The organism is Desulfosporosinus sp. I2 (genome assembly GCF_000960765.1).
In the GTDB taxonomy this organism is placed as follows: Bacteria; Bacillota; Desulfitobacteriia; order Desulfitobacteriales; family Desulfitobacteriaceae; genus Desulfosporosinus.
Window position 1 is genome coordinate 1 of the sequence record NZ_JYNH01000022.1, and the last position, 42,159, is coordinate 42,159.

At 43.3% G+C, this 42,159-nt stretch carries 41 protein-coding genes and 1 pseudogene; 1 reads left to right on the top strand and 41 read right to left on the bottom strand.

The window, feature by feature from the left end:
- Positions 1 to 595 precede the first annotated feature (595 nt).
- From lysS to pth, 36 genes and pseudogenes are all read right to left on the bottom strand, one after another.
- Positions 596 to 2,086 (bottom strand): lysine--tRNA ligase, encoded by a 1,491-nt coding sequence (gene lysS, locus UF75_RS07725; protein ID WP_045574029.1) that lies wholly within the window; start codon positions 2,084 to 2,086, stop codon positions 596 to 598.
- A gap of 237 nt (positions 2,087 to 2,323) precedes the next feature.
- On the bottom strand, positions 2,324 to 2,794 hold the full coding sequence (gene greA, locus UF75_RS07730) for a transcription elongation factor GreA (protein ID WP_045574030.1): 471 nt from the start codon (positions 2,792 to 2,794) through the stop codon (positions 2,324 to 2,326).
- A 226-nt stretch (positions 2,795 to 3,020) separates the two neighbouring features.
- Positions 3,021 to 3,974: a tRNA dihydrouridine synthase DusB gene (gene dusB / locus UF75_RS07735; protein WP_045574031.1), complete on the bottom strand. Its 954-nt coding sequence runs from the start codon at positions 3,972 to 3,974 to the stop codon at positions 3,021 to 3,023.
- Between the two features lie 12 nt (positions 3,975 to 3,986).
- A complete protein-coding gene (locus UF75_RS07740; protein ID WP_045574032.1) occupies positions 3,987 to 4,760 on the bottom strand; it encodes a type III pantothenate kinase in 774 nt (257 codons plus the stop codon).
- Positions 4,761 to 4,784: 24 nt separating this feature from the next.
- On the bottom strand, positions 4,785 to 5,330 hold the full coding sequence (locus UF75_RS07745; RefSeq protein WP_045574033.1) for a biotin transporter BioY: 546 nt from the start codon (positions 5,328 to 5,330) through the stop codon (positions 4,785 to 4,787).
- 151 nt (positions 5,331 to 5,481) lie between these two features.
- Complete coding sequence (locus tag UF75_RS07750; RefSeq protein ID WP_197079348.1) at positions 5,482 to 6,462, bottom strand: biotin--[acetyl-CoA-carboxylase] ligase; 981 nt, start codon at positions 6,460 to 6,462, stop codon at positions 5,482 to 5,484.
- Positions 6,463 to 7,335 (bottom strand): carboxylating nicotinate-nucleotide diphosphorylase, encoded by an 873-nt coding sequence (gene nadC / locus UF75_RS07755; protein ID WP_045574034.1) that lies wholly within the window; start codon positions 7,333 to 7,335, stop codon positions 6,463 to 6,465.
- Positions 7,301 to 8,941, bottom strand: coding sequence for an L-aspartate oxidase (gene nadB, locus UF75_RS07760; RefSeq protein ID WP_045574035.1), 1,641 nt, complete (start codon positions 8,939 to 8,941; stop codon positions 7,301 to 7,303). The genes nadC and nadB overlap by 35 nt, the downstream gene beginning before the upstream one ends.
- A 26-nt stretch (positions 8,942 to 8,967) precedes the next feature.
- Positions 8,968 to 9,891, bottom strand: a complete 924-nt coding sequence (gene nadA / locus UF75_RS07765; RefSeq protein ID WP_045574036.1) for a quinolinate synthase NadA — start codon at positions 9,889 to 9,891, stop codon at positions 8,968 to 8,970.
- Positions 9,892 to 9,956: 65 nt separating this feature from the next.
- A complete protein-coding gene (gene panD / locus UF75_RS07770) occupies positions 9,957 to 10,340 on the bottom strand; it encodes an aspartate 1-decarboxylase (protein WP_045574037.1) in 384 nt (127 codons plus the stop codon).
- Positions 10,333 to 11,190 carry a pantoate--beta-alanine ligase gene (panC, locus tag UF75_RS07775; protein WP_045574065.1) on the bottom strand — a complete coding sequence of 286 codons (858 nt, stop codon included), beginning with the start codon at positions 11,188 to 11,190 and terminating at the stop codon, positions 10,333 to 10,335. The genes panD and panC overlap by 8 nt, the downstream gene beginning before the upstream one ends.
- 74 nt (positions 11,191 to 11,264) lie before the next feature.
- Positions 11,265 to 12,134, bottom strand: a pseudogene (locus UF75_RS07780) (Rossmann-like and DUF2520 domain-containing protein); the annotation flags it as partial.
- A 310-nt stretch (positions 12,135 to 12,444) separates the two neighbouring features.
- Positions 12,445 to 12,918 (bottom strand): 2-amino-4-hydroxy-6-hydroxymethyldihydropteridine diphosphokinase, encoded by a 474-nt coding sequence (folK, locus tag UF75_RS07785; RefSeq protein ID WP_045574039.1) that lies wholly within the window; start codon positions 12,916 to 12,918, stop codon positions 12,445 to 12,447.
- Positions 12,915 to 13,292 carry a dihydroneopterin aldolase gene (gene folB / locus UF75_RS07790; RefSeq protein ID WP_045574040.1) on the bottom strand — a complete coding sequence of 126 codons (378 nt, stop codon included), beginning with the start codon at positions 13,290 to 13,292 and terminating at the stop codon, positions 12,915 to 12,917. The genes folK and folB overlap by 4 nt, the downstream gene beginning before the upstream one ends.
- Positions 13,279 to 14,493, bottom strand: a complete 1,215-nt coding sequence (gene folP, locus UF75_RS07795) for a dihydropteroate synthase (protein WP_045574041.1) — start codon at positions 14,491 to 14,493, stop codon at positions 13,279 to 13,281. Before folP ends, folB begins: the two co-directional genes overlap by 14 nt.
- 14 nt (positions 14,494 to 14,507) lie before the next feature.
- Positions 14,508 to 15,050: an HD domain-containing protein gene (locus UF75_RS07800; RefSeq protein ID WP_242860162.1), complete on the bottom strand. Its 543-nt coding sequence runs from the start codon at positions 15,048 to 15,050 to the stop codon at positions 14,508 to 14,510.
- Positions 15,029 to 15,742 (bottom strand): DUF881 domain-containing protein, encoded by a 714-nt coding sequence (locus UF75_RS07805; RefSeq protein WP_045574042.1) that lies wholly within the window; start codon positions 15,740 to 15,742, stop codon positions 15,029 to 15,031. The genes UF75_RS07800 and UF75_RS07805 overlap by 22 nt, the downstream gene beginning before the upstream one ends.
- Positions 15,742 to 16,455, bottom strand: a complete 714-nt coding sequence (locus UF75_RS07810) for a DUF881 domain-containing protein (protein WP_045574043.1) — start codon at positions 16,453 to 16,455, stop codon at positions 15,742 to 15,744. The genes UF75_RS07805 and UF75_RS07810 overlap by 1 nt, the downstream gene beginning before the upstream one ends.
- A gap of 122 nt (positions 16,456 to 16,577) precedes the next feature.
- Positions 16,578 to 17,027, bottom strand: coding sequence for a nucleoside-diphosphate kinase (ndk, locus tag UF75_RS07815; RefSeq protein WP_045574044.1), 450 nt, complete (start codon positions 17,025 to 17,027; stop codon positions 16,578 to 16,580).
- A gap of 51 nt (positions 17,028 to 17,078) precedes the next feature.
- Entirely contained in the window at positions 17,079 to 19,019 is a 1,941-nt protein-coding gene (ftsH, locus tag UF75_RS07820; protein WP_045574045.1) for an ATP-dependent zinc metalloprotease FtsH, read from the bottom strand.
- Between the two features lie 94 nt (positions 19,020 to 19,113).
- Positions 19,114 to 20,523 carry a tRNA lysidine(34) synthetase TilS gene (gene tilS, locus UF75_RS07825; protein WP_045574046.1) on the bottom strand — a complete coding sequence of 470 codons (1,410 nt, stop codon included), beginning with the start codon at positions 20,521 to 20,523 and terminating at the stop codon, positions 19,114 to 19,116.
- Between the two features lie 303 nt (positions 20,524 to 20,826).
- On the bottom strand, positions 20,827 to 22,587 hold the full coding sequence (locus tag UF75_RS07830; RefSeq protein ID WP_045574047.1) for a formate--tetrahydrofolate ligase: 1,761 nt from the start codon (positions 22,585 to 22,587) through the stop codon (positions 20,827 to 20,829).
- A 248-nt stretch (positions 22,588 to 22,835) separates the two neighbouring features.
- Positions 22,836 to 24,920: a SpoIIE family protein phosphatase gene (locus UF75_RS07835; RefSeq protein ID WP_045574048.1), complete on the bottom strand. Its 2,085-nt coding sequence runs from the start codon at positions 24,918 to 24,920 to the stop codon at positions 22,836 to 22,838.
- Between the two features lie 389 nt (positions 24,921 to 25,309).
- Positions 25,310 to 25,699, bottom strand: coding sequence for a S1 RNA-binding domain-containing protein (locus tag UF75_RS07840; RefSeq protein ID WP_045574049.1), 390 nt, complete (start codon positions 25,697 to 25,699; stop codon positions 25,310 to 25,312).
- Between the two features lie 100 nt (positions 25,700 to 25,799).
- Positions 25,800 to 26,111: a septum formation initiator family protein gene (locus UF75_RS07845; RefSeq protein ID WP_045574050.1), complete on the bottom strand. Its 312-nt coding sequence runs from the start codon at positions 26,109 to 26,111 to the stop codon at positions 25,800 to 25,802.
- Positions 26,086 to 26,328 carry a sigma-70 region 4 domain-containing protein gene (locus tag UF75_RS07850; protein ID WP_045574051.1) on the bottom strand — a complete coding sequence of 81 codons (243 nt, stop codon included), beginning with the start codon at positions 26,326 to 26,328 and terminating at the stop codon, positions 26,086 to 26,088. Before UF75_RS07850 ends, UF75_RS07845 begins: the two co-directional genes overlap by 26 nt.
- Positions 26,329 to 26,476: 148 nt before the next feature.
- Entirely contained in the window at positions 26,477 to 26,983 is a 507-nt protein-coding gene (yabQ, locus tag UF75_RS26935) for a spore cortex biosynthesis protein YabQ (RefSeq protein WP_082075063.1), read from the bottom strand.
- Between the two features lie 40 nt (positions 26,984 to 27,023).
- A complete protein-coding gene (yabP, locus tag UF75_RS07855; protein ID WP_045574052.1) occupies positions 27,024 to 27,302 on the bottom strand; it encodes a sporulation protein YabP in 279 nt (92 codons plus the stop codon).
- A 273-nt stretch (positions 27,303 to 27,575) separates the two neighbouring features.
- A complete protein-coding gene (locus UF75_RS07860; RefSeq protein ID WP_045574053.1) occupies positions 27,576 to 27,839 on the bottom strand; it encodes an RNA-binding S4 domain-containing protein in 264 nt (87 codons plus the stop codon).
- Positions 27,840 to 28,336: 497 nt separating this feature from the next.
- The gene (locus UF75_RS07865; protein WP_045574054.1) at positions 28,337 to 28,612 is read right to left on the bottom strand and encodes an HU family DNA-binding protein; all 276 of its coding nucleotides are present in this window, start codon (positions 28,610 to 28,612) and stop codon (positions 28,337 to 28,339) included.
- A 90-nt stretch (positions 28,613 to 28,702) separates the two neighbouring features.
- Positions 28,703 to 30,151 (bottom strand): nucleoside triphosphate pyrophosphohydrolase, encoded by a 1,449-nt coding sequence (gene mazG / locus UF75_RS07870; protein WP_045574055.1) that lies wholly within the window; start codon positions 30,149 to 30,151, stop codon positions 28,703 to 28,705.
- A gap of 212 nt (positions 30,152 to 30,363) precedes the next feature.
- Positions 30,364 to 30,927 carry a stage V sporulation protein T gene (gene spoVT / locus UF75_RS07875; RefSeq protein ID WP_045574056.1) on the bottom strand — a complete coding sequence of 188 codons (564 nt, stop codon included), beginning with the start codon at positions 30,925 to 30,927 and terminating at the stop codon, positions 30,364 to 30,366.
- A 160-nt stretch (positions 30,928 to 31,087) separates the two neighbouring features.
- Positions 31,088 to 32,029: a peptidylprolyl isomerase gene (locus tag UF75_RS07880; RefSeq protein ID WP_045574057.1), complete on the bottom strand. Its 942-nt coding sequence runs from the start codon at positions 32,027 to 32,029 to the stop codon at positions 31,088 to 31,090.
- A 38-nt stretch (positions 32,030 to 32,067) separates the two neighbouring features.
- A complete protein-coding gene (gene mfd / locus UF75_RS07885; protein ID WP_045574058.1) occupies positions 32,068 to 35,613 on the bottom strand; it encodes a transcription-repair coupling factor in 3,546 nt (1,181 codons plus the stop codon).
- A gap of 3 nt (positions 35,614 to 35,616) precedes the next feature.
- Entirely contained in the window at positions 35,617 to 35,793 is a 177-nt protein-coding gene (locus UF75_RS29000) for a hypothetical protein (protein ID WP_197079349.1), read from the bottom strand.
- Positions 35,794 to 35,851: 58 nt separating this feature from the next.
- Positions 35,852 to 36,409, bottom strand: a complete 558-nt coding sequence (pth, locus tag UF75_RS07890) for an aminoacyl-tRNA hydrolase (RefSeq protein ID WP_045574059.1) — start codon at positions 36,407 to 36,409, stop codon at positions 35,852 to 35,854.
- A 404-nt stretch (positions 36,410 to 36,813) separates the two neighbouring features.
- On the opposite strand from pth, the gene UF75_RS07895 reads away from it, so the two are divergent.
- On the top strand, positions 36,814 to 37,539 hold the full coding sequence (locus UF75_RS07895; RefSeq protein ID WP_045574060.1) for a PRC-barrel domain-containing protein: 726 nt from the start codon (positions 36,814 to 36,816) through the stop codon (positions 37,537 to 37,539).
- Positions 37,540 to 37,555: 16 nt separating this feature from the next.
- On the opposite strand, the gene UF75_RS07900 is transcribed toward UF75_RS07895, so the two are convergent.
- The 5 genes from UF75_RS07900 to UF75_RS07920 form a co-directional block, all read right to left on the bottom strand.
- Positions 37,556 to 38,497, bottom strand: a complete 942-nt coding sequence (locus UF75_RS07900) for a ribose-phosphate pyrophosphokinase (protein ID WP_045574061.1) — start codon at positions 38,495 to 38,497, stop codon at positions 37,556 to 37,558.
- Positions 38,498 to 38,521: 24 nt separating this feature from the next.
- Positions 38,522 to 39,874, bottom strand: coding sequence for a bifunctional UDP-N-acetylglucosamine diphosphorylase/glucosamine-1-phosphate N-acetyltransferase GlmU (gene glmU, locus UF75_RS07905; RefSeq protein WP_045574062.1), 1,353 nt, complete (start codon positions 39,872 to 39,874; stop codon positions 38,522 to 38,524).
- Between the two features lie 284 nt (positions 39,875 to 40,158).
- A complete protein-coding gene (gene spoVG / locus UF75_RS07910) occupies positions 40,159 to 40,413 on the bottom strand; it encodes a septation regulator SpoVG (protein ID WP_007777981.1) in 255 nt (84 codons plus the stop codon).
- Between the two features lie 157 nt (positions 40,414 to 40,570).
- Positions 40,571 to 41,389 carry a pur operon repressor gene (gene purR / locus UF75_RS07915; protein ID WP_045574063.1) on the bottom strand — a complete coding sequence of 273 codons (819 nt, stop codon included), beginning with the start codon at positions 41,387 to 41,389 and terminating at the stop codon, positions 40,571 to 40,573.
- Positions 41,390 to 41,391: 2 nt separating this feature from the next.
- Positions 41,392 to 42,087, bottom strand: a complete 696-nt coding sequence (locus UF75_RS07920; RefSeq protein ID WP_045574067.1) for a GntR family transcriptional regulator — start codon at positions 42,085 to 42,087, stop codon at positions 41,392 to 41,394.
- Between the last annotated feature and the right edge of the window lie 72 nt (positions 42,088 to 42,159).

A 42,159-nucleotide genomic window follows, 5' to 3' on the forward strand; every position in this document is an offset into this window, starting at 1 on the left:
CGAGCCAGGATCAAACTCTCCAAAAAAATGTTATTCAAACTTCTTAACTTGAAGAAGATGATTCGCTCATGATTTATTTTGAAACTCTTGCGAGTTTCTCTCATTGGCTGTCCTTGTTGTTTAGTTTTCAAAGACCATCAAAGACCATTTAAACCATCACATAAAGTTTAGGTCAGAGCATTATCATAGCATTTCAAACTTAAGTTGTCAATACTATTTCTAACTCGCATCCTTACACTTTATTCGCTATAGCTTACGTTAATATTTATGATTGCCAAGCGAACAAATAATAATTTACCACAAAACCATAGGAGAATTCAAATACCTCTAGGCCCAATTATACTCATATTATACCCGAAACCGACGTTCATTCTCCTATATGCTTTGATTATCACCAATCTAAGACTTTTCTTTCAGTTAAAATGGAAGTGAACTAAAGTTTATTGCCTAACGATAGTTGAATATTAGTATATAAGAAAGAAAGAGAGAGAGAGAGAAAGACAAACTAACCGACTAATTAAATAATCGGTTAGTCATATTGCTCAGCTAAAAAAACACTATTCCTCGAGGGTCAGGTACGACCTAGTATCGCCGATTACTCGTCAACCTCTTCGGATTGAGCGATGTCGTCTCTTGGTCGCATGGTTGGGAAAAGAATGACATCCCTAATAGATGCCGAATCCGTTAAAAACATAACTAAACGATCGATACCTACACCCAATCCGCCTGTAGGTGGAAGACCATACTCAAGGGCCTGTACAAAATCCTCATCTAGAATATGCGCTTCATCGTCCCCTTTAGCCCGTTCAGCAGCTTGCGCTTCAAAACGCTGTCGCTGATCAATGGGGTCATTCAACTCAGAAAAAGCGTTAGCGAGCTCACGCCCAAACATAAATGCTTCAAATCGATCTGTATATTCCGGTTGCTCAGCGTTACGCTTGGCTAACGGAGAAATTTCTACGGGATGCCCAATGATAAAGGTTGGTTGGATTAGATTCGGTTCCACAAATTCTTCAAAAAATTCATTAATAATTTTCCCACGAGACGCCTCCGGCTCTAAATGCAAGCCCTTCTCTCGAGCGACTTGGCGAGCTTGTTCATCAGTCTTTAACACTCTAAAGTCAACTCCCGAGTACTCTAGAATGCCATCCAACATGGGAAGTCGTCGCCACGGAGTTTTGAAATGAAGGGTTTGCCCCTGATAACTAATTTCTTGAGTTCCATGCACTTTTTCAACAATAAAAGAAATCATTTCTTCGGTTAATTCCATAATATCTTCATAATTTGCGTACGCTTGATAAAGCTCCATCATCGTAAACTCCGGATTATGCTTAATTGAAATTCCTTCGTTTCGAAAGGTACGCCCTATTTCAAATACTTTCTCAAAACCACCCACAATCAGACGTTTTAAAGGCAATTCAAGAGCAATCCTTAAGTATAGATCAATGTCAAGAGCGTTATGATGTGTCGTAAACGGGCGTGCTGCCGCTCCACCGGGAATTGCATGAAGGGTTGGTGTCTCAACTTCTAGGAACTCTCGTTCTTCAAGAAACTCTCTCATGTATCGTATGATTTTACTCCGCGTCACAAATACTTGGCGAACATCCGGATTCATAATTAAATCTAAATATCGCCTGCGATAACGGGTCTCTACATTCGTTAAACCATGGAACTTCTCTGGAAGTGGACGCATCGCCTTGGAAAGCAATAAGACTTTACTTGCATGTATGGAGATTTCTCCACGCTTTGTACGAAAAACCTTACCCTCTACCCCAATGATGTCACCCACGTCAAATTTTGCGACAAGCTCAAACATTGCCGCCCCTAATTCATCAGCACGAATGTATGCTTGGATACGTTCACTAAAGTCTTGAACGTGGACAAAGATGACCTTTCCCTGGTCTCGCTTACTCATAATCCGACCTGCAATACTGACTTCCTGACCTTCCAACTCCACAAAATGATCTAAAATATCGAGTGCTTTATGCGTGCGCTCATAGCGATCCGCATAGGGTTCGATTTCAGCCTGGCGAAGTAATTCAAGCTTTTCTAAACGAATTCGCCAGAGATCGTTGGTGTTATCCATTCTTTGTTCCTCCATCATTTATGCTTATACACTCAATTTTACCAAACTTAGTCATGACTAAACAAGTAAAATCAACATCTCGATAATAAGCTTCCATTTTATGGTCATCGCTAGGATTAATAAACAAAGTGCAGCATCTGAACCTGGTAAAGCCCCAGTTACAGAAACACTGCACTTAAATTAAAACGTATCAAAATACATGCGTATAACAAGTAATTTCCAAAGCCCTGAAGGACTTTATTTAATATCCAAAATTTGATAGTGTAAAATACCCGCAGGAACATTAACTTCAACCACAGATCCTTTAGTCTGACCCAGCAGCGCCTTACCAACAGGTGATTCGTTAGAAATTTTATTGGTACCAGGATCTGCCTCAGCCGAACCCACAATAAAATATTCCTCTTCCTCACCAAAATCGACGTCTTTAAGGCGTACCTTTGCACCAATTGCTACGACATCCGATCCTTCTAATTCATCAATAATTCGTGCATTTCTAAGCATCTTTTCAAGAGTTATAATCCGACCTTCAATAAAAGCCTGATCATTCTTCGCATCATCGTACTCTGAGTTTTCACTAATGTCTCCAAAATCAATGGCCTGCTTAATACGTCCAGCAACTTCCCGGCGCTTTACAGTTTTAGATAGTTCTAACTCTTCCTCAAGTTTCTTAAGGCCTTCTAATGTTAGAATGACTTCTTTTTCAGCCATAGTTTCCTCGCTCCCTTTTCTCGTCCTACGCATTGAGCATCTTATCTTACTTGTTACGCTTTTACAATGCGTACTCCCTTTAGTCTAGGAACTCCTTGAAAAGATTCCTCAATTACATTACTCGTTATTATAAGGACCTTGCAAAATAATGTCAAGGATACAACTCTTATCCTTAACGAGCATTGTTCCCATAATATTTCTTATTTCAACAAATACTATTCTCTTATTACACTATTCGATTCAAGATTGAACGCATTTCTTCAGGAGTTTTCGTTTGCATAATTTCATCGCGAAGCTGAGCGGCTTTATTAAACCCTTTAATATACCACACAGCGTGTTTTCTCATTTCGTTAAGGCCAATTCGCTCTCCTTTATAGCACAGTACTCGATCTAAATGCTGTAAGGCTACTCGAATACGTTCCTCCATGTGCGGTTCAGGCAATAGTTCCCCATAATTTAAAAAATGTTGCGTTCTAAGGATCAGCCACGGGTTGCCTAGAGCACCCCGTCCAATCATGACCCCGTCGCAACCTGTTTGTTCGATCAATCGACTGGCATCCTCGGGTTTAAAAACATCCCCATTCCCAATAACCGGAATGTTAACTTCATTCTTAACCCGCCCGATCCAGTCCCAATCTGCATAGCCCGAATAAAATTGATCCCTAGTTCGGGCGTGAACCGTTAGCATTTGAACTCCGACAGACTCTAACCCCTTCGCCAAGTCTAGGGCTACGATTTTATCATCGTCCCACCCCAACCTCATTTTCACAGTCACCGGTACCTTTACTGCCTGTACAACGGCTGACGCAATGGCTTGCGCTCGAGGAAGATCCTTGAGCAACGCCGCTCCTTCGCTGTTTTTGACAATTTTCGGTGCAGGGCAACCCATATTGATATCAATGACATTGGCACTACATTCTACCGCTAATACAGCTGCCCTAGCCATTGTCTCTGGATCTGAACCAAAAAGCTGCACAATCCTTGGTTCAGCCTCTCCCCGTAAATCAAGCATACTTAAGGTCCTTGAGTTTTGATACGTTAACGCTTTATCGCTGATCATTTCGGTCCAAACATATTTACCACCGACAGAGCAGACCGTTTCACGAAACGCCTTATCCGTTACACCCGCTAAGGGGGCTAAAAATACTGGAACTCCCAGGTCATAAACTCCAAGTCTCATGTCTTTTTCCTCTTACTTATTATTCCTATTACGCTCATAGATTAATAACAACCCTTCAAGGGTTAAAAACGGATCAACCGTTTCAATCGTTTCTGATTCTTGAGAAATCATTTCAGCTAATCCTCCGGTTGCGATTACTTTAGTGTCAGATCCTAATTCCTCTTTCATTCGTTTCACAATCCCATCTACTTGACCGGTAAAACCGTAGTAAATTCCAGATTGCATTCCAGCGACTGTATTTTTGGCAATCACTGCTGTTGGTTTAACCATCTCAATACGAGGTAGCTTTGAAGCCCTCTCAAACAAGGCTTCTGTAGAAATCCCGATTCCTGGAGCAATTGCACCGCCTAAATACTCTCCACGTTTGGATACCACGCAAAACGTTGTCGCTGTTCCAAAATCCACAATGATCAATGGTCCGCCATACTTAGCATAAGCCGACACAGCATTTACTATGCGGTCAGCTCCGACTTCTCTAGGGTTATCATAAACAATCGGCATCCCCGTTTTAACGCCGGGCCCAATAACTAAAGGTTCAACACCAAAATACTTTCGAACCAAGGCTTCTAACGTGGGCATGACTGGCGGTACGACTGAGGAAATAACGACGGCACTAATTTCCTGAAAGGTTAAACCACTAAAGTCGAATAAATTCTTTATAACTACCGCATACTCATCCATAGTACGGGATTTATCGGTAGAGACTCTCCAATGATGAGTCATTGCCCTCTCATCATAGACCCCCAACACGATATTCGTATTACCCACATCAAATAAAAGAATCATTAAATAACGCTCCTTCAAGATCCTTTAATCAGCTTGACTACGCCGACGAACAACTTCTTGCCCAACCCATACGGCAATTCCTGCTTTAATTAGATCCCCTAAAATGAATGGAACAAAACCGATCATCATTACGCCGGCCAAACTTGTCTGTCTATGCAAGACCCAATGTAGGATAAAATAGAGATAGCTTAAACCAAATAGGTATAAAGTAACCAGTCCAGCTAACACACCCATAATTGCCCACCAAATACTTCCTTTACGGTATACCCGTCCCACAACATAAGCAGCCGCCACGTTGCCAAGCAGAAATCCAAACGTTGGCTTTAAGATGTAACCAAATCCTCCAAATGGAGCAGCAGAAAAAACAGGCAACCCGAAAAGTCCCAAAATTACATACACCAACATAGCCATTGCAGCGTACTCAGCACCAAGAATAAGACCAGACATAAGAACTAAAACAGGTAAAACACTGAACGGAACTAGCGCTGGTGAAACCCAGTGTACCATCATTCCCGTTAAACACATAAGGGCAGCCATCACAGACGTCATCGCTAACTTTCTAGTATTCACTACAAGTCCTCCTCTATTGTAAACTCCTCTATGAATTTTAGTTTACAATAGATTTCAAGCGCTTGCAATCTAATTAGTTAAATTATACAAATAACCATCTCTTAATGTTCAAAAAAAGCCTATCCAAAAAGTTGCAAAACAGATTGCTAACTTAGAAATAAGAGTTCAACTTAGAACGAAGTTGAATTTCCCCCGCTGAAAAACTTTCTTCTCCATCCCCTGTTTCCAAGATCAGGGCACCATCGATTGAGATACCCCTAAAGACTCCTTGAAGCACTTGCTCTCCACGCAGGATTATTATTTCCTCGCCTATACCAACTGCCCTTTCCGACCATTTGGACCTTAGCTCTTCAAATCCATTATTTTCGAGTAACTGTAATTCGATTTCCAAATGCTTTAGAATTCCGGCGGTCAAATTATTGAGGTCTATTTCGTAACCGAGAATTTCCTGAAGAGTAATTGCACTTAATGAATTACTTAATTGTTCTCTTGGAAAATTTGCATTTACGCCCAATCCCACAATTAGGGTTTGAACAGCATTCCATTCCCCGACAACCTCGCCAAGGATCCCTACCAATTTTTTACCTTGGTAAATTAGATCATTAGGCCACTTAATCCCAATACGTATCTGAAACAATCCTCTCAAGGCATCAGCAATTGCAACGCTAGCAGCGAGAGTAATTTTCGAGGCATCTGCTAACGATAAATTGGGTCGTAGAACCACAGACATCCACAGCCCACCTCTCGGAGATTCCCACTGTCGCTGCAAACGCCCACGTCCGGAACTTTGACAGTTTGCCAGAACAACGTGCCCGTGAACTGCTCCAAGGCGGGCCAATTCTTTAGCTCGATCGTTAGTTGATGACAATACATCATCGAGCTCAATTACAGATCCTAAAGTGGTGGTGGTCAAAGCTTGTTTTAATACCCAAGTATTTAGGGTTAAAGGAGTTTTCAATAAACGGTAGCCATTCTTCGTTTGAGCTTCTATCTCAAACCCTTCTTCTTGGAGAATCTTAATCTGTTTCCATATAGCTGACCGCGTAACCTTTAAATGTTGGCTAATCCTTTCACCCGATACAAAATCTTCTGGGTGTTCAGCGAGGAGGTTAAGAATGTCGTGTCGTATCATTTAGATTCCTCTTTCCCAACTTGCCTTGGTTGAAGCTTTGATATCTCCCAGATCAAGACTAAAGTCCATAGCCTTAACAGAATGGGTCAGAGCACCGATCGAAATCAGATCAACCCCTGTCTCCGCTACGTTGCGAAGGAGTTCTTCCTGCATCCCACCTGATGCCTCAACAATTGCCCTCTTATCGATATATTGGACTGCTTCTCGCATTTCTTCTATACCCATATTATCTAACATAATTACATCAACACCACAAGTTACTGCCTCTTTCACCTGATCCATACTCTCACACTCAACCTCAATCTTAATCATATGCCCGACTTGAGCCCGAGTCCGTTCCACAGCCGCCGTTAATCCACCCACTGCAGCAAGGTGATTATCCTTTAACATCACCGCATCATAAAGCCCAAATCGATGGTTCTGCCCACCGCCGACCCTTACCGCATATTTTTGTAAAGCGCGCCATCCTGGCAGAGTTTTTCGTGTATCCACGATGCGAACTGAAAGGCCCGCGACCTGATCAACCGCTTGTTTGGTTGCTGTGGCAATTCCTGAGAGGTGTTGTAAAAAGTTCAACGCCGTCCGCTCCCCCTGCAAAATGCTGCTTAAAGCGCCGAATAGCTCCAGTACTACCTCTCCAACCTTTACTCTATCACCCTCTTTAACCAACCTATGCACTTGAATCCTTGGATCGACACTCTGAAAGACCTGCTCAACTAATGACAGGCCAGCGACTACCCCTTCTTGTTTGGCGTAAAGTTTGGCCAACCCTGTCAAGTCTTCCGATAAAATTCTACTACTAAGGTCCCCCGACCCAATGTCCTCCCTTAAAGCCCGATCAATCAGCTCCTGAAACTGGGACGTAACGTACATGATAATCCTCCTTGCGTTGAAGAGAGTGCCTTTGCCAGAGTTCGTCTAAATGTAACGGATAGTCCGAACGGAAATGACCACCACGACTCTCCATACGATCGAGAGCGGCTTTGGCGACGGCCAATCCCACGGACAACATGTTGCCTGTTTCAAGATCTTCAACACAGCATGTTGAGACGCTATCTCCCTCCCAAGCCATTAATAACTCTTTGGCCTTTCTAAGGTTAGCCTCATCTCTCAGAATGCCCACAGAATCCCACATTAAGTCTTTGATTCTGTTCCGCAAACCTTGATCTTCTAATTGTTTTACAGTTCCATGGTTTACAAATCCCGTTCCACAGGGATTTCCTAGAGGGCTAAGAACCTCCTCCCATGATGGACTTTTTACCTTAATCGTTTCTCTAATCTTCTCTACAATGCGTGCCCCAAAAACCAATCCATCCAACAATGAGTTACTTGCTAACCGATTTGCGCCATGAACCCCATTGCAAGCGCATTCCCCAGCCGCGTAAAGTTGGGCTAGACTTGTTTCTCCATAGGAGTTTGTCGCAATCCCCCCCATCATGTAATGGGCCGCCGGGGCAACCGGCAAGGGCATGGTTAAAACATCCATCCCGTATTTCAGGCAAGTTTGATGAATCGTCGGGAATCTTTCGAGTATCCGTTCCTGTCCGATAGGCCTAAAATCCAAGTAAACCGAACCTTGGTTCATTTCCTTCCAGATTGCCCGAGCGACAATATCCCGGGGAGCAAGTTCTTTCCCTGGTATATTGTCCATAAAGCGTATCCCTGCGGCGTTGATTAAATGTGCGCCTTCTCCACGAACCGCTTCTGAAATAAGAAAACGGGGTGCATTAGGAATTAACAAAGCTGTAGGGTGAAATTGCACAAACTCCATGTCCATTAAGTCTGCACCAGCACGCAAAGCGACTGCCATTCCATCTCCTGTTGCGACACTGGGATTCGTCGTAAAACGATAAACCTGACCTAACCCACCGGTCGCCAAAACCACGGCTTTCGCTAAGTGTCCTTCGAGTTCTCCTGTTTCCTCGTTCAGAACGAGGGCCCCTACAATATCCCCTATATCATTCTCCAATAAATCAACCACAAAACGTCCTTCTAAGGTAGTAATGTTAGGGTTATCCTTCACTTTTGCCACTAAAGCCCGCTCGATTTCCCACCCTGTGGCGTCCCCCAGGGCATGCAGTATTCTCCGCTGGCTATGTGCCCCTTCGCGCGTGAGTGCTAGCTCTCCATCATGACGGTCAAACTTAGCGCCCATGTCCATAAGTTCTTCAACGCAACTAGGCCCCTCTTCTACCAGAATCCTTACTGTTAAAGGGTCGCAAAGTCCGGCTCCTGCCCGCAATGTGTCCTCAAAGTGCAAGGTCGGAGAATCCGATTCATCAATTGCAACCGCTATCCCACCCTGCGCATGTTCAGTATTGCTTTCCTCAATCGTTTTCTTCGTAAGAACAGTAACTTTGAAGTATTCACTTGCTTTGATCGCCGTATACAGTCCGGCAATGCCACTTCCCAAAACCAGTACGTCCGAATCAAAGACCTTGACCTCCGATTTGGACCATGGGTATAAATAACGTCTCATATGCCCATCCCCTGCTCTTCTGCTGCTTATAAGGCCAGCATTCTGTCTAGTGCCTCTTTGGCTTTAACTCGTATTTCCTCATTCACCGTAACTCGGGGAGTGAGGGTTTTGAGTGCATCTCTAACTTTTTCTAAAGTGGTTGATTTCATATTTGGGCAAACCAAGCGTTCTGAAGCAAGATAAAAATCTTTAGTTGGGCAAACTTGATGAAGTCGATGGAGTATTCCAGACTCCGTCCCCACTATGAATTCTTGATTCTCTGTGTTCTGAGCGTACAGAATCAAGCCTGCCGTGGAACCCACATAATCGGCTTCTTGACAAATTTCCTCTCGACATTCTGGATGTACGATTACTTTGGCGAGAGGATGCTCTTTTTTAGCTTTAAGGATGTCGTCCTTCGTCAATCGGTCATGTGTTTTACAGTAGCCCGGCCATAACTGAAGTGATCGCCCCAGCTTTTGAGCGGTATAGCGGCCTAGATTTTCGTCCGGAACAAACACAATTTCGCTCCCCTTCAACGACTCTACCACTTTTACGGCGTTGGAGGAGGTGCAGCAAATATCACTCTCTGCTTTAACCTCAGCCGAGGAGTTAACGTAACAGACCACCTGAACTCCGGGAACCCTCTTTTTATAGGCTCGTAAACCTTCCGCATCCACCATATCAGCCATTGGACAGCCCGCATTGGCCTCGGGTAATAAAACCACCTTATTCGGTGATAGAATGGCTGCACTTTCCGCCATAAAATGGACGCCGCAGAAGACAATCACTTCCGCATCCGTCATAGCTGCTTTTTGACTTAACTGCAAAGAATCTCCGACAAAATCGGCAATATCCTGGATCTCCGGCCTTTGATAATAGTGAGCCAAAATAACGGCTTTCCGTTCTTTCTTTAATTGTTCAATCTCAGCGACTAACGTAAATAACTCTTCGTCAATTGTATGAATCATCGGTTCCCCACCCTCTCTTAAGTAACAGAGTCTATTCCAGTACTAGGTCCCTTCCTCTCAGCTTGTTAACACTTTTGCCCATGAACTTCTTCTGAAGCAATCTTAGTCTCGCGGTTTTCTTGATCAACAAAAACGACTTTAGGATTATACTGATGTGCCGCTTCATCGGTGAGCACCGCATAAGAGATAATAATGACCTGATCTCCTACCTGTACTTGTCGGGCAGCCGCACCATTAAGACAAATCACGCCTGAATTTCTTTCTCCGGGAATTACGTACGTTTCAAATCTTGCACCATTGTTATTGTTTACGACTTGCACTTTCTCATTCTTGAGAAGATCAGCCGCTTCCATTAGGGCTATATCAATCGTGATACTCCCTACATATTGCAGATTGGCTTCTGTGATAGTGGCTCTATGAATTTTAGATTTCATCATCGTTCTAAACAATCGTATCAACCTCCACCACTTTATTATCGATTAATCTTGTCGTCCCAAATCTAACCGCTAACGCTAAAAGCACTGGTCGCTTGATATCCGTGACTTCGGACAAATCTTCTGCATCTCTAACTTCCACATAATCAATGACGCCATGACTCTCTCGATGAATCCTTGCTCGTATCTGTGCCTCAATCTCCCGTGCCGATCGTTGTCCGGAGCGCAGGTTTTCTCCTGCTTCCTGGAGACTTCGAGACAATACCAAGGCTTCTTGCCGTTCTTCAGCCTTTAAAAATACGTTGCGGGAACTCATCGCTAGCCCATCTTCTTCACGAACAATCGGGACGGCACAAATTTTAATTCTAAGATTCAAATCACTAACCATTCGCTTAATGATCAGATATTGTTGATAATCCTTCTGCCCGAAAAAGGCCATGTCGGGCTCTACAATATGAAACAGCTTACTCACAACCGTTGCCACTCCACGAAAATGTCCGGGACGAGCTGCCCCACAGAGCACCTGATCTAATTCACCCACCTCAACAAACGTAACCGTGGGACGTGGATACATTTCTTCAACCGTAGGATGAAATAAAATATCTACTCCTGCGTCTTCAAGCAAACGAGCATCTCGTTCTAAATCCCTAGGATAACGAGACAAGTCTTCCGTGGGTCCAAATTGTAAAGGGTTAACAAATATACTCACAACGACAAAGGCACCAGTTTGTTTAGCATGCTCGATCAAGGTTAGATGCCCTCTATGCAGATAGCCCATGGTAGGAACAAGGCCAATTCTGCGCCCCAGTTTTTTCTCTGCTACTATCCAATCATGCAATTCAGGAATATGCGAAGTTTTCTTCACGGCGACTCCACCTTTCTTAATCGAATTTCGAGGTTCAAGTATCACTCATTTAGCCCCAAATGAGTTTGACAATGCTATACCTTTCCGAGTAATGATTTCAGCATTTCAAACTCCTTCAGCGGATAAGTTAACCCCTGTAAAGCCTTCTTGCTTTCTCCTAACTCTAAAGCTTTAGAGCCTAAACTTTGATAAATCTCCACTAGCCCTGAGGGCAAATGATCTAAATGGCCTTGTACTACTTGAACGTCCCCCCGAGCAATCGGCCCGGTCAAAGCTTGAGGCAAGCCAACTTGTTCTAAATTAAAAAGCGTCCCTCTCATGAGTGGCAGCAAAGAGGCCAAAGCCTCCTCTCCTTCGATTCCTGCTTCTGCAAAAAGTTCCACAGCAAGTGAGGCAAGTACTACCAAGTAATTAGAAGCTACCACCGCACCCGCATGATACAGCGTCTTCTGATCTGGCAGGATTCGATGTGGGATCCCCCCTAAATCCTTGACAATCTCCTCCCCCAGCTTTTCATTGTCCCCTTCGATCCCGAAGTGAGTTCCAGAAAGGATTGCCAATGCTTTCTCAACACTAGCAAAGGCCTGCAGGGGATGGAGGGATAGGCAACTGACAGGCAAACTCTCCTCCACACGTAAAACCTTGGACGGGAGTGAGCCAGAACAGTGAATCCATACTTGTCCCGATTTTATAATTGACATTCCACTAAGCTTTTCTGCAATCGATCGGATCACACCGTCTTGCGTAGTGATGAACAGACTTTCTGCTGCAGGAACAATCTCCTCCAAGGAAAGGTGATCTGCCTTGATATAGCTTTGAAAACGCTGAAACGAGTGTCTGCTGCGGGTATGAACTCCTATACATTCATGCCCCACCTCTTCAAGTCGCACCGCCAAGGCTGTTCCTACAATTCCTGCTCCGATAACTCCAAATTTCATTTTGACTCTCCTTTTAGAATATTCGTTATAGAAAACGTGGCGATCACAACCATTAGCGTCAGCAGTAGCCTAAATTGCACTTATACTTTCTGCTAGCAAAAGAAGTACCTTCACGAACGTGAAGGTACTTCTTGAGTTACCCTCCGTCTCGGTCAAATTGATCCAAGCGGTTAAAAAGCTATTTTCTTTTCAAACTTTAAGCTTGATTCTATGAGTTTTCTAATCCTTACCCCTGACAGTACAACTCTTATCGATATCGTCTGTTGGGCTAAGTTTACCTACTTATTTTAATATGCTTGAATCCCGTGGAATGAAACTAGTTCTCAGCTAACAAAGGGTATACTTTTCCTTCTCCAGATACCTCGGAAATGGGTCTCCCCGAAGGTAAGACGAGATTTGGTGCAATTTCCCGCAGTGGAGCAAGAACAAATTCTCTCATTTCTAAAAAAGGATGTGGCAATCTTAACACTTCGGTTTCACTGACTATATTATCATAAATAAGCAGGTCAATGTCAATTGTCCTTGAACCCCAATGTACTTTTCGCTCTCGCCCCAATTGAAGTTCGATTTTCTGGCAAAGATGAAGGAGTTCGAGCGGTTCAAGGGTTGTTTCAATTTCCAGAACCTGATTCCAATAGAGCGGTTGATCCATAACGCCCCAAGGCTCTGTTTCATATATGCGGGAAATTTTCCCTATCTTGATCGTTGAACGTGCCAAGGAAGAAATCGCCTTTCTAAGATAATAGGCACGATCTCCAAGATTACTCCCTAACCCTAAAAATACTTTCATGCTTGCCCACCGGCCTCGCGCCAAATCTCCACCGATACATCTCTTAAAATTCCAGGAATCGGAGCTTGTGGCTTATGTACCTCAACCCTTACAGCAAGGCACGAAAACTGTCCCAATACTCGCCCGGCGATTTCCTCTGCTAAACGTTCAATTAAAAAAAATCTGCTCTCAGTAACACAAGCTTTGATAACTTGATATACCTCTCCATAATGGATCGTATCCTCAACTTGGTCTGAATAACCGGCCTTACGCATGTCAAAAAAAAGGTCCATGTCAATCAAGAACTTCTGTCCTAACACTTGCTCCTCAGGCAAGGCCCCGTGGTATGCATAAAACTCTAAACCTCGCAAGCGGATTGCGTCATGCCCCACCATAATGTGCTCCTCGCTGCCCTCGTACAATTGACTCCGCCATTTGCACCGCTCTGCTATTGGCTTGGACATCGTGGACACGGATGATATCGACCCCTGAAACGACCCCCAAAACGCTGGTCGCCAAAGTCCCTTCTAATCTCTCGTCAACCGCCAGGTTTAAAGTCTTGCCAATCATAGATTTGCGAGAAGTTCCTAGTAAAATTGGGTGTCCAAGCGTTTTAAACTCAGCCAATCTCGCCATAACCTCAAGATTCTGCTCAGTCGTTTTCCCGAAGCCGATTCCTGGATCAACAATAATTTGATCTCCCGATAATCCTTGTTCTTCTGCTAGTTCAATGCTTTGTCTTAAAAAGTTCATCATGTCTCCCATTAAATGATGGTATGTTGTGCCAGCTTGATTATGCATCACAATCACAGGAGCCTTATACTCTCCAACAACTCTAGCCATGTCAGGATCTTTCTGCAATCCCCAAATATCATTAATGATATGTGCGCCAGCTTCGAGTGCTCTTGCCGCTACCTTAGCTTTATAAGTATCAATTGAAACCGGAACTGTGACACGCTCTAAAAGAGCTTTAAGGAGTGGTTCTAAGCGACGCCACTCTTCTTCCTGACTTACTTCCTCATGCCCAGGACGTGTCGATTCCGCTCCTATATCTAAAATATCCACGCCTTCATTAACCATACGTTCCGCGTGATCAATTGCCTTTTCAAGATTTAAATATCTACCTCCATCAGAGAACGAATCCGGCGTCACATTTAAAATTCCCATGATCAAAGTACGTTCTCCGAGCTTCAGTTCCAGGCCCCGACAATTTAAACTACGGTTCTGCGCAGTTTCGAGAGTTTTAAGTAATAATGTTAGATCATGCCCAATCTTTTTTAACCCAAAAGGCTGAACCAATATCTTTGGGACCAGTTTCTCCAATTGCCGGGTTGTACCAAGCAACATGACATCAGTGGCAACCACATTATTGGTAATCACCTCCCGATGAACCGCTGCATCCCCTCCCACCGAAAGCATTTCCTGTTTAAGAATATGTGCTACCCGTAGAGGAACCTGCTCTAATTTTATGGCTCGGCCTATTGCTTTGCCTGCCATATGAGCAATTCCTCCAGGGTCGGAACCAATTTGAGTCAAGGCTATTTTTGCCTCTAAGACATTATTGAGGGTAACCCACCTCATGCCATAGGTTTGCATTTAATAATCCTCCCTTAATACACGATCCGTTTCATCTCTGGATTAAACTTATGACATTGTAGCTGCATAGTACAATAACGACAAGCTCTGGAACAATTATCCGCGATCGCTAGCGCTTCTCCCAATGGTGTCAGATTACTGTCGCAATGTCGGCGATGTTCACGAATTCCAGTTATGATTATTTGAATACTCTCTGAGTTAAAGTTACACATTTCAAGCAAAGGAAGAGCTAGCCGTGCGCTTACCTCTGCATGATCTTCACCCGTTTGATATTCAACCCAACGTCCAATATCATGCAGCAACGCAGCTGCGTATATCCCCTCTTTGGATAGGATTAGTTCCCCTCTTTCCAAAATATACGAGTATGCGATTCGAGCAACGTTTAACCCATGGTCGAAGCCATGCTTACAATAACGGCGTTCCTTCTCTAACTCTTCAATCTTGGCCATGTAACTAACGTAATCTGCATTTTCAATAATTTGGTTGACGCGTGCCATTGAATGCAAAACTTCGTCACTCCCTAACATTCCTCCACCTACTGAGACAGAGCATCCCATTGTTTTGCCTTTTGAAATGTATACGACCCCTTGTAGGAAGGGATGCGAATTGTTTTCCTTGCAATACTTACAGTCATACCACCATACTCTTTAAGATTTTTGGCATCTAGTTGGGAAACATAATCTAGAAGTGTTCCTTGATCTCCGATAGCACTTATTTCATAGGGAATTCCCTCTGTACGGTTTATGGGAACTTTGTTTACTAAAATGGTTGAACTTCCACTCAACACAACATCCGTCGAGCCAACAATCCGCTGACCATTTATGCTAATTGCCTCAGCACCAGCCAACTTCAAGGTGTTAATCATCTTAGAAATCTCATCTGGTCTGAGAGGAAACAGAACCTTCTTGTTACGGTCATCAATACTTATCTGTATGCCAGGTCCCTCAACTGCTTGAGTTCCGTCTAGCATTTGCAATTGTTTCAAATGGACCAGAAGTTGAGGATCTGTCCCTACTTGTTGCCGAGCTAAGTCTAATTTTTCTGATAAGTCGTGATGCTCTTTCTGAAGTTGTGCATTTTGAGCTAGGGAATTCGACAAGACTGCTTTCATCTGAATCATCCGTTCCGCACTAATCCGCTCTGCATCCGAAACATTCTTTTGAGTTTGAACTTGAAGGGATATTAAAAAACCCAGGGCGATCGCCACCATGGTGACAGGCAAGGCTAAGTTCCGTTTCCAGCGATGCATTAAGTTCCCTCCTTAACAGGTTCCGCATATTTATAATCTCTAAGTTTTCCCGCCGGAATCGTAACGCTGTCAAATGTCTCCAGTTTACGGGTAATTCCATATTGATCTTGAAACTCTCCCAATCTAGCCCAAACATAGTAAAATTTTAGAGCAGCCGATAAGTTGTTTGGATCACCAATCGCTCCGATCACATAAGGAGGCATTTGACGAGTCCCATTAATCTGGATAAAAGACCCACCGCAAAACACTTCAGTATTTGTCATCACACGTTGACCATTGACCGCAATAGCTTCCGCTCCCCCATTCCAAAGAGCATTTATGATCTCTCGAATATACTCTTCATGAATGTAATATTTATTCGGGTCCTCTTCTCCTGTAGCGGCACGTGTTGAATCATTGAGCGTAATCCTAACTCCTGGACCGGTAAGTGCTATTAAACCAGCATTCATTTTAGTTTCTTGAACTTGCTGATTTATCAAGGCAGATGCACTTTGACCCTGAGCATATTTCAATAGTTCCTGCTGTATCTTTTCATTTTCAATAGAAAGTTGCTGATTTTCTTGTTCTGTTTTAATGAGACTGGGCACAGCAGTTTCCTGAAGTACCACTTGACTGCCAGCAGCTCCCTGTGCCTTAATCAAAATTATAAAAAGAAATCCGAGCAAAATGGAAGCTAAACCCAAGAGAGATCGTTCCTTTTTATCTAAATGCACTCATTACACCTCCATGCTTTTATGAAATCTTAGTAGCACCGGCGTTTGCCTCATGGTCACTCATATGACCTTCCTGATAGTCTAATAAAGGGACACCCATGTGGGCATCCCTTTATTGTTATTTATTCACTCAGCCATTCGTCGCCCACTTTTTGATAATCCACAAGGTCTTCGGGTTTAAAATAAAGAGCAATCTCACGTTCTGCACTAGTAACTGAGTCTGAGCCGTGAATAATATTCCGACTAATATCCATTCCATACATTCCCCGAATCGAACCCGGATTTGCGTTGGCTGGATTAGTTGCTCCCATGAGTTCACGGGCCAGTGCAACTCCGTTTTTTCCCTGCCATACCATCGCGACGACCGGAGAAGACATAATATAATTGACTGTCGGTTCAAAAAAACCTTTACCTCGATGTTCTGCATAATGTGCTTCGGCAAGGGCACGATCCACTTGAATTAACTTCATCCCAACAAGTTTTAAACCTTTTTTTTCAAAACGGGCAATCACTTCGCCCACTAATCCTCGTTGAACTGCATCTGGTTTTAACATAATAAATGTACGTTCCATTCTACATGCTCCTCTCAACAGTGAACTGGAAAATTACCGAACTATTTTTATTTATTTAATTTTATTTAACTCATCATCAACTGCTTGCCCTAGCAACTCCGAATTTTCGGAATGACCTTTTTCGTTTTCCAGCGGAACATTCTTTTCTAAGCTAATAGGAACTTCGCTAACTTCAACTTTATCCACGTTAACAATAAACTTCTCCATTAGGGCAGCAAAATCCTTAACATCCAGCGTTTCTTTATCCATCAATGCTTCAGCAATGGCATGCAGTTTATCAATGTTTTGCTGAATTAAATTCTGCGCCTTCTGGTAGCACTCATCAATAATGCGACGTGCCTCTTTGTCAATCGAATAAGCTACTGCATCACTATAACTGCGATCACGGGAAATATCTCTGCCCAGGAAGACTTGCTCTTCTTTGTGTCCAAAGGTTAAAGGGCCAAGTTCTTCGGACATCCCCAGCTCTGTAATCATTTTTCGAACGATACCCGTTGCTCGCTCCAAGTCATTCGATGCACCAGTACTGATTTCGTGAAGCACTAATGCCTCAGAAACTCGACCCCCAAGCAACATGGTTACTTGATCAAGCAGTTGGGATTTTGTCATATAATTACGATCTTCTTTAGGAAGAAGAAGAGTATATCCTCCTGCCCTTCCACGTGGAATAATCGAGACCTTGTGTAAGGGATCAGTATGAGTGAGAATCTCCCCGAGTAAAGCATGCCCAGCTTCATGATACGAAACAAGTTTTCGCTCAAAGGGACTTATTACTCGGCTCTTTTTCTCTGGTCCCGCGATTACCCGTTCAATCGAATCTTCCAAGGACTGCTGTCTTATTTGAGTTTCACTCCGCCGTGCAGAGAGAAGCGCTGCCTCATTAATCAAGTTCGCTAAGTCTGCGCCTGTAAAACCAGAAGTCTGTCGGGCAATCACTTCAAGATCAACGTCCTTCGTTAAGGGCTTGCCCTTGGCATGGACTTTTAAAATCTCTTCGCGTCCTTTAACATCTGGAACATCCACCACAACCTGGCGATCAAAACGGCCTGGACGTAATAACGCTGGGTCTAGGACATCCGCCCGGTTCGTTGCCGCAATAATAATAACACCATCATTCCCGTTGAATCCATCCATCTCCACTAGAAGTTGGTTAAGGGTTTGTTCTCGTTCATCATGTCCACCACCTAAACCAGCACCCCGTTGCCGACCAACTGCATCGATCTCGTCAATAAAAACGATACAAGGTGCGTTCTTCTTGGCCTGTTCAAACAAATCTCGAACGCGAGAAGCACCGACTCCTACAAACATTTCCACAAAATCAGAGCCACTAATGCTAAAGAATGGTACGCCCGCTTCCCCAGAGACTGCGCGAGCAAGGAGGGTTTTACCGGTTCCAGGAGGCCCAAACAACAACACTCCTGTGGGGATTTTGGCCCCTAATTCATGAAATTTCTTCGGTTGCTTCAAGAATTCAACAACCTCTTCAAGCTCTTCTTTAACCTCGTCTGCGCCGGCAACATCAGCAAACGTCACTTTTTTCTTATCTTCGCCGACAAGGCGTGCTTTACTTTTTCCAAACTGCATCACCCGGTTTCCGCCGCCCTGGCTTTGTTGCATCATAAAGAAGAACAAACCAACGATGACGATAATGGGTAGCATTGTCGTTAAGAGCCCGACCCACCACGGAGATTTGGGAGGTGGTTCAACCACAAAATTAATGCCACGGGAATATAAATCTGTTGCAAGCTGTGGATCCGAAGTGAGCCCAATCACCTCGTGTTTTTTATCGTCCTTCATCGTGACTGTATACTTAGTGGAAGTGTCCTCAACAACAGCCACGACACTTTTAACCTGATCCTCTGCAACGGCCCTTTTAAAGGAGTTATAATCCATTCCTACCTCTTTGCTAACGGGAGGGGTCGACCATTTAATGAGCATAATCGCCATAAGAATTATCAGAATATAAATTGCCGCATTTTTAAAGACCTTCAAGCATGGTCCTCCTCTCAAGTTAGGGAAACCGCTCCATTACGAAGCAATTCCTCATATTATACCATGCAGTATTGGGTTTTACAATGAATCGAAACTAGACCAGTTGCTGTGTTTTGAAAATACAGTAAACCTTTTCGCCATCCTTTTTTGGTCGGTAAAGGTCGCTTTGTCGGACGCCCGGAATCCAAAGCACCTCGTTTCCATAAGCAATTAAAGGTATACAATTTCTTGCCTCAACCGCAATGTTCTCCTCTTGAAAAATCTTTTTAAGGGACTTATGTCCGACACCCTGAAACCACATTTTATCTCCCTGACAACGTGTACGACATTTAAGTTGTATCGGTAGCTGGGATAAATAATTGTAATCAAAAATAGCTACTTTGTTCCCCTGCCCTTGAAAATCGTTCTTGACAGCTAAAAAATTCGAATCTGTTAATAAGCCAATCTCCATGTTCAAACTTGGAATTCCGGCCCACTCCCCCAAAACAATCGGTATTTCTGGAAACACGACCTCGTCTTGCTGCCTCTGCACAGTAGGACCTCTAAACCAAATACCCTCGTCCGTTATTTTTATCGTCATACCCGGCAGGTCTTGCATCCAACCGACCTTTCCTAAGGAATCCATAAGCTTGGTAACATAGGAGTAGCCCAAACCGCGGGGTTCCTGCACAACCATTGTGGCAGCTTTGCGTAACAGACGAGACAATATGGCAGGCGATTCAGCAAAGACCTCGCGACTTAAACCAACCGCGCCTTGGGAATCTTTGATAGAGTATTTTTTGAAGAGCCCCTCTACTTGTTGAGCTAAATACTCTTCATCCCAACGAAGAAGCTCTCCCATACGGCCAAGCGCCTCCTGAATTCGTGGGTTATAATCCCTCTCCAAATCAGGAATTAACTCCAATCTGATTTTATTACGCGCATAAACAGGATCTTGATTAGAACGATCGAGCGCAAAGGGCACTCCCTCTTGCTTACAGTAATTTAAAATATCTGCTTTAGTAAAGGCAAGCAGAGGCCGTATGATCGAGTCTTTGGATGGATATATTCCAGCTAAGCCAGCAGTTCCGCTCCCTCTAAGTAAGCGATAGAGAATGGTTTCAGCTTGATCCCCAAGATGATGTGCCGTTGCCAAGACAGCGCTTCCTTCTCTATGCATATCCTCTTTCCAACGAGCGTAACGCCATTCTCGCGCCGCTTCTTGGAAGGACAGGCCCATACTTTTAGCAAATCCTTTGGCATCAAAGCGGTGAACAAGGCAAGGAATTTCCCACTTTGCCGCCATCTGTTGAACAAGGCGACACTCGGAATCTGACTCTTTTCGAACGCCATGATGAACATGCGTTATTATTAAAGAAATTTTCCTTTTCCAATCTTCTTGTCCATATCTCCAAAGAATATGACATAAAGCCATTGAATCTGGGCCACCAGATACTGCAACCATGACCTTCGTATTGGAATCGATCATTTTAGGCAAGATGTGAGTGCGCAGTTTTTCGTACATCGTTTAACGTTTAAACCCCCTTTACGAAACAAGATCAAAGCAATAACCATTTTTTTGTAATAAAACTGCCTGCTTCAAATAGGGCTATAGCTATAGCTTCTACGAAAAACTAGGGTTTCAAACCTAATAAGAGGGGCAATTTGTGAATTACTCCTACTATTCTAACACTTAAAATCCATTACGGACAATAGCTGGGGAAATTCACAAATTGCCGTTGAGAATAATAAAGGGCCCTGATTGCTCAGGGCCCTACTAGCTTTTCTAAAACCATGGTAGGGGCAACAATTATAAATCCGCCAAAGCTTAGAACAAGCCGCTAACTTTTCCGGTCTTAGTATCAACGTCAATTCTTCTGTAAGCAGGGTCTGAACTTGTACCAGGCATCAAGCTGATGGTACCTGCCATCGGGCACAGGAATTTCGCTCCACCATAGACTAAGATGTCACGAATTGGCAATCTCCAGCCTGTGGGTACGCCTTTCAGTGTGGGATCGTGGGACAAACTCAAGTGAGTTTTCACCATCATAGTGGAGAAATCAGCATAATAGGGATCTGATTCAAATCTCTTAGCCTTAGCTTCTGCTTCTGGCGACCAGTCCACACCATCTGCCCCGTAAACTTCTTTAGCGATAAGCTCAACGCGTTCACGAAGCGGCATTTCCAATGGATAGAGGCATTTAAATTGAGATTCTTCTTGGCAAGCATCCATAACGGTATCTGCTAATTCCAAAGCACCATCTCCACCATTGAGCCAGTGATCAGAATGGGCACAGCGGGCTCCCGCATCCCTGACAATTTTCTTGACCAAGTCTATTTCTGCTTGGGTATCGGTATAGAAACCGTTTACGCAGACAACTGGAACAATTCCAGATTTCTTGATAATTTTAAGATGATGAAGTAAGTTGGCGCAGCCTTTTTCCACCAATTCGAGGTTTTCTTTCGTATACTCCTCTGGTAATGGACGACCAGGCACCACAGCAGGACCGCCGCCGTGCATTTTTAGAGCACGAATGGTTGCTACCAAAACTGAAACATCGGGTTTTAAACCACCTAAGCGAGCTTTAACGTTCCAGAATTTTTCGAAGCCAATGTCTGCCGCAAATCCGCTTTCCGTAACATGATAATCAAACATTTTGAGACCAACTCGGTCCGCAATAATGGAAGATTGCCCGATAGCAATATTAGCAAACGGACCAGCATGAACCATGACAGGTTGACCTTCAGCAGTATAACAAATCGTTGGATTAATTGTGTTACGCATCCAAGCGGTCATTGCGCCATCGACTTCTAAATCTTTAGAAGTGACAGGTTGACCAGTTTTACTATAAGCAACGATAATTTTGCCAATCCGTTCTCTGAGATCTGGAAGATCTTTAGCGACAGCCAAAATTGCCATTAACTCTGATCCAACGGCGATCCCAAATTTAGATGTCATTTGGAAGCCATCTTTTTTACCGCCAATACCAATGATAATATTTCTCAGGCCTTGAGCTGCATAGTCGATAACCCAGCCCATTTCAACATTCTTAGGATCGATGTCCAAGCGTTTCAAGCCACGCTTAGCAAGCTCTTCATCCGTATAGTTAGCCTCATGCTGCATCCTAGCATTCAAAGCGACCATACAAAGATTGTGAGCGTTCATAATGTCATTGATGTCTCCTGTGAGACCTAATGAAAACTCAGTCATAGGAATCAATAGAGCGTTTCCACCACCAGCAGCAGTACCCTTAATATTCATTGTTGGGCCACCGGACGGCTGCCGAACTGCACCACCAACGTTCTTGCCTCTCTTTGCGAGTCCTTCAATGAGACCTAAAGTCGTTGTTGTTTTTCCTTCACCGAGTGGTGTTGGGGTAATAGCAGTTACTTCAATATATTTGCCATCTGGTTTATCTCCAAGGCGCTCCATCATTTTCAGAAAGTCTACTTTTGGTGTTTTTCCGTATGGGATTATTTCTTCTTTTCTGAGTGATAACTTTTCGATCAATTCGTCAACTGTAGGCATGTTTTTTTCGGCCTCTTCGGCGATCTGCCAGTCCTTAAGTTTTGTAGCATCCCAAGCCATTTTTTAATCCGCTCCCTTAATTAAATTTCATTATCCCTCGTAAAGCAGGAATATAAAACTCTACAGTACCCTTAGTTTTATAAGACTTAAACTTAGGATTCTGAGTAGTTCCAATAAGTCATAATAGTTTGATTCGACATATAGTTCTGTTATCCTGCTTGAAAGATAATTTATCCACTGGCTAAACGCCACTAAATCTTCACTTTTTTATCCTCCCCACGTTAAGCTTATAATTATTCAATGAAAATTTAGTCGCTCCAATAGCTTTTCTGGACAACTAAGATAATCCCATCATCTTCAAGGGCTCCTCCTCCCAAGCGACGGGCCTCCTCTGCGATAAGGTCTGCGATTGCTTGAGACTTGTGGTTGGCGATTCCCTTTAAGAACTCTTGAATCCAATCCGGCCCCTCTTTCAAAACATCCTGAACCCCATCCGTTAATAATATTAATACTTCGCCATTCTCCATCTTCTCATCTAAAACCGGAGTATCAATTTGATTTAAAATGCCCGCAGGAAGACTAGACGATTCAAATAATTTAACTCCATCGTTACCGATTAAATATGTGGCTGACGCTCCCACCTTAATAAGTCTAATATTCGAAGATTCTAAATCAATAATGGCCATATCAATCGTTACGAAACTTTCCTCAGGGGAACGCATCACTAGGATGGAGTTTAGTGCTTGAATGGCTCCTTCCGGTTCAAAACCCGTCGTTAAAAGTTGTTCTAGAAGTGTCAAGGCAGTGGCACTTAATTTGGCAGCGTTTTCCCCCACACCCATACCATCACTCAAAATAAAGGCATGCTGAGTTGTCGAGAAAGCAATCGATGCATAATTGTCCCCACTGATCGAATTGCCCGTTTTGGTAAATGTCGTTACCCCTACATCTAAGAAATGACGGCGGCGGCGTGCTAAATTTGAGGGCTTAACGATCTCCCAGTTATGCTGAGTGTGAAGTTCCTTGGCTAGGTTTCCTATAACATGCGAGACATTTAGGAACTGACGTGAGAGAGCTTCTTGGTTCAATACCAGGCGATGACGCCATTTTTCCTGACTTTTTTCTTGTTCAATAATGAATTGAATTCCCAATAAAATTTCTTTTAAGCGCCCGCAATGGCGCTTCCATTCTACAGGGAGTTGCTGTAATTTGACGTCCGTTTCATTCTCTACTAAGGCAAACAGTTCGAAGAAAATATGATAGGTTTTATAGAATTCTCGATTCCAACAGGCCTCCATTGTTGGACAAGCTCTACAGACACGTTCCACTAAGACGTTCATCAATTCTGAAACTTCGGGACGCATATCAAACGACTCTGACTCAGCCGCCTGATAACTTAAAGCAACTTGGTCAAAAATTTCAGCCAAAGCCTTAACCTTAGAAACCGTTGTTTCAATTTCCGGAATCACCTTTGGCTTTAAAAAATCCTTTTTATGATTAGCCCTTGGTAATAAGAGGAAGAGGAATAACCCCAATGTAGAGGAAATTAGTTGAGAGAATATAACCTCTTGTTGCAAAAAGACTGTCAACATCATCATGACTGCTATAAAAGCTGTTCCAATCCCAAGTTTACCAAACCGACGAAAGGCTCCCGTGCAAAAACCGGCTAAGCCGTATATTCCAGCATCCATCAGATTTTGACTACTTAACGTTAATTGAGGCAAAAAACCTAATAATGCGCCTACACCCGCTGATGTTCCTGCACCAGATCGTTCGGATATAAATAATACAAAGAAACTTAGCAAGACCACAGAAATATTGATTTCCATAATTTGAACACCTTGAAGCCCACTTATTAATCCGATCAGAATAAATAACCAAGCTATTCCTTGTTCACGCTGAAATTCGCCGCTCCAAATGGCCTCCTGATGACTCAAAGCAAACCAGAAAATAATCGCAAACCCTCCTGCCAGAACACTCTGGAGTCCTACAGTAAGGAATGCATAAAGGTCCAGCTTTGCAAAACTCATGGCAACTCCTGAAACGATGGCCACGACAATACCCGTTAGGATCACTAAATAAGTTCCTTGATTCTTCTTTTTGCGTATTACAGGCAATATTAGGTTCAAAGTCCCTAAGATCAATACTGTCTGCAAAGCAAAGGAGAAGTCTTTTAAAGAAATCATTCCCATAAGAATGCCCAGTAGCCCAAACGGAAATCCCTTTTCTCCTTTCAATATCAAAGCAGCGCCGAAAGCGACCCCAAAGGGATGAAGACCCATGATACCCCCTCGCGCCAATAGCCCTCCTAGTACCAACGGGAAAAACGTTCCTTCGATTGAAATCTTACTTCCTAGACTCCGTTCCAATTTTAACGATGCCCATTCTGCCATAATGCCACCTCTTAACCATTTATTGGTAACATTATAGCCTAACGCAATAGAAAACCTTGTCTAGTCAAGTCAAACAAACGCAACAACTTTCGACGTTGTTACGTAAATCTCTCTATTTAAATCTAGATTAACCCTATAGCACTCTACAATATGTCCGCATTTTCAAAGAGTTGTTAAATTAATGTATAAAGAAAACTTGGCTGGCGCCCGAAGACACTGTCTTCGCACGTTTTAACCTTCTTGCAGCCTTGCGAAGGCGGCCGCCTTAGTTGCACTTATGCTTCCAGACGAAGACACTGTCTTCGCACGTATTAGCCTTCTTGCAGTATATAACGAAGTTATACTTTCTGACTAGTATAAAAGAAAAACCGCCTTTCGGCGGTTATTACTTAATATCTACTTGACCCTCTACCTCCACGCTTTGAATCTGTAGCCCGGCGAAATTCAGTCTGACGCTCATCACTGTCTTTTATAAATTTAGCCAATTTATCCTCAAAGGATACGGTTGGCGGAAGACGGCGTTCACGACTCACATTGCGAACAGGGGGGTTTGCTTGTTTAATCGAAAGTCCGATTTTCCCCTTTTCATCAACATGGATGACCTTTACTTTAACATGATCCTGTTCCTTTAAGTAATCTCGAACGTCCTTGACATAGGCATCAGCGACTTCCGAGATATGTACGAGTCCGGTTACTCTATCCGGCAATTCAATAAATGCTCCAAAGTTCGTGATTCCTGTTACGACCCCTTCAACAATACTGCCAACGTCAATGGCCATACGAAGTAAACTCCTCCTTGTGATGATCTATCTATACTTACTCTATATTATATGCAGCACATTTCCTGCCTGTCAAGGCATAGAAGACCCTTGTGAGGTACTAATTCTTGGGAGAAATAAGAATTTCACCATGTTTTACTAAACCTAACTGCTCTCTTGCCAATTGTTCAATGTAACTGGGGGTGTTTAACTGAACAATTTCTTCTTTGAGGCGTTTCTCCTCGTTAAGTAATAAAACCTTTTGCTGATTCAATTGAGCTAATTGTTCCTCGACATGTGAACGAAGTTTTAATATTTGCCATACTGAGCTTCCGACTACTGCAAGTACTCCACAAATAATGAGAATCGGAACAAGACGAAATCGAACCCTATGACGATTTTGAGCCTTACTCTTCAGACGGGTCCTCTTCATCAAATTCCTCTCCCCCCAATCCGAGCTCACCGCCCGGTATAATACAAACTATTTCATAGCCTTTACTTCGTGCGCGGGTTAATAGAGTAGCTACAGTACTTTGACTGAGATGCAGTTTCTTGGCAATGTCTTCGGAAGACTTTCCGCTTTCCTTGAGAATCACTGCCTGTCGTTCCCGAAAACTTAGCTTTTCCAAGCCTCTTATTTCAATATGCACTGTGGGCACGCCCTTGCTAAAAGTTATACACAGGTGTGTATAGATTGTGGACAAATTAATTACAAAGTACTTACAAATTATTTACAAAAAACCCTGGATAATTCCATTATAGCTACTCAATATTAGAGAATCAAGCCTTTCAAGAAATTTAACCATTTGTCTTAGGTGGTATAAGCCCTTTGACCCATGCCTTTATCCTCTTTTTCACACTTAAACATGGCTCAATTAGAATTACTTCTCCGATTCGAAAAAGAAGAACGCTAAACCAACGTAATATTGCGTAGGGTGGTCTCATGATCAAGACGAGTGCCCTAATCGGAATTTTGATTCCCCGGTGAATGAGCCTCGTAAGGTAAGCTAAAATCCTATAAATCCCAAAAAAGCAACGCACTGAAAAACGACTTAATAATCTTAAGTAAATGACCAGGCCTAGCAAACTCCCCCACATAATGTAAGCACGAAAAGCCAAAGCATTTGCTTTCTCAAAAAACCTGAAAAGAATGTATAAGGCAACTAACGAAAAAAATAAATCTCCGATAAATGTAATGACTCTCCCCCAACCTTGCCATCGTCTAAACGTTCGATAAAAATCAAAAACTACGCCTACTGATGCTCCAGCAACGATTACCCAAAATAACGTTACGAATTCTGAGATTGTTCTTCCTCCTTTCTCTCTTCTTCGGAGGCCTTAACTTTTAACGTAAAACCCGGTTTAGAAAACCTCTGCGAGTACCTCCACCTGTATTACGGTGATAGATTAAAGCACCAACTTGCCCTTGAAGATCCACTAGACCTTCCTCAAGATTAAGCAACTTGATGCCTAACTGTTCCCCTTTAATACTTAATATCCCCAGTTCAGTTTCAAGAACAATTTCTTTAGTGTCAAAGGACTGAACCTTATGTACTCCCGTTAAAGCTATTTGTTCCCGGTTTTCCATGACAAGGCGATGTCCTCTGCCAGCTTTGTCCACCATGCCCCCATCCCCCTATCTCTTTTTCTTCTTATAAACCTATTCATGATGCACGTCCTTTAGACGTAGGACTGGAAGTTTCCTAGTGCAAGTTGGGGACGTGCAAGTTGGGAACGGTTCTTGACTTGCATTTTTCTCTTTGACCCAATTCTACTAATTGCTCTCCTAGCTAAGAACTTTCTCTGGCCTAGGTCTATGTTAAAGGTATGATCTGGGTAACGCTTGGCATCCTTTCAAGCAGGAAGCGGAGAAATAAAAAAGACAAAGTCTTTTTATTTAAGACTCTGTCCTTCGTTCATCTCGTATCGATTCATAAAGAGTATGGGCTTCGTTCGCTTTTATACTGTTTGGAGTGGCCATGACCCTGACTTCAAGAATACGATTACCCATCTCAATGGTAATTAGGTCACCTAGCTTGACTTCAGCTGAAGGTTTAACGGTTCGTCCGTTAATACTGATCTTTTCACCGACACAAACATCTTTAGCGACTGTGCGGCGCTTTATGAGACGTGATACCTTTAAATACTTATCAATACGCATAACTACCCCCCTCAAAAACTAGGCTAATTGAGCCGTAAACATACTTAAGCGCCGCGAAGAAAAGCAACGCGCCATAATTCATCATAGAGCGGTTCGGAATCTCTCCAGAGCTCAAGCCAGAAGGTACCGTTATGCAAGACGGAGCAGCCATCATCGCTTTAGGGCCACTCTCAATATTTCTCTTCGACGGTATTAGAAAACTCGGCTAGCTCCCACGAAGACACTGTCTTCGCGCGAATTAACCTTCTCGCAGACACTGTCTTCGCACGTGTTAGCTTAGCGGAGCGAAGACACGGTCTTCGCACGAATTAACCTTCTAGTTAGCCTTGGCGAAGGCGGTCGCCATAGTTGCACTTATGCGCTAACCATGGATGGAAGATGCCATGTGGCGAGAAGGGGCCTTCCAGAAAGTATATAACGTAAGTTATACCTTCTGATTAGTATAAAAATCAGGCCCCAGAGAACCTGGAACCTGATTTTATCATTAGTCCGAAGACTCATTTTTGAACTGCATCTTTTAGAGCCTTACCTGCTTTAAAACCTGGTACTTTAGCTGCAGGAATCTGAATTTCTTCTTTAGTTTGTGGATTTCTCCCTGTCCGTGCAGCGCGATCTTTAACTTCGAATGTCCCAAAACCAACCAGTTGGACCTTTTCACTCTGTGCTAACGACTCTTCGATGACTTCAAAAACAGCCTTTACTGCCTTTTCCGCATCCTTCTTGGACATGTCAGCCTTCTCCGCTACAGCGCTAACTAATTCAGCCTTATTCAAAATTAGTCCCTCCTAAATAACTGATCTTATCACGTCAGTTATATTTCGCGATAAAAGATCAATCTCCTGCTTTTTTTTAAGTATATTACATTAATTTACTACTTTTTCTTCAGATTTTGCCTTTTCCCAAAAAATATCCATTTGATTTAGGGGTAGTTCCTCAAAAACATGACCCTCTTCCCGGCATAATTCAATCATTTTTAAGAAACGACCTTGAAACTTATGTATATTATCCCTTAGAACTTCCTCTGCATCAAGCTTTAAAAAACGAGACAAGTTGACAATTGCAAATATTAAATCCCCTAATTCTTCACGAATACCTATTCCGTCCGTTATTGCACTCTCAAGTTCTTGCAATTCTTCTTGTACTTTCCCCCAAGGTCCCTCAATTTCTTTCCAATCAAACCCCACCTTGGCAACCCTATACTGTGTTTTAGCCGCCCACATTAAAGCTGGTAAGCCCTTTGGATCACTAAAAAAATCCACTTTGCTTTGATCGATCTTCTCTTCAAGTTTAATCCTATCCCAAGTCTTTATGACCTCCTTCGCTGTTTCAGCCGTCTCATCGCCAAAAACATGGGGATGTCGACGAATCAGCTTTTGAATAACCCCTCGAAGGACATCCTGGTGTTCGAATTCACTCGCCTCTGAAGCAACCTGAGTATGAAAAATAACTTGTAATAATAAGTCTCCCAACTCTTCACATAAATTATACATATCTTGTTTTTCTATTGCATCAATAACTTCATAACTCTCCTCAATTAGATACGGCTTTAGCGATTCATGGGTTTGTTCCCGATCCCATGCACACCCTCCTTCCGAACGCAAAGTTTCCATAACTTTGGCCAACTTAGAAAAAGAGATAACTTCTGTATTTGGCGGCAAGACTACAGTGGTCAAGTGATCGAAAGTCCCATGATCCATCTCGTAGAGCAAGAGCTTGTCCACTTGTTCTAGGGGAGTACCAAGGGCTTTAGTGATATACACACATACATCATCCGGATAGGATAGCATTAAATCCAGTTTAACCTCGGATGCCATTAATTTATTGTACACTTGGGGAATGATTAACCATTCTTGCCCAGTCAGTCCTACGTCTTTAAGAGCATCATAATTGCGAATTAGTAACCCTTCAATTGGATCAAATTTCAGGACTCTAAAAAGCTCATCTACGAAGCTCATAGCCGGATGGATCACAACCTCATATTCCTTGGCAAGTTTCTCCACAATAAGTTGTATAGTCTTCTCAGCCACCATCGGATGCCCAGGAACTGCGTAAATAATGTTTGAACCCTTCTGCAACTCCCTTCGCAACTGTTCCAAAATCCTTTCATAAACTGCCTCAAAGGATGGTTCTGAAGCATAGATTTCGTCAAACGATTCTATACTTACACCCTCGTTCAGCAACTCTTGAACACAAGGATGCTGAGAGGTTCGAACAAATAGTTTTGTTGCGCTATGTATCCGCCTATAGTTACCAAGCGTTAATTGTTCGAGCCCCCCGGGTCCTAAGCCAATTACATGAAGACACGCGGACAAGTTTCCCACCTCCCAACAGTATTTTAGCATAAAGCCTACTTTCATACACCTCAAACTATGAAGAAATTTATAGCCAAGACCGAACAAGGATGTTCGAGAGAATAGCGCATCGGCAAGGATGGCAGGCTGCCGTAATGCAGAGAAGGAACCCTGGCGAAGGGATTGTATAAAAAAATAAAGCGGGCTTGACCGCTTTATTTCTTTATTAATCACTATTGTTCCATTTGTTTTGCTAAAAAGGCTGCTGCAGTCTCAACTAATTTAATCTCCAAATCCCCCATCTTTATATTAGGGTCTTTAGACATTAGAATCACGGCTCCAATAGGATCCCCTTGTGAAATAATGGGGGCAACGACTTCACTTGCAAACTTACATTTATCCTCCTCTTCATTTTCAGGACAATTTTTACAAGTTGCATGTTCTCCCGCCACACCGATATGAATCGTTTTCCTCTCCTCCATAGCTTGTTCTGTGGCTGGTCCGATCGCTTTATTGAGATATTCTTTTTTTGAAGCTCCAGAAACTGCAATGATCGTATCTCTGTCCGCGATACATGTAATATGTCCGGTTGCTTCAAATAGGGAATCTGCATATTCCTTTGCAAATTCTCCCAGTTCACGGATAGGAGAATATTTTTTTAATATAACTTCTCCTTCCCGATCTACAAAAATTTCTAACGGATCTCCTTCCCGAATACGAAGAGTCCGACGAATTTCCTTTGGAATAACGACACGACCGAGGTCATCAATTCTTCTCACAATACCAGTTGCTTTCATAGGCGCACATTCCTCCTTTTGTCGTTCCCTAATCTTTCGTCCTTTCCTTTTTAACCTTAAATTCAATGATAGTATATATCTAGGGATTGCCAATTATTCATTTTTTTCCAATGTAAAACAAAAGAAGGCATTATCTTGTTGCCTTCTTTTGCTAAATTTATTAACTTGCTGGCTTATATCCTTGAGAATACTCGATTTTCGCATTTTTCCGCAGTTCGTCGAAATAAGTTTGGAACTTCGTATCTTTCGCCTGATTGAGCGCGTCTTGACTCACTTGAGCTTTCACTTTCTCAAAGTCTGGAGCTGCGGCAGGCGTATGTGCTTCAACTTGGATTACATGATATCCAAATTCTGTTTTTACTGGGGTAGTGGAAAAGGCACCTACTTTTTGGCTAAACGCTGCGGTTTCAAACTCAGGGACCATTTTCCCCTTGGTAAATGTTCCAAGATCTCCGCCGGAATCCTTAGCTCCAGGTTCAATGGATTTTTCCTTGGCTAACTGTACAAAATCGGCCCCCGCTTTAAGCTGTACAATAATTGCATTGGCTTCTTCTTCTGTTTTCACTAGAATATGACGAGCCTTTACACTTTCTGGTTGAGAGTAATTTGAGATATTTTGATCATAAAAAGTTTTAATTTCCGCATCGCTTACTTTAACTTCACCCGTTACTTTTTCATAGACCGCCAAGAAATTTCTTAATTCCGATTCTGTCATACCTTGTTGTTTAAGGGTGTCTTGAAAGGTCGTCTCATCCCCAATATTTTTCTTAATAATGTCTTCCTGCTCTTTCACCTTGGCGTCCTCTGGATTAAGTGAACTCTTTTTCACTTCTTGGGCAATCAGCTTACCTTCAATCATACGATCTAGCAACTGGCTTTTAATCTGTGGCAAAGCCTGCTTTCCTTGGTCTGTGTCAAATTTCATGCCTTGTTTTTCATAAGTTTTTTGTGCTTCAGCAACTCGAGCATCATAATCCTTGACTAGAACCGAATCTCCGTTAACTTTTACCGCCCATTTACCGCCAACCAACGAGGAACACCCCGTAGCCACAAGCATCAATGCGAGGACTCCAAAAATCATTCCCGCCCGGGACTTTTTCATAAAGACACACCCTTTCAATTTGACATGAGAATAGTATATCAAGGAGTTGTCCTTGAAGCAATGTCGCAAAATGTCGAAAGAACCCGTCGGGTCGCCTCAATCACTGCCTCTTGATCAACCGTACGAATACGAACTTTGCATTCTAAATTGCCATTTTGAAGGGTCTTAAACGACAATGGGTAAAGGGAAGCCGAGACTACAGACATCAATTGTTCTCCCGTTATCCCCGGATCTGCCCCAAAACGAATCATGACGTTTTGCTTAGACTGCTGTATTTGTTCAATTTTCAAGGAGCTTGCCAGCAACTTAATCCGAATGATTTCAATTAAGTGCTCGACTTCACGTGTCGGAGTCCCAAAGCGATCCACCAGTTCATCGACCATCTCGCTAAGTTCGCCTTCATCCCGAACCATTGACAACCTCTGATACAAAGAGGCCTTGGATTGACGGTCCACAACGTAAGAGTCTGGTAAGAAGGCATCCACCTGGAGTTCAATACTCGGTTCGACAACCTCTTCAACCTTTTCCCCTCGAAGTTCTTGGACGGCTTCTTTAAGCATTTGACTGTACATTTCAAATCCCACGGCTGATAAATGCCCATGTTGTTGGGCACCAATGAGGTTTCCTGCACCACGAATCTCTAAATCTCGCATAGCAATTTTAAAGCCTGCCCCAAACTCTGTAAATTCTCGAATTGCCGCAAGACGTTTTTCTGCAATTTCTGTAAGGACCTTTTGCGGTTTATACAAAAGATAGGTATAAGCTTTGCGATTAGAACGTCCAACTCGTCCGCGCAGTTGATAGAGTTGGGATAATCCAAAACGATCAGATTCATCGATAATCAGAGTGTTCACATTAGGCATATCAAGCCCCGTTTCGATAATCGTTGTCGAAACCAAGACATCCATTTCATGTTCCATAAAATCAAGCATAACCTGTTCCAAGGCCGTTTCGCGCATTTGGCCGTGAGCAACTCCAAACCGTGCTTCAGGAACTAATTGACTTAAGAAATGAATCACCTGATCCATATCCTCAACTCGATTATGCACATAGAAAACTTGTCCTCCCCGTTGAATTTCACGGCGTATTGCCTCTCGTACCACATCGGGTCGAAATTCAGTGACATACGTCTGGACAGGGTATCGACCTTCAGGCGGAGTCTCAATTACACTCATATCTCTTACTCCCACCAGAGACATATGTAATGTCCTCGGGATGGGGGTTGCGGACAATGTCAGCACATCGATGTTACCCTTTAACGTTTTCAATTTCTCTTTATGGGTAACCCCAAACCGTTGCTCTTCATCAATCACCAATAATCCTAAATTACTAAATTTAATGGCCTCGGAAAGCAGGCGATGAGTACCTACAATGACATCGATTTGCCCTTCTTTAAGGCCCTGAATGATCTCCTTTTGCTCCTTCTGGGATCGGAAGCGGCTTAGCATTTCAATTTTTATCGGATATCCCATAAACCGCTCTCTAAAGGTATTAAAATGTTGCTGTGCCAAAATAGTCGTGGGGACAAGAACCGCTACTTGCTTACTATCCATGACAGCCTTAAAAGCGGCTCTGAGGGCAACTTCCGTCTTACCATATCCCACATCTCCACAGAGTAAGCGATCCATCGGGCGTGGGCGCATCATATCCGCTTTTACATCTGCAATACTCTGAAGTTGATCTGGGGTCTCCACATACGGAAATTTCTCCTCAAATTCGTTTTGCCAGACATTATCCTTAGAGAAGGCAAATCCCTGAATCGCCTCTCTCTTAGCATAAAGTTTTACCAAATCAATGGCCATTTCTTTGACAGCACTACGTGTCTTATTCTTGACCTTGTACCAGTCAGTCCCGCCAAGTTTGTAAAGCTTGGGTAACGTTTCCCCTGCACTCCCTAAATACTTTTGCAAAAGATGGAGCTGATCGAGAGGAACATACAGCCGATCTTCCCCCGCATATCGGATTCCAAAATAATCCTTCGCAATTCCGCCGACCTCTAAGCGATCTATTCCTGTGAACTGCCCAATCCCATGGTGTACATGGACTACAAAATCCCCAGGTTTAAGATCCGAGATAAAAAGGCTCTTTTTGGCAGGCGTGCTGGGCTTTCTGGCAGCCGCCTTGCTCTCTCGCTTATAAATTTCTGTTTCCGTAAGAATCACTAATTTTCCGAACGGCAACTCAAAACCTTGGTCTATCGAAAACGGATAAACATAAACTCGCCCTTCCTCGATAGGTTCCTCAAGTCCTTTGCGGGATGCAGCTACTCCTAGATCCTTTAACCCTTGAATCAATCGCTCAACGTGAGCCTCGTCCCCGACAAAAAGGGCGACCGCATTGCCAGCCTCCTTGCGGTGTACTATCTCATCCACCAACATACTAGTTTTTCCCATGAATCCTGTTAATGGACGGGCGTTTAAGTTAAAAACTCTCTTCGGTGAAAGTCCTGGCGCCTGCCTCAAAAGAGTTGAAAGACCGATCAACGGGTGTTTCTCACCATAAATTAAAATATCCTCATAGTCGATAAATTGAGATCCTGGATGAACAAACCCGTCGCCATGTTCCAGTTGTTGCGTGAATTCTAATAAACGCTCATTGGCCTGAAACTCTAATAGTTCTTTCAAGCGGAGCGGTTCGTCCAAAAAAATACAATGATCGTCTGAGAGATATGAGAAAAAGGGAACGAGCGGCGTGTTGACCAAGCTCAAAAAGGGATAAACATTTTCATCGAGTATCCCCCGCTCAAGCCTTTCTACCATCACATCCAGTTTGTTTTGTAACCGATCTGCAGCCTCTTTCCTTCCAGCACGCTGATGACGGCCCATAACCTTCCGAGCTTCTGCCCGCATGGCAAAGCTGAGTTCCCTCAGCTCTTCCTTAGTTACAATATACTCCATAGCTGGGGGTATAAAGACCTTATCCTGAGAGGAGATTGATTTCTGTGTTCCTATATCAAACGTCCGTATCGAGTCCACTTCATCATCGAAAAACTCAATCCGTACTGACTCCCCATCTAAGGGAGCAATATCTAAGATTCCTCCTCGTAAAGCAAACTGTCCTTTCCCTTCAATCGTCTCGACACGCTCGTACCCTCCGGCTATTAGCGTATGGAGGATTTCAGTTAAGCCATATACCTGACCAACTTTAAAAATTAACGTATACTCCTTAAATCGTTCAACTGGAAATACTCGCCGTTCTAAGGCAAGGACTGAAGCCACAACCGTACACTTACGATCTTGGGCCAAACGATTAAAAACACGAATTCGATCTGAGGTTGTCTCCCTGCTTTTACCTAATACTTCAAAAGGGAGCCACTCTGTGGAAGGCAAATGCAAGATAGTTTCATGCGGACACCACGTCCGCAAATCACTAGTCCATTTTTGGGCCTGTTCTTCGGAATAAGTTAGAATTAATCCTGGCCCTGGTTTCGATCTTTGAATAAATTGAGCTACGAAGGCTGCCTTTTGACTTCCTGTTAAGTCATAAATCATTTGAGGCCATTCTCCGTGGCTTAACGACTGATCAATTTCTTTAATGTCGAGCCCTCGTCGAAGAAAATCATAAATTGTGTTCAAACCGCTCATCCTTTAATGATATACATTTCCTGTTTTGATTTCCATTTCGTGCAAACAACCTGGGCAAAGAATAAAGGCTACATTTCCGACGATATCCATTCCAGTGTCCACATTATCGCTTGTTAAGTTATCTAACTCGAGCTCACCAATAATCCGATCGCAGGCATGACATACCTTTAATATCTTCAATCGTATAACCTCCCTATGCTAGTAGAATGACCTCTTGCATAGGAGGTTATACGCTTTTTTATCGATGGTATAAATTCATGGCTCGATCAGTTTCTCCTTTAATCCAGAGGTTGGTCGCCTTTTCTGAACGAACTAGCAGGTCATCCAATTTGGGAAGTTCCACTTCCTCGAAGGGGGAAAGGACATAGCGTGCCGGATCCCAATCTTTAGGCGGGCGTCCCACACCCAATTTAAGCCTCCAGAATTTATCCGTTCCAAGTTCAGAAAGAATCGACCGTATTCCGTTATGTCCACCAGCACCACCCTGATCGCGCAAACGCATTTTACCCAGCGGCAAATCCAGATCATCCTGCACAATCAGTAAATTCTCACCGCCAACCTTATAAAAATGTACGAGTTCACTCACTGATCGGCCGCTCAAATTCATAAACGTTTGCGGTTTTAAGAGTAAAAGGCGCTCTCCCTCCACATTTCCCTCAGCCCATAACCCCTGAAACTTGACTCGGAATTGAAGATTATTGATTTCTGCAAGCTGGTCAACTAACAAAAAGCCAATATTATGGCGTGTATCCGCATATTGAGGTCCTGGATTTCCAAGACCGACAATAACCTTCATACTTATCTCCTCCATAGCATATTCATTGGATAATCTGAATACATTTTCTTAAAGAAAACTTGGCTGGCGCCCGAAGACACTGTCTTCGCACGTGTAAACCAGCTTGCAGCCTTGGCGTAGGCGGCCGCCTTAGTTGCCCTTATGCTTCCAGACGAAGACACTGTCTTCGCACGTATTAGCTTTCATGCAGTATATAACGAAGTTATACTTTCTGACTAGTAAAAAATAGGCAACGAATTCTTACCTGTTACACTTTCAGCTAAGCCGAGCATCTCAACTTCGGCTACGAAGGCCTCCAGCCCTTATTGAATACTATCGCGCTGGAGGATTGGTCTTGCCGAGGCAGAGTTCGGAATTCCCGCTTATAGAAGTGGGAGTCTTTAAATCGATAAAGGAGGCGAATTATGAAACCCAGTCGAAAATTCCTGTCCTTACCGATCATTTCTCTTCAAGAAGGGCATCAAATAGGGTATGTCAAAAGCTTGATCCTTAATGCAGGTACGAAGTCTCTAGCCGCAATCGTGGTAGACCCTAAGGGTTTTTTTAAAGACCAGCGCATTATCCCCTATTCCAGAGTCGTCAGTGTGGGTGATGATGCCATCACGATCGACAAAGAGTCCCACGTGGAGAAGCCATCAAACCTTCCAGAACTATTGGATATGGTCAAAGAAAAATTGACCATCATCGGTACCAAACTAGTGACCGAAACAGGAAAAACACTGGGTCATGCGGACGAATATTATGTCGATTCCAAGACAGGAAAAATAACCCAAATCGAGATTTCCGGAGGGAAACTCGAAGGATTCTTAAGCGGTAAAGCATGGATTTCTGCAGAGTATATTACCACAATTGGACACGACGTCATTGTCACTCAAAAGGATAGCGAAAATGCACTGACTGTGTCGGATAAAGGGCTTAGCGACACCTTCAAGAATCTAATTCACTCAACGTCCCATCTAGCCTCAGAAACCACGCACACCATCAGCAACTACTTTAAAAAGGCCCCTTCTAAGAAGACAGCCAACCTTGCTCCAGAAAAGGAGCTCGTCCTTGTACCTGACCTTGAAACAATCCCACCAGAAAGCGAAAAAAGCTCGGAAATACCCATAACCAAAGACCCCCTGGGGTAATACCCCAGGGGCCTTTTTAACTAAAAAGCTTACTGACCGAAAGATCCTCGTGAATTCGAACAATAGCTTCACCCAAAAGCGGCGCCACGGATAATACCCTAATTCTTGGTATCCTCTTCTGCGTATCTAAAGGAATCGTGTTCGTCACAACGAGTTCACGAATAACAGAGTTCTCCAAGCGTTCAATAGCAGGTCCTGACAACACAGCATGGGTACAACAAGCATACACTTCCTTGGCACCCCGATCCAGAAGAGCCTGAGCTCCCTGAGTAATTGTTCCAGCTGTATCAATAATGTCATCGATCATAATCACTGTTTTCCCTTTCAGTTCACCGATGACATTCATAATCTCAGAAACATTGGGTTCGGGCCGGCGTTTATCGATAATAGCAAGAGAAGCACCGATCCGTTCTGCTAAATTCCGAGCTCGTGTTACTCCCCCTAAATCGGGAGATACTACACAAATATTTTCAAGCCCCTTCTCCCTAAAATACTCAGCAAGAATAGGCACCCCGGGTAAGTGATCTAGGGGAATATCAAAGAATCCTTGAATCGCTGGAGCGTGCAAGTCCATGGTTACCACACGATCCGCTCCCGCCGTGGTAATTAGATTAGCCATTAGTTTGGCAGTAATCGGATCCCGCGCCCTTGTTTTACGCTCTTGTCTTGCATAGCCATAATAGGGCATTACAGCAGTAATCCGGCGCGCTGACGCTCGACGAATAGCATCAATCATGATCAGTAATTCCATGATGTTATCATTCGTTGGGTGGCAGGTGGGTTGTACTACATAAATATCTGCCCCTCGAACGCTTTCATCAATCGCCAGACACGTCTCCCCGTCTTGAAAACGTTTAATTTTCGATTCGCCCAGCGGAACCCCCAAATAGTCTACAATTTCTTGTGCCAACGGTCGATTAGCATTCCCACAAAAAATCTTAAATTCTTTTGCCGCCATGCCTATAATTGCCCCCTATTTCATCTATTCGCGATGCCAATGCTCCTTGATCACTTGTTGGCTCCGTTCCACTGCCAAGCTTTCAGCTGGAACATTCTTAGTTATGGTAGACCCCGCACCTGTAACTGCATGTTCTCCTACCTCAACCGGAGCAACTAAGTTAGTGTTACTCCCAATAAACGCATAATCACCAATTTTGGTAGTATGTTTATGAACCCCGTCATAGTTACAAGTAATCGTGCCAGCACCAATATTCGCTGATTTTCCGATCTGAGCGTCCCCAATGTAACTCAAATGGGGTACTTTTGCTCCCTTACCAATCCAACTATTCTTAATTTCTACAAAGTCCCCAATTTTAACTTCCGCTTCTAAGTTTGTGCCCGGTCGCAAATAGGTAAACGGACCAATGTGACAACGTTCTCCGATTACTGCATCTTTGGCCACCGTATAAATTACCTCTGCGCCACATCTTACGACACAATTCTCTAAACTAGTTTGTGGCCCAATCACAACATCCTCTTCAATTCGAGTTTTTCCCATTAATCGAGTAAAGGGTAAAATCGTAACATCTTGAGCAAGGTGGACTTCGGCATCTATGAACGTTGATGCAGGATCAATTAGGGTTACCCCTTCTGCCATCCAATGCTCCAGTATGTTTTTGCGAAGAATTGCTTCTGCCTCGGCCAATTGCCCTCGGCTGTTAATTCCTAGAGCTTCATGGGAATCCGAGGTACAATACGTTAGCATTTTTTCTTTGCGGTTCGAAAAAATTTCAAAGACTTCCGTTAGGTAATACTCCCCTTGCGCATTCTGAGTGGTAATACTCGTCAGGGCGTTTCTAAGAGCAGCCCCCTTAAAACAATAAGTCCCCGTGTTAATTTCCTTGATTTCCCGCTCAGCAGACGTTGCATCTTTTTCTTCAATTATTTTGACCAGATTTTCACCGTCTTTAACAATACGACCATAGCCGAAAGGCTGGTCCAGATAGGCCGTTAAAACAGTGGCACTAGCCCCTTGTGCCTCGTGCATTTTAACAAGAGCTAGTAGTGTTTCAGACTTAAGCAACGGCTGATCTCCGCTCAAGACAAGTACCGTGTGAGCGTCTTCTAAGAAAGGTATTGCTTGCATTACAGCATGTCCTGTACCGAGCTGATCTTCTTGAACCACAATCTCCGCCCGTTGATGGATACAGGCCTCGATGCCCTCTCTTCCATGCCCAACAACAACCAGAGTGCGTTCAATTCCAGCGTGGCTGACTGTATCTAGGACATGCTCAATCAGAGTTTTCCCTGCTAATGAATGCATGACTTTGGGTAACTTCGACTTCATTCTTGTCCCTTTCCCCGCCGCCATAATCACCGCAACCAAATTGGACATAATCTAATACGCCTCCAGCTTAAGTATAACCCCTACTTCTATTTATAGTATACACCTGTAAAAGTATAACTTTCGGGTGGCATAAGTGCAACTTATACTTAGCCATGATTATGCACCTAAATTATACCCCAAAAGCGTTTCATTCGCCAAATAAGCTCAATATCCCTTTATTATACATGTAGAAAGTTATGGAATGATTTAGTTTGACGTGTTTTATTAAGACACATTAAAGGAGACCCGGCTTAAGGTCCCCTCCAACATATCTTAACGGATCTATCTAAAATTTAAATGGCTTCTTGATAAGCTTTTAATACGGCTGTTTGAATCACCTCTCGTGCTACAGCAGAAATGGGATGGGCGATATCACGAAATTCCCCTTCTGGTGTTTTACGGCTGGGCATTGCTACAAAGATCCCATTCATACCTTCTACAACTTTGACATCATGTACAACAAAAGCATTATCAAAGGTCACTGAGACGACTGCCTTCATCTTTCCTTCCGTGTTAATCTTTCTGACCCGCACATCGGTAATATTCATTATGAATCACCACCCTTCCGCATTCGGGGATATTCATAATAATATTCTCTGTATGGTAAAAAAATCCTTCTTTGAATATATGAAAATTTCAATAATCTATAGAAAACTTGGTTGGTGCCAAGCTTAAGAAAAAGCAACGCCTTTGTCAGAAACGAGATCAAAGATTATACATTGGAACTACAGAGGTCCTCCCCGTTGCTATGTCCAGTTCTTTTAACTGTAAAAGGGCTAAGTATCCTTCAACAAGCTTAGGTTCTTCAGTCATACGAGCTTCCACTAAAACGCCCATACCTACAACGTTCGCCTCAAATTCCTCCATTAAATCCTTAATTCCCAACGCAGTTCCGCCTGCTTTCATAAAATCGTCAATAACCAGAACACGACGCTGGGGTTCTAAAGCTCTTCGTGAAAGTGACATTGTTTGAATACGCCGGGATGACCCAGAAACATAATTAATACTGACTGAAGAGCCCTCTGTGACTTTATTTCCACTGCGGATAACTACCATGGGCAAACCTAATGCTTCAGCCGTTACAAGAGCTAGCGGAATTCCCTTCGTCTCAATGGTAACCACAACATCAGGCTTCTTATCTCTGAAAGCGCCGGCGAAAATAAGGCCAAGTGGGCGTAAGACTGAAGGATTGAACAATAAATCTGTCATATAGAGAAACCCTCCTGCCAGAATACGCTCTTTGTCGCTCAGCCGATCAGCCAGCTCAGTTAGCACTTGTGACGCTTCTTCTCTTGGGATTTCAGGTATATAACGCACCCCTCCAGCTGCCCCGGAAATTGTTTCAAGATAACCTTGACCAGAAAGCAAAAGGCTCCCCTTAACAGCCATTAAATCCTCACTAATGGTGGATTTAGCCGTTCCAAATCGTTCTGCAAATAAGGTTAACGGAGTTAGTGCATTCGGGTTTAACATCAAGACTTGGGTAATGGCAACCATCCGTTCAGCTCTTTTCATCTTCTCCACGTTTATTGATCCACCTTATCCGGCTCATTCTTTAAACTCAGAGTTTCAAACATGACATTCTCAGCTGTAACAATGTGTGATATCGCTAAAGATTGAGCTTCCTCGCTATTATGACTTCTTAATGCTTCAACAATCATTCGGTGTTCTTCAATGGCAAGTTTATTCCGTCCTGGAACCGCTAGGGAAGTCGCACGGAAACGTTGAATCTGCTCTCGTAAATTTTCTAAGATCTGAATCAGCCGTTCATTGCGACTGGCTCTATAGACTAAAGCATGGAAATCGGTATCAGACTTCACAATCTGCTCTAAGTCCATCTCAACTTCACTGACTCTAAAAAACAACGCTTGTTCCATTTGTTCCAATTCATCTTCCGTAATGCGTTCCGCTGCTAGCCCTGCAGCCAATCCCTCTAACGCAGAACGAATTTCAAAAACGTCGGCCACATCTTTTAAGGAGACACCAGCTACATACGCACCTTTTCGTGGAATCATAACCACAAAATTTTCAAGTTCCAATTTGCGGATAGCTTCACGTACCGGGGTTCGACTAACCCCCATTTCCTCAGCCAACTGGATCTCCATCAACCGCTCCCCAGGTTCGAGTATCCCGCTCAGAATAGCCTCGCGCATAGATTCAAAGACAATCTCCCTTAAAGGTTTATACCCATCAAGTATTACCGGCAGTAAACGTTTTCCCATGAATGTCTCCCCTTCCATTCCCATATTTTCCAACTGTTGATGTAACCCATACATTATTAAAACCACTTTTTC

Bases quoted from the DNA above. Each gene is read 5' to 3' on its own strand.
- UF75_RS07740 (WP_045574032.1), bottom strand. From the start codon at position 4,760: ATGATTCTTTTATTTGATGTGGGTAATACGAATATCGTGTTGGGGGTC.
- nadA (WP_045574036.1), bottom strand. From the start codon at position 9,891: ATGATTCATACAATTGACGAAGAGTTATTTACGTTAGTCGCTGAGATT.
- folB (WP_045574040.1), bottom strand. From the start codon at position 13,292: ATGGTGGGGCATGACGCAATCCGCTTGCGAGGTTTAGAGTTTTATGCA.
- spoVT (WP_045574056.1), bottom strand. From the start codon at position 30,927: ATGAAAGCAACTGGTATTGTGAGAAGAATTGATGACCTCGGTCGTGTC.
- dusB (WP_045574031.1), bottom strand. From the start codon at position 3,974: ATGAGACTTGGAGTTTATGACCTGGGAGTTCCAGTATTTTTAGCCCCC.
- UF75_RS07845 (WP_045574050.1), bottom strand. From the start codon at position 26,111: ATGAAGAGGACCCGTCTGAAGAGTAAGGCTCAAAATCGTCATAGGGTT.
- pth (WP_045574059.1), bottom strand. From the start codon at position 36,409: ATGAAGGTTATTGTCGGTCTTGGAAATCCAGGACCTCAATATGCGGAT.
- UF75_RS07860 (WP_045574053.1), bottom strand. From the start codon at position 27,839: ATGCGTATTGATAAGTATTTAAAGGTATCACGTCTCATAAAGCGCCGC.
- ndk (WP_045574044.1), bottom strand. From the start codon at position 17,027: ATGGAACGTACATTTATTATGTTAAAACCAGATGCAGTTCAACGAGGA.
- nadC (WP_045574034.1), bottom strand. From the start codon at position 7,335: ATGTACGTTACGTCCCAGTTTCAGGAGCTGATTGATCGGGCTTTAAGG.
- folP (WP_045574041.1), bottom strand. From the start codon at position 14,493: ATGCAAACCTATGGCATGAGGTGGGTTACCCTCAATAATGTCTTAGAG.
- UF75_RS07830 (WP_045574047.1), bottom strand. From the start codon at position 22,587: ATGGCTTGGGATGCTACAAAACTTAAGGACTGGCAGATCGCCGAAGAG.
- tilS (WP_045574046.1), bottom strand. From the start codon at position 20,523: ATGTACGAAAAACTGCGCACTCACATCTTGCCTAAAATGATCGATTCC.
- nadB (WP_045574035.1), bottom strand. From the start codon at position 8,941: ATGAGACGTTATTTATACCCATGGTCCAAATCGGAGGTCAAGGTCTTT.
- lysS (WP_045574029.1), bottom strand. From the start codon at position 2,086: ATGGATAACACCAACGATCTCTGGCGAATTCGTTTAGAAAAGCTTGAA.
- UF75_RS07920 (WP_045574067.1), bottom strand. From the start codon at position 42,087: ATGGGAAAACGTTTACTGCCGGTAATACTTGATGGGTATAAACCTTTA.
- UF75_RS07835 (WP_045574048.1), bottom strand. From the start codon at position 24,920: ATGGCAGAATGGGCATCGTTAAAATTGGAACGGAGTCTAGGAAGTAAG.
- greA (WP_045574030.1), bottom strand. From the start codon at position 2,794: ATGGCTGAAAAAGAAGTCATTCTAACATTAGAAGGCCTTAAGAAACTT.
- spoVG (WP_007777981.1), bottom strand. From the start codon at position 40,413: ATGAATATTACCGATGTGCGGGTCAGAAAGATTAACACGGAAGGAAAG.
- mfd (WP_045574058.1), bottom strand. From the start codon at position 35,613: ATGAGCGGTTTGAACACAATTTATGATTTTCTTCGACGAGGGCTCGAC.
- UF75_RS07880 (WP_045574057.1), bottom strand. From the start codon at position 32,029: ATGAAAAAGTCCCGGGCGGGAATGATTTTTGGAGTCCTCGCATTGATG.
- UF75_RS07805 (WP_045574042.1), bottom strand. From the start codon at position 15,742: ATGCATCGCTGGAAACGGAACTTAGCCTTGCCTGTCACCATGGTGGCG.
- folK (WP_045574039.1), bottom strand. From the start codon at position 12,918: ATGAAAGTATTTTTAGGGTTAGGGAGTAATCTTGGAGATCGTGCCTAT.
- glmU (WP_045574062.1), bottom strand. From the start codon at position 39,874: ATGTCCAATTTGGTTGCGGTGATTATGGCGGCGGGGAAAGGGACAAGA.
- UF75_RS07800 (WP_242860162.1), bottom strand. From the start codon at position 15,050: ATGGGATGCTCTGTCTCAGTAGGTGGAGGAATGTTAGGGAGTGACGAA.
- yabP (WP_045574052.1), bottom strand. From the start codon at position 27,302: ATGGTGGACAAAGCTGGCAGAGGACATCGCCTTGTCATGGAAAACCGG.
- UF75_RS07840 (WP_045574049.1), bottom strand. From the start codon at position 25,699: ATGGCCATTGACGTTGGCAGTATTGTTGAAGGGGTCGTAACAGGAATC.
- UF75_RS07750 (WP_197079348.1), bottom strand. From the start codon at position 6,462: ATGATACGACACGACATTCTTAACCTCCTCGCTGAACACCCAGAAGAT.
- UF75_RS07895 (WP_045574060.1), top strand. From the start codon at position 36,814: ATGAAACCCAGTCGAAAATTCCTGTCCTTACCGATCATTTCTCTTCAA.
- UF75_RS07900 (WP_045574061.1), bottom strand. From the start codon at position 38,497: ATGGCGGCAAAAGAATTTAAGATTTTTTGTGGGAATGCTAATCGACCG.